Source organism: Micromonospora sp. NPDC048909 (assembly GCF_040649635.1).
Taxonomy (GTDB): domain Bacteria; phylum Actinomycetota; class Actinomycetes; order Mycobacteriales; family Micromonosporaceae; genus Micromonospora.
The window spans coordinates 341129-397805 of record NZ_JBEZFU010000002.1; the positions used below are offsets into that span (position 1 = coordinate 341129).

A 56677-nucleotide genomic window follows, 5' to 3' on the forward strand; every position below is an offset into this window, starting at 1 on the left:
GGGAACTCGCGGCGTCCGGCGTCACCTCGGTCGCGCTCGTCGAGGACGACCGGGTCGAGTACCGGATGAGCCTGCTGCCCGCGGCCGAGTGATGGGCTACGACCGCCCGGGCGGTGAGCCGTTGGTGCTCGGCGTGCCCCGGGCGGCGTTGCGGCCCAGCCCGATATTCCTGGCCCTGGTCGCGCTCTTCGTGACCACCGGCGTGCTGGCCTGGAACGAAATCGGCAACGTCCGGCTGGACGTCTTCGGGTTCGTGGTCTCCGGCTGGCTGGTCTCGCTCTGCCTGCACGAGTACGCCCACGCGGTGGTGGCGTTCCGGGCCGGCGACCGGAGCGTGGCGCACCGTGGCTACCTGACCCTCAACCCGCTGAAGTACAGCCACCCGCTGCTCTCCATCGCGTTGCCGGTGCTGGTGGTGCTCCTCGGCGGCATCGGCCTGCCCGGCGGCGCGGTCTGGGTGGACCGGCACGCGATCCCGGGGCGGCTGCGGCACACCCTGGTCAGCCTCGCCGGCCCGGCCACCAACGTGCTCTTCACGCTGCTGCTCGTGCTGGCCCTGCGGGTCGGCATCGGTGTCGGCGGGTCGGTCGAGTTCTGGGCCGGGGTGGCGCTGCTGGCGTTCCTCCAGCTCACCGCGAGCGTGCTCAACCTGTTGCCGGTGCCGGGGCTGGACGGCGGCAACATGATCCAGCCGTGGCTGAATCCGCAGTGGCGCAAGATGTACGACCTGTTCGCCCCATACGGCTTCATCCTGCTCTTCGCGCTGCTGTGGAACCCGCGGATCAGCGGCTGGTTCTTCGGCGGGGTCTTCGCCGTCGGCGACGTGCTCGGCCTGCCGTCCTGGCTCTACGCCGCCGGGTTCGACCTGATCCGCTTCTGGCGCGGCTGACCCGGCACCCGGCTCGGCGGGGTCGCCCGGCCCCGGACCGGCCGGGACGGGTCAGCGGGGATCGACCGGTCCCGGTCCGGCCGGGCGCGCGGGCGCCGGCCGGACCGGGTGGGTGTCACGGGCGCTGCGCCGGGCTCTCGGTCTTCGCCGGGTCGCGCTCGGTGATCGGGTCGACGATCTCGTCGATCGCCTTGAGCAACTCGGCGTCGAGCTTCACCCCGGCCGCCGCGACGTTGTCCCGCACCTGCTCCGGGCGGGACGCGCCGATGATCGCCGAGGAGACGTTCGGGTTCTGCAGCACCCAGGCGATGGCCAGCTGGGGCATGGTCAGCCCGGCCTGCTCGGCCAGCGGCCGGAGCCGCTGCACCCGGCTGAGCACCTCGTCGGTCATGAACCGGGCGATGAAACCGGCGCCGGACTTCTCGTCCGTGGCGCGGGAGCCGGCCGGCGGCGGCTGGCCCGGCTGGTACTTGCCGGAGAGCACGCCCTGCGCCATCGGCGACCAGACGATCTGCCCGACGCCCAGCTCCTCGCTGGTGGGCACGACCTCGCCCTCGATGACCCGCCAGAGCATCGAGTACTGCGGCTGGTTGGAGACCAGCGGGATGCGCAGTTCCCGGGCCAGCTGGTGGGCCTCGCGGATCTGCGACGCCTTCCACTCGGAGACGCCGATGTAGTGCGCCTTGCCGGAGTGCACGACGTCGGCGAACGCCTCCATCGTCTCCTCAAGCGGCGTGCTGTAGTCGTACCGGTGGGCCTGGTAGAGGTCCACGTAGTCGGTGCGCAGCCGGCGCAGCGAGCCGTTGATCGACTCCATGATGTGCTTGCGGGACAGGCCCCGGTCGTTGCGGCCGGGCCCGGTGGGCCAGTACACCTTGGTGAAGATCTCCAGCCCCTCACGCCGCTCGTCGGCGAGCGCGCGACCGAGCACGTCCTCGGCGCGGGTGCCCGCGTAGACGTCGGCGGTGTCGAAGGTGGTGATGCCGGAGTCGAGGGCGGCCCGCACACAGGCGAACGCCGCGTCCTCCTCGACCTGCGAACCGTGGGTGATCCAGTTGCCGTACGAGATCTCGCTGACCATCAGGCCGGAACGGCCCAGGTGACGGAATTCCATGAACCCGACCCTATCCCCGTGCCGTGCCGGCCTCTGCGCGGCCGGCCCGCAGTGTGTGCGGGCTCGCGGAGCGGCCCCACCGCACGGCCCGGTAAGGCGCCTAGAGCACCGGGTTGGTGTCGGTGAGCAGCCGGTTGATCTCTTCGACGACGCCGTCGCGGTTGTGGTGCACCGGGTCGATCAGCGGCTCGCCGCGCCGGTCGAGCGCACCCCACCGCCCGGTGCCGGTGCCGACCAGGAAGGCGACCGGGTGGATGGCGAGCGCCGGATGCACCGGCGGGACGATCAGCGCGCCGCCGCGGTCAACCACGCCGAGGCGGCCACTCACCTCCACCACGGCCAGGCCCTCGTCGGTGAAGCCGTCGACGTGCCGGCCGTCGGCCAGTTCGGTGCGCAGCCCGTGGTAGCGGGTCGACACCACGATCCGGCCGGTCCGGTCGACCGCGCCCCAGCCCTCCCGGCGTACCGCGGCCACGCCCTTGCGGAACGGGCGTACGTCGGCGAAGCCGGGCGGGACCACCACGTCGCCGGTGGGATCGATGGCCTGCCAACCGGCGTTGCCGTCCCGCACCACCCAGGCCAGGCCGTCGGAGAAGGACCGGGCCGCGAGGTATGTCGGCTCGATCACCGTGGTGCCGGTGAGCGCGATCAGCGACCAGCGATCGGTCTCCGGGCGGCGGACCCAGGCCAGCCCCTCCCGGAACGGCTGCGCCTCCGCGTACCGGGCCGGGATCACCAGGTCACCGTGGGGGTCCGCGAAACCCCAGAGCGCGCCGTCGCGCGCCGGCACCGGGGGTACGCCGCGCTCCAGCACCTCGTTCTCGCCGCGCGGGTACGGCCCGAAGCCGCGCTCCGCGGCCCGTTCGGCGACCGCGTCCAGGCCGAGCCGGACCCGGTCCAGCAGCTCGGCGTCCCCCGCGCCGCGCAGGTCGAGCGCTCGCTCGAAATGCTGGCAGGCCTCCATGTACCGACCCTGGTCGTAGCAGGACCGGCCGGAGTGCTCGTAGAGCGCGGCCCGGAGCCGGTCGGGTAGCTCGGCGGAGTTGGCCCGCGCGAAGAGCTGGTCCGCTTCGGCGAAGTCGCCACGCCAGCGCAGCACGTGCGCCAGTCGGGCCTGGGCGAGCGCGGTGCGGCGCAGCTCGCCGGTCGCCTCCGCGTAGGTGAGGGCCAGCCGACCGTCGGCCAGCGCGTCGTCCAGGTCACCGAGGATCCGGGAGACCACCGCGCGCAGGCTGAGCAGCCGGGCGCGGGCCTTGTTGTCGACGGCCGAGCCGAGCTTCTCGGTCAGCCGCCGCCGGATCGTCCGCAGCTCGTCCGGCTCCTCCGGCACCTCGCGCAGCGTTCCGGGATCCAGTCGCCACCGGTAGCTCGCCAGCACCTGCTCGGGGTCGCCCTGCTCGGCCGCGCTCCGCGCCGGCGGCGCCACGGGTGGCGCCGAGACCGGCGTGGCAGGCGGCCCTGACACCGGCCGGGCGGGTGGTGCCGAGACCGGCGTGGCGGGCGGCGCTGAGGTCGGCCCGGCCGGTGGTGCCGAGACTGGGGTGGCGGGCGGCGCGGAGACCGGCCCGGCCGGTGGTGCCGAGACCGGCGTGGCGGGTGGCGCGGAGACCGGCCCAACGGGCGGCGCAGAGACCGAACTGGTGGGTGGCGCGGAGACCGGCCTGGCGGGTGGCGCCGAGACCGGCGTGGTGACGGCGGGTGGTGCGGACACCGGTATGGCGCCGGATCCGGCCTCGGCCGAGGCCGGTGACGATTCAGCGGGCCGGGCCGACGCGAGCGGCGCGGCGGCGGGCGTGGCGGGCGGCCCGGAGACAGAGCCGGCGGGCGGCGCGGAAACCGGGTGGGTCGCGGCGGCGGGAAACGGCGGGGCTGAGACGGGCGTCGCGGGCTGCGGGACCACGGCGGACGCGGGTGGCTCGACGGCAGGTCCGGCCGGCGGCGCGGAGATCGGTGCCCCGGCGGTGTCCACCCTGGACGACGAGGCCGAGGGCGACACCGGTGCCACCGGCGAGGCGGACCGGTCGGACTCGGCCAGCTTCGGGGATCCGGTGCCGGGTGCCGGGCGTGATTCACCGTCCGACGCGTCGAGGCCCGCCGGCGCGGCCGGGAGCGCCGAGGAGGTTGCCGGCGGCTCGTCGGCCTCCGCCGGCAGCGAGGCGGCGGCGGGTGGGGCGGAGACCGGGTGGGCCGGGACCGCGGAGACGGGCGCGGCCGGGATCGCGGAGACGGGCGCGGCGGGGACCGCGGAGACGGGCGCGGCGGGGATCGCGGAGACGGGCGCGGCCGGCGGGGCGGAGACCGGGCGGATGGGGGCAGCGGGTGCGGCGGTGGTGGGCGACGGTCCGGTGCCGGGCGCGGGGTCCGGTGCGGGGGCGCTGTTCGGAACGGTTGGTGCCGGCGGGGTGTCGCCGAGCGCGACGTCGGGCGGCGCGGACACCGGGCGTGGCACCGAAGTGCCGTCCGGGGCGGCGAGCGCGGGCGCGGCGTCGGCGGACGGCGTCGCATCGGCCGGCGGCGCGGACACCGGCCGGGCCGACGGTGTCGCGTCGGCGTGCGGCGGGCGGCCAGAGTCGGTCGACGCCGGGCCGGCCGGCGCCGGCGAGGCCGCGAAAGCCGGCGGCGGCGGCGAGGTCGGGAAGGCCGGTGGCCCCGAGGTCGGATGGGCCGGTGGCGTCGATGCGGCGTCGGCAGGTGCCGGCGGTTCCTGCGCGGGCGGCGCCGGGTGCGCAGGCGAGATCGGGCGCGCGGACGCCGCCGGCGTCGGGTCGGCGGCCGTCCCGGCCGGGGTGTCCGCCGCGCCTGCGGGCTCGGTGACCGCCCTGGGGCCGTCGTCGGGGCTCGCCGGCCGCTCGGCGGCGGTCAGGTCGGTCTGCGCCTCGCCGCCGGTGGGGTCCTGGTCGGACTCGTCCGGCTCGGGGCGGTTGGGCTGGAACCAGGCGTCCGGTCCACCGGTGGAGGTGCCCGTGGTCGGTTCGGCCTCGGCCGGGACGGCCGGCGCGGGCGGATCCGACGGGGGCGGTGGGACGTACACCCGGGGCATGCCGGGGGCCGGCGGAGCCGGCGCCGCCGACGTGGGCCGGGCAGGCAGGTCGGCCGGCGGGCCGGAGACCGGCTGGCGGTAGCTCGGCGGCGCGGAGACCGGACCGTCGTCGGACCGGGTCGGGGTTGGGCGGTCGTGCGGGGCCGCCGAGACCGGGCGGTCCTCCCACCGGCTCGGGGCCGGGCGGTCGCCGCCGTGGTGTGCGGGCGGCGGCGGCGCGAACCGGTGGCCGCTCGGCGAGACCGGGGCGGAATCCTCGGTCGGGTAACCCGGGTCGGGCCGCGCAGAAGGACGCTGTTGAACGTTGCCCGCCCCGGGATAGCGCGGCGGGGGAGCGTCCGCTCGGGACGGCGGTTCCGGGTGGGCCGGGGCCGCCGGGTGTCCGGCCACCGGCTCGGCCGGCAGGAACTCCAGCCGGAGCCGGGCGGCCGGCGGGCCACCGGCCGGTGGCGGATCGTCGGGCGCGGCGGGCGGTCGCTGGACCGGGCCGGCCGCCCCGGAGACCGGCGCCGGGGAGACGGACCCGGTCGACGCCGGAGAGACCGGCGCGGCCGACGGCGGAGAGGCCGCGCGGCCCGATGGTGGACCGCCGGCTTCCGGTCGTCCCGGGTGGCCAGGCTGATCGGGCCGGTCGCCCGAGGTGGGCGCGACCGGGCCCATCGGGCGGGGGTGGGCCTCAGCGCGCGGGACCGGCGGCGCGGGCCTGCCGGGAGCCGGGGTGTCGGGTCGCCCGGCGACGGGCGCGGGTCGGCCGGGGGCGGGGGAGACGGGCGGTCCGGAGACAGGCGGTCCGGAGACGGGCGCGGGCCGGCCGGGGGCGGGGGAGACAGGCGGTCCGGATACGGGCGGTCCGGATACGGGCGTGGGTCGGCCCGGAGCCGGGGAGACCGGCGGTCCGGAGACCGGCGCCGGGCCGGCGGCCGGCGAGACGGGGATGTCCCGACTCGGCGGGCCGGGTGGGGTCGCCGGGCCGGCGGGGCGTCCGGGCGCGCGGTGCGGCTCGTCGTACCGGCCGGGTGGCTCGGGCCGGGCCGGTGGCGGCACGCCGGGCTCGACCGGCCGGCGCTGCTCCGGCCTGGGCTCGGCGCGCTGCGCGGAGTGCCAGCCACCGTCCTGGCGCACCGGGCCGGGCGGGGGCCAGGGCAGGCCGCGGTCGTGCTCGGGGGCCGGCTGCGGCCGTGGTTCGCGGTACGCCTCCGGCCGTGAATCTCCGCGCGGTCGGCGGTCGGCGTACGGCTCGGCGCGGCCGGCGGCCTCGGCCGGCTGCTGCCGGCGCGGCTCGGGCTCGTGGCGCTGCTCGACGTCGTGGCGTCGCTCGGCCACGTAGCGCCGCTCGGGCTCGTGCCGCCGCTCGGTCTCGTGGCGTGGGTCCACCTCGTAGCGCGGGCGTCCATGGTGGTCGGGCTGGTGGGCCCGGTCGTCCTCGTACCGGGAGTGGCCGGTGCGGTCCGGCTCCGGCCGGCGCGGCCGGTCGTCGCCCGGACGGGGTCCGGCGGGGTCGCGGTCGGGGCGGTAGGGCCGGTCGTCGTACCGCGGCTGCGCGGCGGCGCCGCGCGGGCTGGAGCGGTCCCGGCCGCCGTCGGCGTAGCGGTCGTCCGGGTGACGGCTGTCGGGCTGGCGCTCCCGCTCGGCGGCGTGCCCCCACGGGTAACGGGTGCGGCCGTTGCCCTCGGCCGGTCGGCGGTCGGGGCCGGCGGCCGGGCGTTCGGCGCCGTCGCGGCGGCGGGGCTGCTCCTCCTCCGGCTCGGGCATCCAGTCCGAGTCGTGGCGGGGCGCGGGGGAGACCGGCGGGGCGTACGGGTGGCTGCGCCCGACCGGCTCGGACCGGGACGGGCGGGTCTCGTGGCGGTCGTGCTCCGGCGGCTCGCGGTGCCAGCCGTTGTCCCGGCCGTGGCGCTCCTCACTCCGGGAGCGACGGTCGGACCACTCGGTACGACCGTCCGCCGCGGGTCGGCGGGCCGCCGGGCGCTCGTCGGGCCAGGACGGCTCGGCATGGGGGCGGCGGTACGGCTCGTCGTCGTGCCGTCGTCCTTCGCGGCTGTCGTACCGGCCGCCGCCGTCCCAGTTTCCCTCGGGTGGTGGGTCATCCGCCCAGGACCGGCCCAGGTAGGTGCCGTCGGGACGAGCCGGGGCGAGCGGGGGCACGTCGGCCCGGCCGACCACGGCGGCCCGTCCCCGAGGCGGTGGTGCGTGCTGGACGCCGATGTCGCCGGGGTAGCGCTGGCCGGGGAACTGTGGGTGCCACTCGTGGGTCGGTTCGACCACCCAGGACGGTTCGGCCGGATCCGACCACCGGTCGGCGTACCGGCTGCTCATCCGGTTGGCCCGTCGTCACGCCCGGGGCGCGTGCCGGTGTCCCCCTGACGGTCTGCGGGCGCGGCCGCGAGGCGGTGTCCACCGGGCGTCCGGTCGCCGACGACCGCGCTCCGGTGGCCGGCTCGCGTCCGCTCGCTCACGGCGTTGTCACCTCGTTGCCAATTGTCGCGCTGGGCACCCGACCCGCCGGTAGAGTCGCCCATTCCGGCAGGGCGTGGCTGCGGATGGAGGGTATCGGCGTGGGCTCGGTCACCGCCACTGTGGCACCGTCCACCACCTCAAACGTTATCCGATGGTTTCGGACATTTGGGTCTATAGCCGCATCCGGCTTCCGACGATACTCCACCTACCGCCAGGCGGCGCTGGCCGGGATCGTCACCAACTCCGTGTTCGGCTTCCTGCGCTGCTATCTGCTGCTCGCCGTGGCCGGCGCGGCCGGCGAGGTGGCCGGGTACGACCGGGCGCAGTTGGCCACCTTCGTCTGGGTCGGGCAGGGGCTGCTCGCCGTGGTCCTGCTCTGGGGTTGGACGGAGCTGGCCGACCGGATCCGCACCGGCGACGTCGTCACCGACCTGCTCCGGCCGGTTCACCCGGTCACCGCCTACCTCGCCACCGACCTGGGCCGCGCCGGGTACGCGGCGGTGGTCCGGCTGTTGCCACCGGTGCTGGTCGGGCCGCTCTTCTTCGACGTGCACCTGCCGGCCCGCTGGCCCACCGCACCGCTCTTCGTCGTCTCGGCCGGCGTCGCGGTGGTGCTCTGCTTCGCCTGCCGGTTCCTGGTCAACACCACCGCCTACTGGCTGGACGACGTCCGCGGGCCGATCATCCTCTGGACGCTCGGCTCGGGTGTGCTGGCCGGGCTCTACTTTCCGCTGCGCTTCCTGCCGGAGTGGCTCTATCTGCCACTGTGGATCGCCACCCCGCTGCCCAGCATCTTCCAGACCCCGCTCGACGTGCTGGTGGAGCGCGATCCCACGCCGGTGCAGGTGGGGCTGGTCGCCCTCCAGGTCGGCTGGGCCGCGCTGCTGCTGGCCGCCTGCCGACTCGTGCAGCGCCGCGCCGAGCACCGGCTGGTGGTGCAGGGTGGCTGACCGACGGGGCGGGGCCCTGACCGCGTACCGGGCGCTGCTCGGCGCGCAGGCCCGGTCGCAGACCGCCTACCGGGCCTCGTTCGCGATCGACCTGGTGGGCAACCTCGGGGCCACCCTCTTCGACGTGGTCACCGTGCTGGTCATCTTCGGGGTGACCCGGGAGCTGGGCGGGTTCACCCTGCGCGAGGCGTTGCTGATGGTCGGCCTCTCCGCGTTCGCGTTCGCCACCGCCGACCTGCTGGTCGGCAACATCGAACGGATCCCCCGCTACGTGCGCACCGGCCTGCTGGACGCGGTGCTGCTGCGGCCCCTCGGTGCGCTGCCGCAGCTGCTCCTGATGGACCTGCCGCTGCGCAAGGTCTCCCGGGCGCTGTTCGGGCTCACCGTCTGGATCGTCGCGGTCGCCTCGGCCGATCTCGACTGGACGCCGGGCCGGGCGCTGCTGGTGGTCCTGGCCCCGGTCGCCGGGGCGGTCTTCTTCGGCTCGGTCTTCGTGGCCACCGCGACCGTCTCCTTCTTCTGGATCGAGTCGGGCGAGCTGGCCAACTCGGTCACCTACGGCGGGCGCGACTTCACGTCGTACCCCGTCACCGTCTACGGCGGCTGGTTCCGCGCGCTCTTCGCGTACGGCCTGGGTTTCGCCTTCGTCAGCTACCAGCCGGCGCTGGCGCTGCTCGGCCGGGCCGACCCGCTCGGCCTGCCGGCCTGGGCGGGCTGGGCCGCGCCGGGCGTCGCACTGCTCGCCGCCGCGGCCGCCGCCGTGGCCTGGCGCTTCGGCATCCGCCACTACCGGAGTACGGGGTCATGACCGCAATCGAGACGCGCGGGTTGCGCAAGGAGTTCACGGTACGGGTGAAGATTGGCCGGCTGCGCCGGGAGAACCGGGTCCGGGCGGCGGTCGACGGGATCGACCTGCGGGTGGAGCGGGGCGAGATGCTCGGCTACATCGGCCCGAACGGCGCCGGCAAGTCCACCACCCTGAAGATGCTCACCGGCGTGCTGATGCCCACCGCCGGCGAGGTACGCGTCTGCGGGCTGCGCCCGGTGGCCCAGCGCGTCCAGCTCGCGAGACGCATCGGCGTGGTCTTCGGGCAGCGCTCGCAGCTCTGGTGGGACCTGCCGCTGCGGGATTCCTTCGGCCTGCTCCGGCACATCTACCGGGTGCCCGCCGCCGAGCACGCCGCCCGGCTGGTCCGCTGCCGGGCCCTGCTCGATCTGGACGGCTTCCTGGACGTTCCGGTCCGGCAGCTCTCCCTCGGCCAGCGGATGCGCGGCGAGCTGACCGCCGCGCTGCTGCACGGTCCGGAGGTGCTCTTTCTCGACGAGCCGACCATCGGACTGGACGTGGTGAGCCGGCAGGCGGTCCGGGGTTTCCTCGGTGAGCTGGGCCGGGCCGGCGACACCACGCTGGTGCTGACCACCCATGACCTCGCGGACATCGAGCGGCTCTGCCAGCGGTTGGTGGTGGTCGACCACGGCCGGGTGGTGCACGACGGCTCGATCGCCGAGCTGCACCGCCGGTACGGATCCCGCCGGCTGGTCGTCGCCGACCTGGACGCCCCGGTGCCGGAGCCGCCGGCCCTGCCCGGCGCGCGGCTGCGCCAGGTCGCCCCGGACGGCCGCCGCCTGGTGTACGCGCTGGAGTCCGCCGGGGTGGCCGAGGTGGTCTCGGGCCTCGCCGGGCTGGTCAGCCTGCGGGACATCGCGGTCGTCGAACCGGACATCGAGGAGGTGGTGGCCCGCCTCTACCGCGCACCGGCCGGCGGCCCGGCCTCGGCGGACGGCTCGGTGCCCCGGTTGCCGTCGCCGGCCGGGCCGGACCCGGCCGCCGAGGCCGCCCCGACGGGGTGAGCGCGGCTCAGGGGTGCTCCATCACCAGCACCGCGAAGGTGCCGGGGACCATCGCCTCGTACCTGTGCGGCTCGTCCCCGGGGAACGTCGCGTAGTCGCCCGGTCCCAGCTCGACCAGGTCCGTCTCGGGGCCGACCCGGAGCCGGCCGGCCGCCACCACGACGTGCTCGACGCTGCGGGGGGTGTGCGCGTCGGCGGTGCGGACCGCGCCGGGCTCCAGCTCGACCAGGTAGATGTCCCGGCGAAGGTGCGCCGAGCCGGCGCTGAGCAGCGTGCCGGCGAAATCGGCGTGCTCGGAGCGGACCCGGGGGCCGTCACCGGCCCGGATCACCCGGACGGCCGCCCGTGGTGGCTCGACCAGGCGGCTGAACGGCACGTCGAGTGCGGCGCCGAGCGCCCAGAGCGTCTCCACGCTCGGGTCGCCCGTCCCCGCCTCCAGTTGGGTGAGGGTGGACTCGGCGATCCCGGCCCGCTTGGCCAGCTCGCTGAGCGGGATGCCGATCCGTTCCCGCTCCCGGCGCAGCGCGGCGGCGATGGTGGCCAGCGGGGGAGCCGAGTCGGCGGCCATCTGCACTCCGTCGGTGTTCGGTGTGACGAACGAGTCGACCAGGTTCACCAGGGTGGACCATTCGTACGCTACAACGAACGCCAGCGGCCGGGAGGCTTCGCGACAACGCCGCGACCGCTACGGTGGCGGCCGATGACGGTCACCGCCGGCCGCGGGTCAGACCTTGTCGCCGATCTTGACCTGCGGCGCCGGGGTACGCATCCGGCGGAAGGTGATCGACCGCATGATCGCGTAGAGGTAGAGCGAGCCCATCCGCTGGTCGGTCTTGGGGAACCGCTGGCGGACCAGCTTGCCGATCTTGCGGGAGATCAGGATCGAGTCGACCACCACGCCGAGGGCCAACGCGCCCCAGAGCAGGTTGGAGACGAGCCGGACCACCGGCGGCATCGCCGCGTTCGACCCGATCAGCACGATCAGCGCGCCGCCGAAGAACCAGGTGCCGACCGTACGCCGGGAGTCGACCACGTTGCGGGCCAGCAGCCGCTCGGGGCCGCGGTCGCGCGGACCACCCTCGCGGCGGAACTCGGCCGCCGACTCGGCGCGCAGCTGCCGGCGGCGCTCCCGCGCCTCCTCCTTGGTCAGCGGCTTGCTGGGGGCGCCGCCACCGGGACGCCGCCCGACGGTCGGCCGCTTCGGGGTCTCACGCCCCTTGGCCGGGGTGTAACCCCGGGAGCGCTCAGCGGTGGACGCCTCGTCGGGCGTCACGGAGGTGACAGCCTCGTCTACGAGGTCGGCGGACTTGCGGCGAAACAGCGACGGCACGCCGAAAGGGTAGCCAACCGAAGGCGCCCGGTGCACATCGCGGTGCACCGGGCGCCAACTTGCGGTGAGCGAGGTTACGGTCGCTCGGCGTGCGCGCCCAGGTCGGCGAGCTTCGCCTCGAAGTCCTCGTAGCCGCGGTTGATCAGGTCGACGCCGTAGACCCGCGAGGTGCCCTCGGCGGCGAGCGCCGCGATCAGGTGGCTGAAACCGGCCCGCAGGTCCGGGATGACCAGGTCGGCCGCGTGCAGCTTGCTCGGACCGGCGATCACCGCGGAGTGCTTGAAGTTGCGCCGGCCGAAGCGGCACGGGGTGCCGCCCAGGCAGTCCCGGTAGACCTGGATGTTGGCGCCCATCGAGTTCAGCGCCTCGGTGTAGCCGAGCCGCTGCTCGTAGACCGTCTCGTGGACGATCGACAGGCCGCGGGCCTGGGTGAGCGCGACCACCAGCGGCTGCTGCCAGTCGGTCATGAACCCGGGGTGCACGTCGGTCTCCAGCGCCACGGCGTTCAGCTCGCCGCCCGGGTGCCAGAACCGGATGCCGCCCTCCTGGCCCGGGTCGCCGAGCTTCGGCGGGCGGGCGTCGGTGACCTCGTACTCGCCGCCGACCGAGCGGAAGATGTTCAGGAAGGTCATCATGTCGGCCTGCTGCGCGCCGAGCACCTCGACGTGCCCGCGGGTGGCCAGCGCCGCCGCGGCCCAGCTCGCCGCCTCGATCCGGTCCGGGATCGGCCGGTGCGTGTAGCCGTGCAGCTTCGGCACGCCCTGGATCTCGATCACCCGGTCGGTGTGCACCTTGATGATCGCGCCCATCTTCTGCAGGATGCAGATCAGGTCGATGATCTCGGGCTCCACCGCGGCGTTGCGCAGTTCGGTGACGCCCTCGGCCATCACCGCGGTCAGCAGCACCTGCTCGGTGGCGCCGACGCTCGGGTACGGCAGCGCGAACTTCGTGCCGTGCAGGCCGTTCGGCGCGGACAGGTGCAGACCTTCCGGCCGCTTGTCGACCGTCGCGCCGAACTCGCGCAGCGCCTGAAGGTGGAAGTCGATCGGGCGCGGCCCGATGTGGCAGCCACCCAGGTCCGGGATGAAGGCGTGCCCGAGCCGGTGCAGCAGCGGGCCGCAGAAGAGGATCGGGATCCGGCTGGACCCGGCGTGCACGTTGATCTGGTCGGTGCTGGCGCTCTCGACGTTGGCCGGGTCGAAGACGAGCTCGCCGTCCTCGTTGCCGTCGGTCACCTTGACGCCGTGCAGTCCGAGCAGGCCCCGGACGACCTCGACGTCGCGGATCTTCGGCACGTCGAACAGCCGGCTCGGGCTGTCGCCGAGCAGCGCGGCGACCATCGCCTTGGAGACCAGGTTCTTCGCGCCGCGCACTCGGATCCGCCCTTCCAGCGGAGTGCCTCCGTGCACGACCAGGACGTCGTCGGTCAACGCAACCTCCAGCGCGTCGGTGCTGCCGTGTTGATGGTGGGGTCGACGGTGTGGATCGGTACCCCGGATGCGGCCGTGATGAAACAGTCGCCTGCGTCGTTGCTCCGGCAGCATAGTCCTCAGGGATGAGAATGGAACCGGTCACACCGCCCGCAGAGTGTTATTTGGGTGATCCGGCACTAATACCTACCAAGGGCACTACGCAGAGTGATCAGCTGGCGGTGGGCGGCGGGGTGACCGCGCCCGGAAGTGCCAGCATCTGGTCCAGTGCCACCCGGGCGTGGTGCGAGGTGTCCGCATCGACCGTGATCTGGTTCACCACCCGGCCGGCGACCAGCTCCTCCAGCGCCCAGACCAGGTGTGGCAGGTCGATCCGGTTCATCGTCGAGCAGTAACAGACCGCCTTGTCGAGGAACATGATCTGCTTGTCCGGGTGGGCCACCGCCAGCCGGCGGACCAGGTTGAGCTCGGTGCCCACCGCCCACGCCGAGCCGGCCGGGGCCGCCTCGATGGTCTTGATGATGAACTCGGTCGAGCCCACCTGGTCGGCCGCGGTGACCACCTCGTGCCGGCACTCCGGGTGGACCAGCACGTTCACCCCGGGCACCCGCTCCCGGACGTCGTTGACGCTGTCGAGGGTGAACCGGCCGTGCACCGAGCAGTGCCCGCGCCAGAGGATCATCTTCGCGTCGCGCAGCTGCTCGGCGGTCAACCCGCCGTTCGGCTTGTGCGGGTCGTAGAGCACGCAGTCGTCCAGCGAATAGCCCATCTCCAGCACCGCCGTGTTGCGGCCCAGGTGCTGGTCGGGCAGGAAGAGCACCTTCGAGCCCTGCTCGAACGCCCAGTCCAGGGCCCGCTTGGCGTTCGACGAGGTGCAGACCACGCCGCCGTGCCGGCCGACGAAGCCCTTGATGTCGGCCGAGGAGTTCATGTAGGTGACCGGAACCGTCTGCTCGGCGACGCCCAGCTCGGTGAGCGCGTCCCAGGCCGCCTCGACCTGCCCGAGCACCGCCATGTCCGCCATCGAGCAGCCGGCCGCCAGGTCGGGCAGGATCACCTTCTGCGCGTCCGTGGTGAGGATGTCGGCGCTCTCGGCCATGAAGTGCACGCCGCAGAAGACGATGTACTCCGCGTCCGGCCGGGCCGCCGCCTCCCGGGCCAGCTTGAACGAGTCGCCGGTCACGTCGGCGAACTGGATCACCTCGTCGCGCTGGTAGTGGTGGCCCAGCACGAAGACCTTGCTGCCCAGTGCCGCCTTCGCCGCCGCCGCCCGGGCGACCAGACCCTGGTCGCTGGGCGCCGGCAGGTCACCGGGACACTCGACGCCGCGCTCGGTCGACGGGTCGCTGCCCCGACCGAGCAGCAGCAGTGCCGTGGCGGTGTTTGCGGGTTCCACCCAGGTCGAAGTCACGCCCCCCATGGTCCCACAGCACGGGCGCGGCGCAGCCTCGGCCGATGTGGGCTGCCACACTGCTCGGCATGCGCGTACTGCTCTGTCCGGACAAGTTCGCCGGTACCCTGCCCGCCCCGGAGGTCGCCGCCGCGGTGGCCGAGGGCTGGCGCACGGTGACCGGCGGTGACGACCTGCTGATCCGGCCGCTCGCCGACGGCGGGCCGGGCTTCGTCGACGTCCTCGCCGACGCGCTGGACGGCCGCCGGGTGCCGGTGCGCACCGTCGATCCGCTCGGCCGGCCGGCCGCCGGTGAGATCCTGCTCACCGGCGACGGCACGGCCTACCTGGAGAGCGCCCAGGCGTGCGGGCTGCACCTGCTCGACCCGGCCGAGCGGGACCCGAAGAGCACCACCTCGTACGGGCTCGGGCTGCTGGTCGCCGCCGCGGTGGAGCACGGCGCCACGACGGTGGTCATCGGGCTCGGCGGCTCGGGCACCAACGACGGCGGCGCGGGGATGCTCACCGCGCTCGGCATCACCCCGCTCGACGAGGCCGGCCGGGCGCTGCCGTACGGCGGGGCGGCGCTCGCCGCGCTCGCCGCGCTCGACGGCGCTCCCCGGCTGCGCGGCGCCCGGCTCGTCGCCGCCACCGACGTGGACAACCCGCTGCTCGGCCTGCACGGCGCGAGCAGCGTGTTCGGCCCGCAGAAGGGCGCCGACCGGGCCGACGTGCTGCTGCTCGACGCCGCGCTGGAACGCTTCGCCGAGGTGCTTCAGCGGGATCTGCCCGGCGCTCCGGCGCAGCTCGGCGCGCTCCCCGGCGGCGGGGCGGCCGGCGGCATCGGCGCGGCGATCCTCGCTCTCGGCGGGCGCTGCGAGTCCGGCATCGGCCTGGTGACCCGGGCGATCGGCTTGGACACCGCGCTGGAGAGCGTCGACCTGGTGATCACCGGGGAGGGCTCCTTCGACCACCAGTCGCTGCGCGGCAAGGTGGTCGCCGGGGTGGCCGGGGCGGCCCGGGACCGGGGGGTGCCGTGCGTGGTGCTCGCCGGGCAGGTGAGCACCGGCCGGCGGGAGGCCGCCGCGGCCGGGGTGACCGACGCGTACAGCCTGGTGGAGCACTTCGGGGGCGAGGAGCGCGGCGGCCTGGCCACGGCGCTCAGCCGGCCCGCCGACGGGCTGCGCGAGCTGGGCGCCCGGCTGGCCCGGCAGTGGAGCCGCTGACCGGGTGTGACCTGCGCCGTGCGGGGAAGCCCCGAGGTCACGTCGCCGGGTCGTCCGGCCCGGGGCGGCCTACAATCAGAAATTGGACCACAGTGGGAATCGCTGACCGGCGGGTGACGTTGGTCGGGACGACCACAACCAACGCGCGCAGGGAGAATTCCACGTGACCACGCCAGCGCAGACCGAGTCGACCGAGGCCAAGGCCGCTACGTCCGTCGTCCTCACCGACGTCGCGGCGCAGAAGGTCAAGGCCCTGATCGAGCAGGAGGGCCGTGACGACCTGCGGCTCCGCATCGCGGTGCAGCCGGGTGGCTGTTCCGGCCTGCGGTACCAGCTGTTCTTCGACGAGCGTTCGCTCGACGGTGACGTCGTCACCGACTACGACGGTGTCGAGGTCGTCGTCGACCGGATGAGCGCCCCCTACCTGGCCGGCGCCACCATCGACTTCGCCGACCGGATCGACGCTCAGGGCTTCACCATCGACAACCCCAACGCGGGCAGCTCCTGCGCCTGCGGCGACTCGTTCAGCTGAGTCGACCTCCGCGTCGCCCACGACGGGGCCGTCCCACGGGACGGCCCCGTCGTCGTCGGTGGGCTCGTGGCCCGCAGGTGACCGGCGGGTGACCATCGTCCGACCGACCGGACGCGGCCCGGTTGACCGACCGGTAGTCTGACCGCGCCCTGCTCCCGACCCCGAGGGTTGACATGAAGATCGCGGTGACCGGCTCCATCGCCACCGACCACCTGATGAGCTTCCCCGGCCGCTTCGCCGACCAGCTCATCGCCGACCAGCTGCACAAGGTGTCGCTCTCCTTCCTGGTGGACGACCTGGTGCTGCGTCGGGGCGGGGTGGCGGCGAACATCGCCTTCGGCATGGGCCAGCTCGGCCTGCACCCGGCGCTGGTCGGTGCGGTGGGCGCAGACTTCGCCGACTACCGCTCCTGGCTCGAGCGCCACGGCGTGGACTGCGACTCGGTGCACATCAGCGAGGTGGCGCACACCGCCCGCTTCGTCTGCACCACCGACACCGACATGTGCCAGATCGCCTCCTTCTACGCCGGTGCGATGAGCGAGGCGCGCAACATCGAACTCGCCCCGCTCGCCAACCGGCTCGGCGGGCTCGACCTGGTTCTGGTCGGCGCGAACGACCCCGAGGCGATGCTGCGCCACTCCGCCGAGTGCCGGGAGCGCGGCTTCGCCTTCGCCGCCGACCCCTCGCAGCAGCTGGCCCGGATGCCCGGCGAGGACGTGATCTCGCTGATCGACGGCGCCGACTACCTGATGACCAACGACTACGAGAAGTCGCTGCTGCAGAGCAAGGCGGGGCTCAGCGACGAGCAGCTGCTGGACCGGGTCAAGATCCGGGTCACCACGCTCGGCAAGCACGGTGTCGAGATCGCCGGGCGGGACATCGACCCGATCCACGTGCCGATCGCGCGGGAGACCCGGGCGGTCGACCCGACCGGCGTCGGCGACGGCTTCCGCGCCGGTTTCTTCACCGCACTCTCCTGGGGCCTCGGCCTGGAGCGCGCCGCCCAGGTCGGCTCGCTGCTGGCCACGCTGGTGCTGGAGACCGTCGGCACCCAGGAGTACCAGGTCCGCCGGGACCTGTTCGTCAAGCGGCTCGCCGAGTCGTACGGGGATGTGGCCGCCGACGAGGTCCGCCCGCACCTGCTGCCGTGACCTCCGCCCCGGTCGGCGGGGTCGTCGACCCCGCCGCCGTGCCACCCGGTGCCGGCGGTCGGCTGCTGGTCGCCTTCGCCGGGCTGCCCGGCGTCGGCAAGAGCACCCTCGCAGCCCGGGTCGGTGCGGCGCTGCGCGCCCCCGTCCTGCCCGTCGACCCGGTGGAGCGGGCCCTCGCCCGCTACGGCCTGGTCGGCGACGTGCCCGTTATGGCCGCCTACGGCGCGGTCGCCGGGCTCGCCGAGGTGCAGCTCGGGCTCGGGCTCAGCGTGGTGGTGGACGCGGTCAACCCGGTGGCCAGTGCGCGGGGCCTCTGGCACGACCTGGCCGAGCGGGCCGGGGTGCCGCTGCGGCTCATCGAGGTGCACTGCGGCGACGAGGCGGAGCACCGGCGCCGGATCGAGTCGCGGCCGCCGGACCCGCACCACCCGACCTGGGAACAGACCCTCGTAGGCCGCGTTCGGTACGAGCCGATCATCGGCCCGCGCCTGGTGGTGGACACCGCCGTCGACGCCGACCCGCTGCCCGCCGTGCTCAACTACCTGCACTGACCCCGGCGCGGGTCAGTGCTGGCGGCGGACGTCGTAGGCCGGGCCGTCGGGGCCGGTGACGGTGCCGACGAACTCCTGACCGCGCATCCGGCACCAGGCGGGAATGTCCACCGCCGCCGCCGGGTCGTCGGCGAGCACCCGGACCACCGTCCCGACCGGCAGCTCCGGCAGCCGACGGGCCACCGCGATCACCGGCAGCGGACAGCGTTGACCCCGACAGTCCAGCACCTCGTCCGGCACGGTCACAGCCCCACCACCCCCGCCTCGGCGCGCAGTTCGGCGACGATTCCCGGCAGTTCGGCGAGGAAACGCTCGACGTCCGCCGTCGACGTCTCCCGGTGCAGCGAGATCCGTACGTTGCCGTGCGAGAGCACCCCCATCGCCTCCAGCACGTGCGACGGACGCAGCGTGGAGGAGGTGCAGGACGAGCCGGAGGAGACGGCGAAGCCCCGCCGGTCCAGCGCGTGCAGCAGCGCCTCGCCGTCCACGTAGAGACAGGAGAACGTGACCAGGTGCGGCAGGCGACTCTGCGGGTCGCCGACGACCTCCACGTCCGGCACCTGCGCCGCCACCCGGGCCCGGATCAGGTCCACCAGCGGCGCCAGCCGGGCCGCCTCCGCCGCGGCCTCGGCCGCCACCGCGCGCAGGCTCGCCGCCGCGGCCACCACCGTCGGCAGGTTCAACGCCCCCGGGGTACGCCCGGCCTCCCGCTCGTCGGCCGGATAGGGCGACTCCCACCGGGTGCCCTTGCGCACCACCAACACGCCCACGCCGGCCGGGCCGCCCCACTTGTGCGCGCTGGCGGTCAGCACCGACCAACCGGCGGGCACCGGCACCCGGCCCACCACCTGGGCCGCGTCCACGTAGAGCGGCACCCCGGCGTCGGCGCACGCGGCGGCCGCCTGCGCCACCGGCTGGAGCGTGCCCACCTCGTGACTGGCGGCGATCAGCGCGGCGAGGGCCACCCCCGGCGCGCCGACCGCGGCCGCCCACGCCTGCGGGTCCAGCCCACCGAGCCGGTCGACCGGGACCGAGGTCGCCGCGCCCCCGTCCGCCACGTGCCGCTCGGCGGCGTGCAGCACCGCCGAGTGTTCGATGGCGGAGTGCACCAGGGTCCGGCCCACGCGCCGCCGCCCGGCCAGGCCACCGAGCACGGCGGCGTGCGCGGCGGCCGTTCCGCTGGCGGTGAACGAGAGCTCGTCGGGGCGTACGCCCAGGGTCTCCGCGGTCGCGGCCCGGGCCGCGTCGAGCAGCTGGCGGGCCCGGCGGGCCTGCGTGTAGAGCTTGCCCGGGTCGGCCCAGCCGTCCTCCAGGGCCGCCAGCAGCGCCTGCCGGGCGACCGGATGCAGTGGCGCGGCGGTGGCCGCGTCCAGGTAGACCAGGGATACGCTCACGGATCCCTACGCTATCGCGGCGGTACGCCCAAGATCCCCCCGATGGGGGCGGACAGTGACCCCACCACGGTCCAGTCCGTCATGGTCGAGTAATCTGCGACCGTCGGTGACGCCTTTGCCGCAGGTGCTGTCGCCCCGGCCGTCCGAGGCCGGGAGATCAGGGCAGACACCGCGGCGCGCTAGGGAGGCAGGACCAGGTGGTCGCAAGGAGTTCGGAGGTACGGCCGTCGGCCGTACGGCACAGCGCTTCCCCGGGAGTCGGTGGACGCCGGCGTGGTGCTGGTCGGCTCGCCGGGCTCGGTCTCGGCGGTGTGGCGCTGCTGGTCCTGCTCACGGGCTGTGACGTCGGCGCGGCGTTCGACGGCTTCGGCTGGCCGCAGGGCGGCATCTCCGCGGAGTCCCGCCGGATGTACGACCTGTGGATCGCGTCCTGCATCGCGGCGCTCGCGGTCGGCGTCTTCGTCTGGGGCCTGATCTTCTGGTGCATCGTGCGCTACCGGAAGCGGGGCAACGAGCTGCCGGTGCAGACCCGTTACAACCTGCCGATGGAGTTCCTCTACACCATCGCGCCGGTGCTGATCGTCTCCGTGCTCTTCTACTACACGGCGATCGTGCAGACCGACGTGAACAAGACGTCGCGCAACCCCGACGTCACCGTCGAGGTCGTCGCGTTCAAGTGGAACTGGCAGTTCAACTACCGTGACGGCCAGGGCGTGGACGCCAACACCGTCGCCTCGACGCTGGGCACCAGCGAGGTCATCCCGATCCTGGTGCTGCCCACCAACCGGTCCATCCGGTTCGAGGAGACCAGCCGCGACGTCATCCACTCGTTCTGGGTGCCGGAGCTGCTGTTCAAGCGGGACGTCATGCCGGGCAACATCCGCAACGTGTTCGAGGTCTCCAGCCTGGAGACCGAAGGCGCCTACGTCGGCCGGTGCGCCGAGCTCTGCGGCAGCTACCACGCCTTCATGAACTTCGAGCTGCGGGTGGTCTCGCCGGAGCAGTACGACCAGTTCCTCGCGGCGAAGCAGGGCGGCAAGACCACCCAGGAGGCGCTGTCGGCCATCGGCGAGGACCCGTACGCCCAGACCACCAGGCCGTTCGACACCCGGCGCACGAAGAACAACTTCAACCCCGACGACCTGCCGGCTGCGGGAAACTGAGGGAGCGGGCATGAAGACCGAGTGGCGTATCTTCCTTCTCATCGCCGGGTTCCTCGCCGGCGCGACCATCCTCTACGGCGCCTGGACGCACGGTGAGACCGGCGGCGTCGAGTGGGTCGGCACCGTCGCCCTGCTGCTGTCCTTCCTCCTCTGCTCGATGTGCGGCGGCTTCTTCTGGTTCGTCTCCCGCCGCATCGACCTGCGGCCGGAGGACCGGCCGGACGCGGAGATCGCCGACGGCGCGGGTGAGGTCGGCTTCTTCAGCCCGGGCAGCTACTGGCCGTTCGGCCTGGCGCTGGCCGCCGCCATCGCCGGCCTCGGCATGGTGTTCTGGCAGCTCTGGCTGCTCGGCCTCGGCCTGGTGGCGGTCATCTTCGCCGCCTGCGGGCTGCTCTTCGAGTACTACTCCGGCACCCGGCGCACCGCCGAGCACTGAGCCCGGCCGCACCACCCGAGCACCACGACGGCCCGCCTCCACCCGGAGGCGGGCCGTCGCGCGTCATGGCCCGTCGTCACGGCCAACCCATCCGGCCCGGCGCCCGGCGCCCGTCCGGCCCGCCTGGCGCTCGTCCGGCCCGGCCCGGTGCTCGTCCGGCCCCGGCCCGGTGCTCGTCCGTCCGGCCCGGCCCGGTGCCCGTCCGGCCCGGCCCCGCCCGGCGCCCGCCCGGCCCAGCCCGGCCCGGCGCTTGCCCGGCCCGTGGCCCGGCGCGGCGGTTCGCCGCCGTCTGGCCGCCAGTTGCCCGCTGTCTCGTCGCCGTCTCGTCGCCAGTTCGGCGACTTGGTGGTGTCCGGCGCGCCGGGTATCGGCAGTTCGCCGACATGGCGGTGTCCGGCGTACCGGGTCACCGCCATGTCGCCGACATGGAGCGGATCCTTCGCGCCCCGGCCTCTGGACTGGCCAGGCCTGCGGGCCGCCAGTAAGGGGCCGGCCGCCGGCCGGGCGCGGGGTGTCCGTGGCGGGGTGCCGGCGGTGGGGGCGTGGGAGGTCAGGCTGCGCCACGCTGCCGGGCGCGTGGGTGCCCTCGGCGATGCCGTGGTGGTGGGGCGTGGGCGGTCACCCGGCGCGGTGCCCCGGTGGTGGCCGCCGAGGGCCTCCGTGGCAACGCGCCTGTGGTGGGCGTGGGTGGTGGGGCCGCGGTGTCACGCCGAGGGCTGCGGGTGTCCGTGGCGGCGCGCTGTGGTGGGCGTGAGGGGTCAGGCGGCGCGCCGGGGCCCTCGGCGTGCGCGGCGGGTGTCCGCAGCGGTGCGCCGTTGACGTGGGCGGTCAGGCGGCGCGGCGGTGGGCCGGCGGGCGCCGACGGCGGCCGGCGAGCTGCGTCGCGCGGAAGGCGAACGTGGCGATCAGCACGGCGGCGCCGCAGCCGGTGCAGACCAACTCGGGACAGTCGGCGCCGTGCCCGTCGGCGCACGGCGGCGCCTCGAACGGCTGAACGCCCTCGCAGTTGTCACAGTGGAACTCGCGCTCCGACACGGGCGTCTCCTCTCGCTCCGGCCGCCGGCGGGTGCCGCACACGACGGAGGTGAATCACTCCGATGTAGTTTCGCACGCGGGTCCGACAGGACCGCCCAGGCGGGGCGGTGGCGGCCGGAGCCGCCGGGCTCACCTGCGAGAAGCCGCACGGCGGCAGGTCGGTCCCGGCCGGCGCGTTGATCCACTCGAGATCAGTGCAACCGGGGCCTCCCTGCCCGTCGACACCCCGACGTCATGGATTCCGAGTCGATCATCACCGCCGGACCGCGCCACCGCCGGACCAACCGCCGAAACCGTCGGACCCGCTACCGAGCCGTCGGACCGCCGCCACCGAACCGTCGGACCCGGCGATCCGTCGGACCCGGTGGGGCGTCGGGACGCCGGTGGGGTCGGTGTCGGGATCAGGCGGTGCGGGCGACCTCGACCCAGCGGTCCAGGGTCGCCGCCGCGGCGCCGGAGTCGATCGACTCGGCCGCCCGGGCCATGCCGGCGCGCAGCGCTTCGATCAGGTCACCGTCGAGCGGGCCCTGGGTGGCCAGCGCAGCCGCCGCGTTGACCAGGACGGCGTCCCGGACCGGACCGGTCTCGCCGGCCAGCAGACGGCGGGCCACGTCGGCGTTGAAGGCGACGTCCCCGCCGCGCAGGTCGCCGATCGTGGACCGGGCCACGCCGAGGTCGGTCGCGTCGAGCACCGTCTCGCGTACGGCGCCGCCCTGCGCCACCCAGACCCGGGTCGGCGCGGCGGTGGTGAACTCGTCCAGCCCGTCCTCGCCCCGCATCACCAGCACCGAGTCGCCGCGTCCGGCGAACACCCCGGCCATCACCGGGGCCATCCGGGCGTCGAAGCAGCCCACCGCGCCGGCCCGGGGCCGGGCCGGGTTGCTCAGCGGGCCGAGGAAGTTGAACACGGTGGGTACGCCCAGCTCGCGCCGGACCGGGCCGGTGTGCCGCATGCCGGGGTGGAACCGGGCCGCGAAGCAGAACCCGATACCGGCCTCGATGACACAGCGGGCAACCCCGTCCGGGCCGAGATCCAGCGGCACGCCGAGGAACTCCAGCAGGTCGGCGGTGCCGCAGGAGGAGGACGCCGCACGGTTGCCGTGCTTGACCACGCGTACGCCGGCGCCGGCGACCACCAGGGCGGCCATGGTGGAGATGTTGACGGTGTGGGCGAGGTCACCGCCGGTGCCCACCACGTCCAGCGCGGTCGAGCGCAGCTCCTCGCCGAGCGTGACCGGGACCGCCCGGCCGAGCATCGCCTCGACCAGACCGGCCAGCTCGGCCGAGGTCTCGCCCTTGGCGCGCAGCCCCACGGCGAACCCGGCGATCTGCGCGGCGGTCGCCGAGCCGGCCATGATCTCGCCCATCGCCCAGGCGGTGTCGGCGGTGGAGAGCTCCTCGCCGCGCAGCAGCGCGTTGAGCAGGTGCGGCCAGGTCCGATCGCCCATCGCGGGCCTCCCGAGCGTGCGTGATGCGGGTGGGATGAACCGGCGCCGGTCGGTCCGGCGCCGTGGCGGTGCCGGAGCGGGGGACGTCAGGCGGGTGCGTGCGTCCGCAGCAGCTCGGCCACCGTGGTGCCGGTGGTCACCGGGTCGAGCGGGTGCACCAGGGTGGCGTCGACCTCGGCGTAGGCGGCGAGCCATCGGTCGGCGGCGCGGGCGATCACCACGCAGGTCGGGGGAGCGTCTTCGCGGTCGTCCTTGACCTGGCGGGCGATGCCGATGCCGCCGCCGGGGCTCGCCTCGCCGTCGAGCAGCAGCAGGTCGATCTCGTAGTCGTCGACCAGGCGGATGACCTCCTGGTAGGTCGACGCCTCGACGAACTCGATCTCAAGGCCGGGCGCGGGCCGGGTGCCGACGGCCAGCCGCATCCGGTCACGGACCTGCGGGTCGTCGCTGTAGAGCAGGACGGTGCAAACACGATCGCTCATCGCTGGACTGGCTCCCACCTCGTAGCTGCCCGCTGATCGTACCGGTCGACGTGATGTACGTGACGTCCCGCCCGGCGGCCCCGTCGGGGCGTACCGTCCGAGCTGCTCAGGCGGTGGACTCGGCGGCGCGCTCGCGGGCCTCCTGGCGGTCCAGCTCGCGGTCGATCCGGCGGGCCTCGCGTTCGGACTGCTTCACCCACTGCACGACCAGCACCGCGAGCATGGTCACACTGACGAACTCGCCGCCGGCCCAGAGGATGCCGCCGGCGAGGACCTGGTCGTCGCGCGGGTCCGCCCAGGTCAGACCCAGCGACGGGTACCAGTCGCCGCCGAAGAGCGTGGTGCTCTGCATGATGGTGAGCCCGAGCACGGTGTGGAACGGCACGGAGAGCAGCATCAGCAGCGCCCGGGCCGGGTACGGCCACCGACCGGGCAGCGGGTCGAGGCCGAGCAGCGGCCAGAAGAAGACGCAGCCGGTCATGATGAAGTGCGCGTGCACCAGCTCGTGCGCCCAGGCGTGCTCGAGGGTGAACCGGTAGAGATCGGTGAAGTAGAGCGCGAACGGGTTGACCACGAAGATGGCGAACGCCACCAGCGGGAAGCTGTAGACCCGGGCGAGGCGGCTGTGCACGATCGCCAGCAGGCGCTTGCGCGGCCCGACCGGCAGGGTGCGCAGAGCCAGCGTCATCGGCGCGCCCAGGGCCAGGAAGATCGGCGACACCATCGACAGCACCATGTGCTGGATCATGTGCACGCTCAGCAGCGCGGTGTCGTACGCGTGCAGCCCGCTCACCGTGACCAGCGCGATGCCGCCGAGGCCGGGGCCGAGGAAGAAGACCGTCCGGGCGACAGGCCAGCGGTCGCCGCGGATCCGCAGCCGGTGCACGCCGTAGAGGTAGATCCCGGCGGCGAGCACCAGGCTGAGGGCGAGCCAGCTGTCCAGCCGGGTCTCGGTCAGCACGGCGCTGATGGTGAACGGTGGCGGGGTCGCCTCGCCCCCGGCGGCCAGGCTCGGCACGGCGGCCGAGGTGGCGGCGGCCACGCTCGACGGGATGCCCGAGGTGGCGGCGAAGATCGGATCGACGTGCAGCACGCTTTTCAGGCTAGGCCAGGCGAACCGGACCTTCACGATCGGGCCACCTGGGGCGCGGGTTTGCCACCCCGCTGATCGCCGACGCCGGTCAGGGGCAATAATGACCGCGTGACTGCGGCCCCAGCCATTGACAAGAGCCGGATCCACTCCCTGACCCGACCGAACATGGTCAGCGTCGGGACGATCGTGTGGCTCTCCAGCGAACTCATGTTCTTCGCGGCGCTGTTCGCGATGTACTTCTCCATCCGCGCGGCGGCGCCGGAGCAGTGGGCGGAGCACACCGAGGTCCTCAACATCCCGTACGCGACCACCTTCACGGTGATCCTGGTGTTGTCCTCGGTGACCTGCCAGCTCGGTGTCTTCGCGGCCGAGCGGGGCGACGTGCACTCGTTGCGGCGCTGGTTCACGCTCACCTTCGTGATGGGCCTGATCTTCGTACTCGGGCAGCTGAACGAGTACCGCGAGCTGGTGCACGAGGGCGTCAAGATCAACCACGACGGGTACGGGTCGATGTTCTACCTGACCACCGGCTTCCACGGTCTGCACGTGACCGGCGGTCTGATCGCCTTCATCATCTTCATGATCCGCACCACCATGGGCCGGTTCACCCCGGCGCAGGCGACCTCGGCGATCGTCGTGTCGTACTACTGGCACTTCGTGGACGTCGTGTGGATCGGGCTCTACGCCATGATCTACTGGCTTCAGTGATCTTGGCGCGTCACGAACCGCGCCGTTGCTCCGTCCCCTGAGACAAGGTCCAACCGGTTAAGGACACAGGTCATGACTTCTGACAACGACCGCCGACGCGGTCTGCTCGCGCGGCTGCGCGAGCGGCCCGCAGCGCGCAGCAGGGGCCGCCGCCGGCTGGGCGCCGCGGTCCGCCTGCTCGCCGCGCTGATTCTGGCCGGCGGCGCCTACACCGCTTTCGCCCCCGGCGCACAGGCGCAGGACGATCCGACGCTGACCGGTGCCGCCGCCGAGGGCAAGGCGCTGTTCGACGTGAGCTGTGTGACCTGTCACGGTCGCAACGCGCAGGGTGTCGAGGGGCGCGGGCCGAGCCTGATCGGTGTCGGCGCGGCCTCGGTCGAGTTCCAGGTCAGCACCGGCCGTATGCCGCTGGCCCGGCAGGAGGCGCAGGCGCACCGCAAGCCCCCGCTCTTCACCGACGACCAGACCCGCCAGCTGGCCGAGTACATCCAGCAGCTGGGCGGCGGCCCGGTGGTGCCGAACGGCAGCGACCTGCGTGACGACGCCGACATCGCGGCCGGCGGTGAGCTGTTCCGGATCAACTGCTCGCAGTGCCACGCGTTCGGCGGTGGCGGCGGCGCGCTCTCCTCGGGCAAGTTCGCCCCGAGCCTGCACCCCGCGAGCGACCGGCAGATCTACGCGGCCATGCTGAGCGGCCCGCAGAACATGCCGGTCTTCGGTGACAACCAGATCACCCCGGAGCAGAAGGCGGACATCATCGCCTACATCCAGGAGACCCTGAAGCACGACCAGGACCCGGGTGGCTTCAACCTCGGTCGGTACGGCCCCTCCACGGAGGGACTGGCGATCTTCCTGGTCGGCATCGTGGCGCTGGTCTTCGCCAGCCTGTGGATTGCGGGCAAGTCGTGACCGACAATGGATTCAGTGCTGTGGTGCCGTGGGTCGGCACCGCCGGTAGCGAGGTGACGGCATGAGCACGCACACCGAGCACCAGGCCCAGCAGGGCCGGGAGCCGCTCGACGTGAACACCCCCGGCCTGACCCGTTTCGACATCGTCCGCGAGGGCGCGCGCCGGGACGACATCGAGATCGTCCACTACGAGCAGCAGGTCGTCCCGGGCTCGAAGGCCGAGCGCCGGCTGACCCGCCTGGTCGCCTCGATCTTCCTGCTCACCGGCCTGGCGGCGACCGCCTTCCTGGTGGTCTACATCTGGTGGCCGTGGGAGTACGCCCCGGGCCGCGGCGGCGACAAGCTCTACACCCCGCTGCTCGGCGTCACCCTCGGCGTGGCCCTGCTCGGCATCGGCTTCGGCATCCTGATCTGGGGCAAGAAGCTGCTGCCCAAGGAGGTCTCGATCCAGGACCGGCACGAGGGCGCCGTGGACGCTGACGGCCGCACCATCACCGGCCAGACGATGCTCTACATGGCCGACGAGCTGGGCGTGAAGCGCCGTCCGCTGCTCGGCATCTCGCTGCTCGCCGGCCTGGCGCCGGTCGCCGCGGTCGCCGCGGCGCCGCTGGTCGGCGGGTTGATCTCCAACCCGCACAAGAACAACCAGATGTTCACCACCGGGTTCGCTCCGGCTGAGGGCGGTCAGAAGATCCGGCTGGTCCGCGAGGACGGCCGGCCGGTCCGCCCGGCGGACATCAGCGCCGGTGGCCAGCTGACCGTCTTCCCCGGCATCGAGCACGGCGTGAGCAACCAGCACGCCGACTCGCCGACGCTGCTGATCCACCTTCGCGACTCGGACGCGCAGCAGTCGCGCCGGGCCAACGAGAAGGAGGGCCACGGCGACTTCATGTGGGGCAACTACGCGGCGTTCTCGAAGATCTGCACGCACGCGGGCTGCCCGGCAAGTCTCTACGAGCAGCAGACCAACCGGCTGCTCTGCCCGTGCCACCAGTCGCAGTTCCTGATCACCGACAACGCCCGGCCCGTCTTCGGCCCCGCCAGCCGGCGGCTGCCGCAGTTGCCGATCGAGGTTGACGCCGAGGGCTTCTTCGTTGCGAAGTCCGACTACACCGAGACCGTCGGGCCAGACTTCTGGGAGCGGCCATGAAGCGTCGTAAGTTCGACCTGGCGGCGACGCCGGGCAAGGCCGCGGTGGGAGTGGACGACCGCTTCCAGGTGGCCACCCCGCTGCGCCGGCTGCTGAACAAGGTCTTCCCGGACCACTGGTCCTTCCTGCTCGGCGAGATCGCACTCTTCTCGTTCATCGTGCTGCTGCTCACCGGGGTCTTCCTGACCTTCTTCTTCGAGCCGGCGATGACCGAGGTGGTCTACAACGGCAGCTACGCCCCGCTGCGGGGCACGCCGATGTCCGCCGCGTACGCCTCCAGCCTGGACATCTCGTTCGAGGTCCGGGGCGGCCTGATCATGCGGCAGATGCACCACTGGGCGGCGCTGCTGTTCATGGCCGCGATCGTCGTGCACATGCTGCGGGTCTTCTTCACCGGCGCGTTCCGCAAGCCGCGCGAGACGAACTGGATCATCGGTTCGCTGCTCTTCTGGGTCGGCTTCCTGGCCGGCTTCACCGGCTACTCGCTGCCGGACGACGGCCTCTCCGGGACCGGCCTGCGGATCGCCTCGGCGATCATGCTCTCCATTCCGGTGATCGGCTCCTGGCTCACCTCGTCGATCTTCGGCGGGGAGTTCCCGGGCACGATCATCATCAGCCGCTTCTTCATCGCCCACGTGCTGCTCATCCCGGGCCTGCTGCTCGCGCTGATCACGGTTCACCTGGGCCTGGTCTTCAAGCAGAAGCACACCCAGTGGCCCGGCCCCGGCCGGACCAACGGCAACGTGGTCGGCGAGCGGATGTTCCCGCGGTACGCGATCAAGCAGGGCGGCTTCTTCATGGTCGTCTTCGGCGTGATCGCGCTGATGGGCGGTCTGTTCCAGATCAACCCGATCTGGCTCTTCGGCCCGTACGAGGCGTGGGTGGTCTCGGCCGCCAGCCAGCCGGACTGGTACGTCATGTTCCTGGACGGCTCGACTCGTCTGATGCCGGCGTGGCAGATCCCCATCCCGATCGGCGACGGCTACGTCATCCCGCCGCTGTTCTGGCCGACGGTGGTCCTGCCCGGCATCCTGGTCGGCCTCTCGACCATGTACCCGTTCCTGGAGGCGCGGCACCTCAAGGACCGCAAGAGCCACAACCTGCTCCAGCGGCCTCGGGACGCACCGGCCCGGACCGCGGTCGGCGCGATGGCGGTCAGCTTCTACGTCGTGCTGACCCTCTCCGGCGCCAACGACGTCATCGCCGACAAGTTCCAGATCAGCCTGAACGCGATGACCTGGGCCGGCCGGATCGGGTTGTTGATCCTGCCGCCGCTGGCGTACTACGTCACCTACCGGCTCTGCCTCGGTCTGCAGCAGCACGACCGGGAGGTGCTCGCGCACGGCGTCGAGACCGGCATCATCCGGCGGCTGCCGGACGGCCGGTTCGTCGAGGTGCACCAGCCGCTCAGCGCGGCTGACGGGCACGACGGGCACGGTGAGCTGCCGTACGCCGGCTGGGTGGTGCCGAAGAAGATGAACCGGCTCGGTGCCCTCGGCCCGGCGATCCGGGGCTTCTTCTACCCGATCGAGCGGCCGGCCGAGGCGCCGGTCTCGCCGGGACACCCGCCGGTCGAGCCCCGACCGGAGCGCGAGGAGATCAGCAGCGGCGAGAGCCGTCGCTGACCTGAACCACCTGGACGTGGCGTCCGCCGGATCCTCCGGTGGGCGCCACGTCCGTTTTCCACCCCAGGACCGGACGTACCCGGCGGCGCCGGGCGGCCGGTCCGCAGCCGGACGCTGCGGCCTACTGCGCCATCCCCTCGCGTCGGGCGATCGCAGGAATAACCCCGGTGAGCCGGGTATCCGTGCGGTCCAACGTCTCTAGGGGAGGAAGCATGTTGGGTATCAAACGCCTTGGCCTGATGGCCGCGCTGGTGGTGGTCGGCCTCGCGCCGGCCGCAGCCGCGCAGGCCGCGGCGCAGCCGTCGTCGCAGGACACCCAGTACCTGCAGGCGATCCATCAGGTCAACCTGTTCGAGATCACCGCTGGTGAGCTGGCCCAGCAGAAGGGTCAGAACCAGCGGGTCAAGGACCTGGGCAAGATGTTCGTGACCGACCACACCCAGCTGGACCAGACGGTGCAGCAGACCGCCTCCCAGCTCAACGTCCAGCTGCCCAACGCGCCCACCGCGGACCAGCAGGCCGTCATCGACCAGCTGAACAACCTGTCCGGCCAGGAGTTCGACCGGCAGTGGGTGACCGCGGAGCTGGCCGGTCACGTCCAGGCCATCCAGGCCACCCAGACGGAGATCTCGCAGGGCTCCGAGCAGTCGGTGGTCCAGCTGGCGCAGACCGCGCTGCCGGCCCTCCAGGCGCACTACGACGAGCTGGTCCAGTTGGCCCAGCAGCTGGGCATTCCGGTTCCGCAGGCCAGCGCCAGCGGTACCCCGAGCCCGGGTGGCACCGAATCGCCGGGCACTGAGTCGCCGGGCACCGAGTCGCCGGGCACCGAGTCCCCGGCTCCGGGTGGTACCACCGAGTCGCCGGCTCCGGGCGGCGGCACCACCGAGACGCCGGTTCCGAGCGAGAGCTGACGTCAGGCAGCATCGGCGGCCGGTCCATCCAGTCAGGTGGGCCGGCCGCCGCGCGTCCGCACGCGCCCCGGCGCGGGCCCGCCGGCCGTCAGTCGGCGCCGGCCAGGCCGATCGCGAACGCCTCCTCCAGGTCGTGCTGCGAGTACGCCCGGAAGGCGATGTGCGACTCGGTGTTCAGCACACCCGGCACCTTCGAGATGCTGCCCGCGATCACCTGGGCGATCTGCTCGAACTCGCGTACCCGGACCATGGCGATCAGGTCGACGTGCCCGGCCACCGAGTAGACCTCGCTGACACCGGGCAGGTTGGCCAGGGTCTCGGCCACCTCGGGGATCGAGTCGGTGGCGCAGTCGATCAGCACGATCGCGGTGATCACGGGACATTTCTCCGTTCGTCGGCTTCGTCGCTCATGCCGGCACTCCGCTACGCTCCGTGCCGTCACGAGGCACCAGCGCGCAGCGTCGATGATTCGCTCGCTGACGCTCGCTCATCCTAGATCCTCCCCGGTGCTCGGGCGGCCGGCACGGTGAGGTCGTCGCCGGCCCGGATCACCTCGTGCAGCCGCTCGTCGGCGCGGACCGTCGCGCCGGGCCAGAGCACGCACCGGTCGACGTCGCCGCGCACGGTGGCGCCCGCCCCCACCACCGACCCCCGGCACCGGCCGGTGACCGTCGCGCTCGGGTCGACCAGGCACTCGTCACCGGCCGCGTGCAGATTCGCGGCCAGATAGTCGGCCGGCGTGCCGGTATCGAAGAACGTGCCCCGGTAAGGCACCACGCTCAGCGCGCCCGCCGCCTCGGCCGGCCGCCAGACGGTGTGCACCAGATCGCCGAACCCCGCCGGCAGGTCCCGGACCAGCGGCCAGGGCAGCAGCGAGAACCCGGTGAAGGCGTACCCGTCGAACGTGCCGGGCGCCCCCGGGTCGGCGGCCGGCTGACCCAGCAGGCGCACCTCCCGGCCGTCCCAGTCGGCGAGCAGCGCGGCGATGTCCGCGCCGGGCGGGGCGGCCGGATCGGCCAGGTAGGCGTCCGCGTTGCCGACCAGCGCCGGCCGGCCGGCGATCCAGTCCCGCAGGTGCGCCACCCCACCGGCGGTGCCGAGCGGGTCGCCCGGCTCGACCGACAGATGTGCCCGGTCCCCGACGTGCTCGACCACCTGCCCGGCCAGGTAGCAGGCGTTCACCGCCACCCGCTGCGGCCCGGTCAGCCCGAGCCCGGCCAGCCGGGCCAGCGCCCGGTCGAGCAGCGGCACGTTGCCGACCGGGCAGAGCGCCTTGGGCAGCCGTTCGGTCAGCGGCCGGAGCCGGGTGCCCTCACCGGCGGCGAGCACCACGGCACAGACGTCGCCCGCGCCGGCCGGGAGCACGTCACTGCTCCGCGTCGGGCACCGGCGGCGGGAACTGCCCGACCAGCGGGCCGATCCCGTAGTAAGCGAGCAGCCGCGCTGTGGGCCAGCTGAGCCGGGGCAGGTCGTCCAGCGGATGCCAGGCGGCCTCGAAGACCTCCGCCCCGTCGACCGTCAGCTCGGTGCTCGACGCCGGCACCTCGGCGGTGAAGACCACGTCCACCCAGCCCTTGGCGTGCACCACGGCGTTCGGCACGGCGGGGGTCAGCCGGGCGGGGGAGAGCCGGATGCCGGACTCCTCGTGCAGCTCGCGAGCCGCGCCGACCACCGGCGCCTCGCCGCGTTGCAGCAGCCCGGCGGGGAGCGTCCAACTGTGCCCGGGTGGCTGGCGGAGCAGCAGCAACCGGCCCGCCCCCTCGGCCTCGGCGTCGCGGACCAGGGTCACCGCGCCGACGATGTACTTCGGCACGGCGAGCCGGACCAGGCGGCGGCGCACCGGCAGCGGCAGCCGGTAGAAGAGCTGGTATGCGACGGCTCGTCCGGTGGCGCGCGAGCGGGGGATCATGACTCCAGGCTAGTGGTCGCGAGCGCCGCTCGTGCCCGGCGGGGGCCGGCGGTCACTGCCGGTGATCGACGAGGTCGATCAGCTGCCGGACCACCGCGTCCGGCTCGATCACCCGGTCGAAGACCGCGACCAGCAGGGTCTCCAGGTCGGGGTAGCCCAACTCCTCGGCGAGTCGCAGCAGCGGCAGATCGCTGGCCAGCCCGCGGTTGTGCTGACGCAGGGTGAGCCCGATGGTGGCCCGGCCGAGGCGCACCTTGTCGCTGATCGTGATGCCCGGCTCGGTGTGCTCGGCGAACCAGCGGTTGATCTGCATCTGCGCGTGCGGCGACTTCACGAAGCCGAGCCACTCCTTGCGCGGGCCGCGCGGCGCCGCCTCGGCCTCGAAGCCGTTGTCGGCGTCGTTCTCGGTGAAGATCTCCACCACGTCGCCCTCCTCCAGTTCGGAGGAGAGCGGCGCCAGGCGGCCGTTGATCCGGGCGGCGAGGCAGTGGTCGCCCCGTTCGGTGCCCAGCTCGTAGGCCAGGTCGACCGGGGTGGCGCCGGCCGGCAGCACGACCTGCCGGCCGTCGGCGAACACCTGGATCTGCGCCTCGGCCAGGTCGCAGCGCAGCGACTCGAGGAACTGGGCCGGGTCGGCCGCGTCCTGCTCCCAGTCGAGCACCCGATGCAGCCAGGAGAGCTGCTCGCCGCTGGTGGCCGCGCCGCCCCCGGGGCGGGGAAAGCGGTATTCGGCGGCGATGCCGTACTCGGCCGCGCGGTGCATCTCCTCGGTGCGGATCAGCACTTCGACCGTGCGGTCCTTCGGACCCAGCACGCTGGTGTGCAGGGACCGGTAGAGGTTGTTCTTGGGTGAGGCGATGTAGTCCTTGAACCGGCCGGGCATTGGGCGCCAGGTGCCGTGGATAGCGCCGAGCGCGGCGTAGCAGTCGGTGGCCGGACCGTCCACCACCACCGCGATGCGCGGCAGGTCGTAGGGGGCGCTGTGGCCGCCGCCCACGGTGTCCTTCCAGATCGAGTAGAGGTGCCGGGGACGCGGGCTCACCTCGGCGTCGACCCGGCTGCGGCGCAGCGCCACCTTCGCCTTCGCGACCACGTCCTCGAGGTAGGCGTCCCAGCCGGGCCGGTCGTGCACGTGCCGGGCGAGCCGGGCGTGCTCCTCGGGCTCCAGGTGCAGCAGCACCACGTCGTCCAGCTCCCGTTTGAGCGTCTGGATGCCCAGCCGGTCGCAGAGGGGGACCAGTACCTCCTGGGTGGCCCGGGCGATGCGCTGCCGGGACGCCGCCGACCGGACGCCGAGGGTGCGCATGTTGTGCAGCCGGTCGGCCAGCTTGATGATCAGCACCCGGACGTCGCGGCCGGCCGCGACGATCATCTTGCGGATCGTCTCGGCCTCGGCCGCCTTGCCGTAGAACGCCTTGTCGAACTTGGTCACCCCGTCGACCAGGTGGGCCACCTCGCGGCCGAAGTCCTCCTGGAGGGCCTGCAGGGTGTAGCGGGTGTCCTCCACGGTGTCGTGCAGCAGCGCCGCGACCAGGGTGATGGTGTCCATCCCGAGGTTGGCGCAGATCTGCGCGACGGCGAGCGGGTGGGTGATGTAAGGCTCGCCGCTCTTACGGAACTGGCCGCGGTGCATGTTGTCGGCGATGGTGTAGGCCCGGCGCAGCACCGCGGGGTCGGTGCCGGAGTGGATGCTCCGGTGGGTGCGGACCAGGTGGTTGACCGGGTCGCTGTCGGCGGTCGGCCAGGTGAGCAGTGACCGTAGCCGGCGGGTCAGGGGCAGCTCGCCCGGCTGGGTCGGAAGGGCGCCCCCCAGGGCGGCGCCGTGTCCGGCGTCGACGTCCACGAGGGACACCTCCTCACCCCGGCCCCGCGGCTGCCAAAACCCGGCAACCGGGAGCAGGCCCACGAAACGGGCAGGACTGCACTTCTCTAACAGCCTAAAGGAGTCGACGTAGTCCGATCGGTCACTTGGTCATGAGCGTTCGGTCGAGAGTTGGTGGGACGCGGCGGCCTCGGCCTTGGCCAGCAGGTCGCGGAACCGGGCCGCGCCACGGACCGGGGATGACCATCCGGAGGACATCTCGACCAGCCGGGTCTCCGGTCGCTCCAACCAGGACAGGATCCGTTCGGACTCCTCGGCGGTGGCCCGGGGGACCGGGCCGTGCCCGGCCGGGACCGTCTCGGCGGTGGCCCGGATGGCGGCCAGCGTCGGTCGTGGATGAACGCCGGCCGGGGACACCCCGGCGCCGGCCAGCCGGCCGTGCCGGACCAGCGCCAGCTCCCAGCCGCCGCCCGCCGCCGGCCGGGCGGCGGCCAGCTCGGCGATCCCGGTCAGGGCGGCGAGTCGCTGCATCCGTACCGCGGCCCGCAGCACCGCGACCAGCCGGGCGCGGACCACGGCGGCCTCCTCGTAGCGCTGGTCGTGGGCGAGCACCTCGATCCGGGCCAGCAGCGCGTCCACCACCACCTGTGGATCGTCTGCGGTCGCGGTGCGGAACGGGGCCGCGGCGCGGTGGTCGTACTCCTCGGGGGTGATCTGATGCTCGCAGGGCGCCGGGCAGCGACCCAGCTCGGCCAGCGCGCAGGCCGGCGTGACGGTACGCAGGGAGAGCCGGTGGGTGCACTGACGCAGCGGCACCGCGTCGTGGAAGCCCGCCGCGGCCAGCTCGGCGGAGCGCCGGGAGGTGAACGGCCCGAGGTAGGCCTGGTCGGCGGGGGAGATGTCGCGGACCACCGACAGCCGGGGGTAGTGCTCGTCGGTGAGCTTGAGCCAGACCATCCGCTCGGGATATTTCGACCGGCGGTTGTAGGGCGGCGCGTGCGCGGCGATCAGCCGCAGCTCGCGGACCTCGGCCTCCAGCGAGTGCGCGCACTCCACCGCCTCGACCCGCTCGGCGGCGGCGAGCATCTCGGAGATCCGGGCGCGCTTCTCGGCGGCGGTGAAGTAGCTGCGCACCCGCGTGGCGATGTCACCGGAGGTGCCGACGTAGAGCGGCCGGTCGTCGGCGGCCCGGAAGATGTAGACCCCGGGCGCCTTCGGCAACCCCTCAGCCAGGTGCCGCTTGCGGCGCTGGGTGGGGGTGACCGCCCGGGCGAACTCGATGGCGTCGCCGATGGTGTCGACCCGGTGCCCGCCGAGGCGCGCGATCAGGCCGTGCAGCACGTCGACGGTGGCCTTGGCGTCGTCGAGCGCGCGGTGGGTCGGCTGGGTGGCGGTGCGGAAGTAGGCGGCCAGGGTGCCCAGCTTGCGGTTGGGCACCTCGTCGCGGGTGAGCACCCGACGGGCCAGCGCGGCGGTGTCGAGCACGCGGGGGTTGGGCCAGCGGTAGCCGTGCCGGGCGCAGGCCGCCTTGAGGAACCCGACGTCGTAGGGCGCGTTGTGGGCCACCAGCACGGCGTCGGCGATGAACTCCAGGAAGCTCGGCAGCACCTGCTCGATCGGCGGCGCCGGCACCAGCATGGCCTGGGTGATGCCGGTCAGCACGGTGATGAACGGCGGAATCGGCTCGCCCGGGTTGACCAGGGTGGCGAGCACGCCCAGTTGCTCGCCGCCGCGCACCTTGACCGCGCCGATCTCGGTGATCCCGCCGCCGTCCGGGGCGCCGCCGGTGGTCTCCAGGTCGACCACCACGAAGGTGGTCGCGTAGAGCGGCAGGGCCGGGTCGATCCCACCCCCCGCGGTGGGGTCGAGACCGGCCAGCGCCTGCTGGACGTACTCCGCCTGTGCCATCCGCGGCACGCTAGCGTCCCGGTCCGACACTCCCGTCCCAGCTGCCCCACCATTCACCACGCGGGTAGGATGAGAGATCGGCTCACTCACCAGGCGGTGGGCCCGGTCGCGGTGGGAGACTTGCCACATGCCCCTCACCGAGCCTTACGACGACCACCTCCAGCCGGAGGACCAGGTCGCCGCCGGGGGCAACGCCGCTGACCTCGACGGGGCCGTCCCGACGCCCGGCGACCCGGTCCCGGCCCCTGAGCGCGACCCGGACGACGCCGAACCGGGCGCGGGTGCCGCCGGTCCGGGCCCGGAGGGCGCCGCGCCCGAGCCGGAGCCGACCCTCCCCGAGCCGGTACGCCAGCGGATCGTGACGCTCACCGCCGCAGTGCTGCCCGGGCTCCCGCTCGACGAGGTGCCGGTGCCGCTGCGCCGGGTGGCCAAGTTCGCCCCCAACCGGCGGGCCCGCCTCGGCGCGCCGGCGATCGCCGCCCAGCTCACCGCCGACCCGCTCTTCCGGCAACGGGTCACCGCCCGGGTGCTCGCCGACGCCGGTGACCTCGGCGCGGCCGTGGTCGACGGCACCGCTCCGGCCGCCGCCGACCCGGTCGAGGTGGCCGCGCTGGCCTACCTGGCCCGGCCGCGGGGCTGGCGCGAGCTGATCGAGGCGAGTGGCGCCGCGGTCCGGGCCGAGGTCGACAGCGCGGTGGTCGCCGAGTTGGTGCGCGAGGCCGAGCAGCGGGCCACCCGGGCCGAGCACGACCGGGCGGTGGCCCGGGTCGAGGCCGAGAAGCTCCGCGACGAGCTGGCCCGGGTCCGCGAGGAGCTCGGCCAGTTGCGCGAGGAGTCCCGACAGCTGGCCCGTTCGCTGCGGGAGACCCAGGCCCGGGAGCGCCGGGCCAACGAGCTGCTCGCCACCGAGCGGGGTCGGGCGGCCCGGGCGACCGCCGACGTCGACGCCGAGCTGCGCCGGGCCCGGGCCCGACTGGCCGAGGCGGAGGCCGCCGCCGGGGTGGCCCGGGCCAGCGCCAAGGAGGCGCGCTCGGTCGACGACGCCCGGCTCTGGCTGCTGCTGGAGACCATCGGCCAGGCCGCCGTCGGGTTGCGCCGGGAACTCGCCCTGGACCCGGTCGACAAGCTGCCCGCCGACTTCGTGGCCGACGCGTTCGCCGACCAGTCCGCCGCCACCGGTGCGGGCGCCGCCGCCCGGGCCCGGGACACCGACGACCCGGCCCGGCTGGACCAGTTGCTCGCGCTGCCCCGGGCGCACCTGGTGGTGGACGGCTACAACGTCACCAAGCGCGGCTTCGGCGAGATGTCCCTGGAACAGCAGCGCAAGCGCCTGATCACCGGCCTGGGCGGGATCGCCGCGCAGACCGGCGACGAGGTCACGGTGGTCTTCGACGGCGCCGACCGGATGCACGGGCTGCCACCCGCGCCGCGCGGCGTGCGGGTGCTCTTCTCCCGCAAGGGCGAGACCGCCGACGAGCTGATCCGCCGCCTGGTCCGCGCCGAGCCGTCGGGCCGGCCGGTGGTGGTGGTCTCCTCCGACCGCGAGGTCGCCGACGGGGTACGCCGGCACGGCGCGTACCCGCTCGGCGCGGACTCGCTGCTGCGCCGGCTGGCCCGCTCCTGACGGAGACGGCGGGTGGCTTGATCGGGTTCGGTGCGGCTGCACACCGGTTGTCCGATTCTGTCGTACCCCCCGACTACGGTCGATGTAACCGACGGTGGTCGGGTGACGACGAGGTCGCCGCACCCGCCGCCGCAGCCCGTCAGGAGGCTTCATGCTCATCGACTGCGATCGGTGCGAGATCCGGGGCGCCGGCTGTTCCGGCTGCCTGGTGACCGCCCTGCTCGACGACCGGTCCCCGGCCGCCGACCTCGACGCGGCCGAGCGCCGGGCGATCGAGGTGTTCGCCCGGGCCGGGTTCGAGGTGGAGGTGCTGCCCACCCCGCGGCGCCCCGCCGCCCGGCCCCGTCCGGCCCGCCGCCGGGTGGCCTGACCCGCTGGCATGCCGCCCTGCGGTCCGGTCTCCGCCGCCCGGCCCAGGCATCGGGCACCGCCGCTGCGCTCGGCCCGGTGGGCCATAGGATGGGCGGTCACGGCGGGAGGAGCGGCGGGATGACGCGGGTACGGCGGGGTGGGCGCGGGCGCCCGCGCGGCGGGATGCCGGCATGACTCCGCGCGGTTGGGCGCTGCTGACCCTGGCCGGGCTGGCCGTCGCGCTGGTCGTCACCGTGGCGCTGCTGATCCCCTGGCACCGGCCACCGGCGCCCCGGGCCGACCAGCTCGCCGCGCTGCGTGACCTACCGGCCGAGCAGGTGGCCCGCGGGCGGGAGTTCCGGGCCGCGCTGCGCCCCGGTGGCTACGCGTCGCTCGCGGTGGGCCTGCTGGTCGCCCTCGCGCTCGGGCTGACGCCGCTGGGCAGCCGGCTGATCGAGCTGGCCGGCCGGCCGTTCGGCGGGCACTGGGCCGCCCAGGCGATCGTCGGCGGCCTGGCCGTGGTGCTCGTCGCCGACCTGCTCACCCTCCCGTTCGCCGCCTGGCGGCAGTCGGTGCTCACCCGTTACGGGCTGAGCACCAACGGCTGGGCCGGCTGGCTGGTCGACCTGCTCAAGTCGTACGCGGTGAGCGCGGTGATCGGCGCGGTCGCGCTGCTCGGCTTCTACACCGTCATCCGGCTCGCGCCGCGCTGGTGGTGGGCGTTCGGCGCGGCCGGCGCCGCTGGTCTGGTGGTGCTGCTCTCGTTCGTGCTGCCGGTGCTGGTGGAGCCGGTGTTCAACCGGTTCACCCCGATGGAGCCCGGTCCGCTGCGCAGCGAGCTGACGGCGATGGCCGCCCGTGACGGCGTACCGGTACGCGACGTGCTGGTCGCCGACGCGTCCCGGCGGACCAGAGCGGTCAACGCCTACGTCTCCGGGCTCGGGCCGACCCGTCGGGTGGTGGTCTACGACACCCTGCTGCGCGAGGCGTCGCCGGCCGAGGTGACCGCCGTGGTCGCGCACGAGCTGGGGCACGCCCGGGACCGGGACGTCACGGTGGGCACCCTGACCGGCGCGCTGGGCGCCGCCGCCGCGGTGGTGGCGCTCTACCTGATCGGCTCGTGGGCCCCGCTGCTGCGGCTGGCCGGTGTCGACTCGGTCGCCCAACCGCGCGCGTTCCCGCTGCTGGTCGCCCTGGTCACGGTGGTGGGGCTGGTCGCCTCGCCGGTGCAGGCGCTGATCTCCCGACGGGTGGAGGCGCGCGCCGACGCGCACGCGCTGGCGCTGACCGGCGATCCGGCCGCCTTCGAGTCGATGCAGGGCCGGCTGGCCTCGGTCAACCTCGCCGATCCCGATCCGCCCCGCTGGGAGTACCTCTACTCCGCCACCCACCCGTCGACGGTCGAGCGGATGGCCGCCGCCCGCGCCTACGCCAGGGAGGCCGGCAGATGAGCCGGACGCTGCTGATCACGAACGACTTCCCGCCCCGCCCCGGCGGGATCCAGTCCTTCGTGCACAACCTCGCGGTGCGCCAGCCCTCCGGCTCGGTGGTGGTCTACGCGTCGAGCTGGCGGGGGGCGGCGAAGTTCGACGCCGACCAGCCGTTCGAGGTGATCCGGGAGCGCACCCGGGTGCTGCTGCCGACCCCGTTGGTGGCCCGCCGCGCCGCCCGGTTGGCCCGGGCGTACGACTGCGACACGGTGTGGTTCGGCGCGGCGGCCCCGCTCGGGTTGCTCGCCGCCGGGCTGCGCCGCCGGGCCGGCATCCGACGCGTGGTGGCGCAGACGCACGGGCACGAGGTCGGCTGGGCCGCGGTGCCCGGGGCGCGGGCCGCGCTGCGCCGCATCGGCCGTGGCGTCGACGTCACCACCTACCTCGGCGAGTACACCCGGACCCGGCTGGACCGGGCGCTGCACGGGTTGACCGAGCTGCACCGGCTGGCACCCGGGGTCGACGTGGACACCTACCACCCGGCCGTCGACGGGGAGCCGGTGCGGATGCGGCTCGGGCTGGCCGACCGGCCGGTGGTGGTCTGCGTGTCCCGGCTGGTGCCGCGCAAGGGCCAGGACATGCTGATCCGGGCGATGCCGGAGATCCGCCGCCGGGTGCCCGACGCCGCGCTGCTGGTGGTCGGCGGCGGACCCTACCGGACCGCGTTGGAGAAGCTGGCCCGGCAGACCGGGGTGGAGCGCGACGTGGTCTTCACCGGGTCGGTGCCGGCGGCCGAGCTGCCGGCGCACTACGCGGCCGGCGACGTCTACGCGATGCCGTGCCGCACCCGCAACCGCGGCCTGGACGTGGAGGGGCTCGGCATCGTCTACCTGGAGGCGTCCGCGACCGGCCTGCCGGTGGTGGCCGGCGACTCCGGCGGCGCCCCGGACGCGGTCCGCGAGGGGGAGACCGGCTACGTGGTACGCGGCCGCGACGTCGCCCAGCTCGCCGACCGGGTCTCCCGGCTGCTCGCCGACCGGGACCTGGCCCGCCAGTTCGGCGCGGCCGGCCGGGCCTGGGTGGAGCGGGAGTGGCGCTGGGAGGCCCAGGCGCAGCGGATGGCCGCCCTGCTCGCCGGCTGACCGGCGGGGCGGGTTTCAGGCGGCGAGCGTCTCCCGCTTCGGGGCGTAGCGCGGGACGTACTCCTGGCCGGTCAGGTGTTGGATCGCCGCCATCACCTCGTCGGTGAGCGCGCGGACGTCACGCGGCCCGTGGATGCGGCCGGCGACCGGGATCGGTGGCCCGAACCGCAGCGTCACGGGGTGCCGGCGGGGCAGCCGGGCGTCGATGGGCAGCACCTGCGCGGTGCCGAGCACGCCGACCGGGATGATCGGCACCTCGGCGTCCCGGGCCAGCCGCACCACCCCGGTGCGGCCCCGGTGCAGCCGCCCGTCGGGCGAGCGGGTGCCCTCCGGATAGACCGCGACCAGGCCGCCGGCGCGCAGCACCGGGATCGCGGCGTCGAACGCGGCGAGGACTGCCCGGCCGCCGGCGCGCTCCACCCGGATGGCGCTCATGCCGCTGACGATCCGCCGGCTGAGCCAGCCGCGTGGGCCCCGGCCGGAGAAGTACTCCGACTTGGCCCAGAAGGCGACGTGCCGGGGCGTGACGGTGGCCAGGAAGAGCTCGTCGGCGACCGAGAGGTGGTTGCCGGCGAGGATCGCGCCGCCGTGCCGGGGCAGGTGCGCCAGCCCTTCGACGCGGGGGCGCCAGCCGAGCCGCAGGGCGCCGCCCACGGTCAATTTGCCGAGGTCGTAGAGCAGGGGCACATCTTCTCCTCAGGGGTGCGTCACGCGGGGCCGAGGTGCGCGTCCAGCGCCGCGCGCAGCAGCGCGTCGTCGTCGGTGGCGTCGGTCGCCAGTTGGAGGCTGCCCCACGCCCAGAGCTGGGCGATGCCGTGCAGGTTGGCCCAGAGAGCGCCGGCGAGGACCGGGGCGGCCGCGTCGGTCGGCCGGCGTGCCTGCGCGACCAGGTCGACCAGCAGGGCGAAGAGCGGCAGGCTGGTGTCGCGGAGCCCGAGCCGGCCGCTGTTCAGCAGGTCGTGCCGGAACATCAACTCGAACATGCCGCGGTGCGCGGCGGCGTAGTCGAGGTAGCCGCGGGCGAGGGCGGCGAGCCGGTCGCGCGGAGCGGGGCCGGCGTCGCGCGCCGTGGCGGTGATCCGGGCGGCGAGATCGGCATAGCCTTCCCGCGCGATCGCGGAGAGCAGGTCGAGGTGGGTGGGGAAGTACCGGCGGGGTGCGCCGTGGGACACGCCGGCGCGGCGGGCGATCTCGCGCAGGGACACCGCCGACAGGCCCTCGTGCAGCACCAGGTCCACACCGGCGGCGACCAGCCGGGACCGGACGCTCGCCTCCTGCTCGCTCATAGACACTGTCTACCAGCGAGGCGTAGACGGTGTCTACCCGGCGATGCGCTCCAGGATGCGCTCGGCGGGGGCGGGACGGCCGAAGTGCCAGCCCTGGCCGGCGTCGCAACCGATCGCGCGCAACCGCTCGGCCTGCCCGACGGTCTCCACCCCCTCGGCGGTCACCGTGAGGTCCAGCGCGTGCGCGAGCGACACCAGCGAGGCGAGGATCCGCTCGTCGGTGCGGTTCGCCGGCTCCACCGCCGGCACGCGCAGCCCGGCCACGAACTCGCCGGCCACCTTCAGCTCCGTCACCGGCAGGTCCCGCAGGTACGCCAGGTTGCTGTAGCCGGTGCCGAAGTCGTCGATGGCGATCCGTACGCCCAGGTCGGCGAGGACCCGCAGGGCGCGCACCGGCTCCCCGGTGGTGCTCATCATGGTGCTCTCGGTGATCTCCAGCTGGAGCCGTTCCGGCGGCAGCCCGGTGCGCTGCAACAATCCGCGCACCTCTTGCACCAGGCCGGGCCGGTGCACCTGCCGCACCGCCAGGTTGACGCTGACGAACGGCGCCAGCCCGCCCCGCGCCGACCAACGCTCCGCTTCCCGACAGGCCTCGGCCAGCACCCACGCGCCGAGCGGGACGATCAGCCCGGTCTCCTCGGCCAGCCCGATGAAGCTGTCCGGGTGCAGCACCCCCAGCTCCGGGTGCCGCCACCGGACCAGCGCCTCCACGCCCAGCAGGGTGCCGTCGCGCAGCGAGGTCAGCGGCTGGTAGTCCAGGTAGAACTCGCCCCGCTCCAGCGCCGCCGGGATGGCCGCGGAGAGCGCGTAGCGGGCCAGCTCGCGCCGGTTGCGGTCGGCGTCGTAAACCGCCCAGCGGGCCCCGCCGGCAGCCTTCGCCCAGTGCAGCGTGCTGTCGGCGGCCCGCATCAGGTCGCCGGGGGTGCTGCCGGCGATCTGATGCTCCACGATGCCGATGCTCGCCGTCACGCTCAGCTCGTGGCCGTCCACGACGGCCGGCTCGCTGACCGCGGCCAGCGCGGCTTCGGCCACCGCGACCACGTCGTCGGTGCCGCCCGTGCGCTCCACCAGGACGACGAACTCGTCACCGCCGAGCCGGGCGACCAGATGCCCGTCCAGGGCCCGGCGGAGCCGTTCGGCGACCCTGGTGAGCAGCCGGTCGCCGATGTGGTGACCGAGCGAGTCGTTGACCACCTTGAACCGGTCCAGGTCCAGGAAGCAGAGCCCGATCCGCTCCGCGCCCCGGCCCGGTTCGTTCAGCGCGGCGGTCAACCGCTCCGTGAACAGGGTGCGGTTGGGCAGGTCGGTGAGCGGGTCATGGGTCGCCTGGTGGCGGAAGCGCGCCTCGCTGGCCCGCAGCGCCCGCTCCGCCTGGGTGCGGGCCATCATCACGGCCCGGCGGATCGACTCCTGCTCGTCCAGGGTCCGGTCGCGCAGGGCCCGGGCGTAGCCGGTGGCCACCGCGGCGAGCAGCCGGGCCATCCGGTCCTCCACGTCGTCGGCGACCAGGCCCAGGTCGCGGACCAGCCGGAGCTGGACCACCTCGACCGTACGGCCCAGCCCCTCGGCCGAGGCGATGTGGTTGGCGACCAGCTCGGCGCCGACCCGGTAGCCGGGGCGCAGGTCGAACGGCTCGGTCAGCAGCGCGCCGGCCAACTGCTCGGTGAGCCGTTGTAGCAACGCCTCCAGCTGATCCTGGGTCATCGGCAGGAAGCTGGTGCCGGTGACCGCCTTGGCCCAGGCCCGGGCGAACGTCCCGGGCCGGGACGCCGCCCTCGTCGCCGCCGGCGAATCAGCCACCGAGTCGCCCGACCCCGCCCATGAAGACCGCCCGCTCGGCGTCCTCCGCGCTGTCCGGCGACTCCGGGCGCCACTCGGGAACCCAGACGACACCCGGCTCGATCAGCTCGAAGCCGTCGAAGAGCGCGGTCAGCTCGGCCCGGCTGCGTACCCACAGCGGGTTGTCGGTGCGCCGGTAGACCCGCTCCGCCTCGGCCCGCTCGTCCTCGCTGCGCCCGTCGTCGCTGGCCTGCGAGAGCACCAGGTGGCTCCCGGGCGCCAGCGCCTCGCGCAGGGTGGCCAGGATCTCGGCCGGCCGGTCGTCGTCGGCGACGAAGTGCAGCACCGCGACGACCATCACGGCGACCGGCTGGTCGAAGTCGATCAGGCGGCGTACCTCGGGGTGGGCCAGGATCTGCCGCGGGTTGCGCAGGTCCTCCTGCACCACGGTGGCCCGCTCGTTGCCGTCGAGGATCTCCCGGCTGTGCGCCACCGCCACCGGGTCGACGTCCACATAGACCACCCGGGACTCCGGGGCGTTGCGCTGGGCGATCTCGTGCACGTTGCCGACCGTCGGGATGCCCGAGCCGATGTCGAGGAACTGCCGGACCCCGGCGTCGGTGAGGTACTGCACCGCCCGGCGCAGGAACGCCCGGTTGGCCTGGGCCATCAGCGGCGCCTCGGGCACCGCGGCCACCATCGCCTGCGCGGCGGCCCGGTCGGCGGCGAAGTTGTGCGAGCCGCCGAGGTAGTAGTCGTACATGCGGGCCACGCTCGGGCGTTCGATGTCGATGCTCTCGGGTGCCCAGTTCGGCCGCTGCATGCCTCACCCCTCGTGTCGACGGCGCGGGCGGCGCTGCCCGCGGACCACCGCGGTATTCTGCCCCGGCGAGTGCCCGGGAGACCATAGCGCGTCGGCACCGCGGCACGGAGATCGGTCGATATGCGAAATCCGCGTCGGCCGACGGCCGACGCGGATTTCGGATCGTGGGTGAGCCACCCGCCGCTCGGGGCGGGCGGGGCGGGTCAGAACTTCGGGGCGTCCGGCGCCTCGAGCAGGCCGAGCCGCAGCGCGGTCATCAGCGCCTGGGCCCGGTTGGCCGCGCCCAGCTTCTCGTAGAGCTTCGAGATGTGGGTCTTGGCGGTGGACTCGCTGACGAAGAGCTGCTTGGCGATGCCGGCCACGCTCATGCCGTCGGCGAGCAGCCGCAGCACCTGCCCCTCGCGCGGCGAGAGCTGCGGCCCGGACGGGGCCAGCCGGCGCTTCATCGCCTCGGCCAGGTCGGCCGCGGTGAACGCGCTGGGGGAGGAGGCGGCGTGCCGGGCGGCGGCCACCACCTCGTCGGCCGGCGCGGTCTTCGGCACGAAGGCGCTGGCCCCGGCCTCGAGCGCGCCGAAGAGCTGGTCGTCGCCGGCGTACATGGTGAGCACCACGATGCCCATCGAGGCGCTGGACTTGCGCAGCGCCCGGGTGGCCTCGAGGCCGCTGCCGTCGGGCAGCCGCAGATCCATGATCACCACGTCCGGCTGGAGCGCACCGGCCTGGCGTACCCCCTCCGCCGCCGTGGCGGCCTCGCCGACGACCTCGAACTGGCGGTCACGCTCGAACGCGTGCCGCAGGCCCTTGCGGATCAGGTCGTGATCGTCGACAAGGAGGACCTTGGTGCGGGTGGCCGGTGTCGGACTGGTGGTCATCCTCGGGTTACTCCCCTTCTGCTGCTGCGCTACCGCGCACGTTATCGCGCCGGGGCGAGGTACCGAGAACCACCGCCACGGTCGTGCCGCTCGGTTGCCGCGGGCGGATCTCCAACCGGCCCCGGATACGTTCCGCCCTCTCGGCCATGATCGCAAGACCGTACCGCCCGTCGGGGCGCTGGTCAGCGATCCCGTGACCGTCATCCGACACTTCAATCTGCGCGTACGGGGGGTCCACCGCACAGGTGACCCAGAGATTGGACGCCCCGGCGTGCTTGCGCGCGTTGGTCACCGCCTCCTGGGCGATGCGCAGCAACTCGGCCTCGGTGGCGGCCGGGAGCCGAGCGGTGGACTCGTCCAGCGACAGGTGCACCCGTAGCCCGCCGGACGCGCCGACCGTGCGGGCGTACTCGGCGATCGCCGCGGCCAGACCGCCGTGCCGGTCCACCTCGCTGCGCAGCTCGAAGAGGCTCAGCCGCAGCTCGGTGATCACCCGGGTCACCTCGGCGCGCAGGGTGCGCAGCGCCTCGGCGGTCTCCTCGGCGTCGTCGAAGACGGTGGCCAGCGCGTTGTCGATGCCGTAGCCGACCATCACCAGCTCCTGGGCGACCCCGTCGTGGATCTCCCGGGCCAGCCGCTGCCGCTCCTCGTTGGTGGCCAGCGAGCGCACCTCGTCGAAGAGGAGCGCGGCCTCCAGTCGCAGCGCGGCCGGGCCGGTCAACGCGGTCACCCGAGACACCACCGCCGCCGGATAGGCGTGCGCCGCGTCGGCCTCCAGCACGACCAGGCCGACCGTACGCACGCCCGCGACCAGCGGCACGATCAGCGCGGAGACGTCACCGCCGGGGTGCGAGCGGGCCTGCGAGCGGGCCGCCGTCTGCGCCTGCTGGCTGGCCCACGCGTCGGCGATCGCCGAGTCCGCGTCGAGCGTGGTCTCCCAGTCCACCCGGTCGACGCCGACCTGGGCGAGCACCACCAGCCGGCCGCCGCCGCTGGCGGAGAGCACCGCGGCCCGGTGGCTCGGCGCGACGGTACGCAGCTCCTCCAGCAGGTGCTCGGAGATCCCGCCGGGGTCCAGGGTCGCGCCGGGCAGCTGCCGGGCGACGGTGCGCAGCTGGGTCAGCAGCCGGGTCGCCTCGGCGTACGGCTGCGGCTTGCCCTCGTTGCGGACCTGCATCACCCGGTGCAGCGTGCGGGCCGCGTACAGCCCGAGCCCGGCCAGGATCAGCCACTGCGCGCAGACCGCCAGGTAGCCCGCCTGGCCCAGCTGTCGCGCCCCGTCGACCTCGGTCAGCGCCCCGCTGAGCAGGAGCGTCGCCGCGGTCACCCCGAGCAGCGCCGCGCCCTCGCGGAACCGGCGGCGCAGCGCGGTGACGGTCACCGGCACCGCCAGGTAGGGCAGCACCGCCGACGCGCCGAGCCCGTCGATCGAGCCGCCCACCAGCGCCACCGCCGCCACCTGGCTGGCGGCCAGTCCCAGCACCACCACCTCGGCCAGCCGGCTGAGCGGGCCGAGCAGCCGGTGCTGCGGCGCCAGCAGGGCGGGCAGCCCGGCGACGGCCAGCAGCCCGATCCACCAGAGCTGGGCCGGGTCGTGGGTCGCGAACAGGGTCAGGACGGCGACCAGCGCCAGCATCACCAGTCGCGCGGCCGCGGCGAGGGGATGCGGGTGGGGTCGGGCGGGTGTCGAGGCGGGCACGTGACGGATCGTAGTCAGCCTCGGTAGATATCGGCGATCTCCGCCGCGTACGTCTTGTGCACGACCTGGCGCTTGACCTTGAGCGACGGGGTCAGCTCGCCGGTCGCCTCGGTGAAGTCGCGGGGCAGGATCCGGAACACCTTGATCGCCTCGGCCTTGGAGACGGCCTGGTTGGCGGCGTCGACCGCGGCCTGGATCTCGCCGCGCAGACCCTCGTGCCCGCGCAGCTCCTCGACCAGGGTGTCGGCGGGGAGACCGGCCGCCTCCAGCCACCGGGGCAGCGCCTCCTCGTCGAGGGTGACCAGCGCGGCGACGAACGGCTGCCGGTCGCCGACCACGACGCACTGGCTGATCAGCGGATGGGCCCGGACCTGGTCCTCGAGGACGGCCGGCGCCACGTTCTTGCCGGCCGCCGTCACGATGATCTCCTTCTTGCGGCCGGTGATGGTGAGGAAGCCGTCGTTGTCGAGCTGTCCCAGGTCGCCGGTGCGGAACCAGCCGTCGGCGGTCAGCGCCTCGGCGGTGGCCGCCTCGTTGCGCCAGTAGCCCTGGAAGACCAGCTCGCCGGAGATGAGGATCTCGCCGTCGTCGTCGATCCGGACGGTCACCCCGGGCAGCGGCCGGCCGACGGTGCCGATCCGGGTGCCGGTGGGCAGGTTCGCCGCGGCGGCCGGCGCGGTCTCGGTCAGCCCGTAGCCCTCCAGCACGGTCACCCCGATGCCCCGGAAGAAGTGGCCGAGGCGGGCGCCGAGCGGGGCCCCGCCGGAGATCGCGTCCCGGCACCGGCCGCCGAGGGCCGCGCGCAGCTTGCGGTAGACCAGCTTGTCGAAGACGGCGTGCTGGGCCCGCAGCGCGAGGCCCGGCCCGTTCGGGGTCTCCAGCGCCTCGCTGTACGCGATGGCGACCTGCTCGGCGCGCGCGAAGATCCCGCCCTTGCCGTCGGCCTCGGCCTTCTGCTTCGCCGCGTTGTAGACCTTCTCGAAGACCCGGGGCACCGAGAGCACGAAGGTCGGGCGGAACTCCTGCAGCTCGGCGACCAGGTTCCTGGTGTCCGCGCAGTGCCGCAGGGTGGCCCGGGCCTGCACCACGCCGATCTGGATCAGCCGGGCGAACGCGTGCGCCAGCGGGAGGAAGAGCAGGGTGGAGGCGCCGGGGTTGAACAGGTTCGGCAGCACCGGCACCGCGTTGGCGATGTCGGCGTACATGTTCCGGTGGGTGATCACGCAGCCCTTGGGCCGGCCGGTGGTGCCGCTGGTGTAGATGATGGTGGCGACGTCGCCGGAGTGCACCGCGGCGCGGCGTCGTTCGATCTCCGCCGGGTCGACCGAGGCGCCGGCGGCGACCAGGTCGTCCACCCCGCCGAGGTCGATCTGCCACACGTGGTTCAGCTCGGGCAGCCGGTCCCGGACGCCGGCCAGCAGGGTCGCGTGCGCGGTGCTCTCCACCAGGCAGGCGACCGCGCCGGAGTCGGTGAGGATCCAGGCGGCCTGCTCGGCGCTGGAGGTCTCGTAGATCGGCACGGTGACTCCGCCGGCCGCCCAGATGGCGTAGTCGACCAGGGTCCACTCGTAGCGGGTGCGGCTCATCAACCCGACCCGGTCGCCCGGCTGCACACCGGCCGCGACCAGGCCCCGGGCCACCGCGACGACCTCGTCGCGGAACTGCCGGCAGGTGACATCCGCCCACGCCGGGCCGTCCGCCGCGCCGGTGGGGCGGACGAACTGGACCGTTTCCGGGGCCACCTCGGCGTTTTCCCAGACCGGGTCGGTGAGGTTGGCCGCGTCGCCGACGGTGACGATCGGCGGGACGGAGAACTCGCGCACCTGCACTCCTTCGTGCTCGCACTGGCCGGGCGGGCCGCTCCCGGAGGGTCGGCTCTGTCGAAACCTACCCGTCCGGCCGGCTGGCCCGGGTAGGCAGGTTGCCCGCCGAGGCGTGGCGGGGGGCGGGACGGCCCCGCTGTGCCACCCGCCGGGTAGCCTCCCCCCATGGCGGACACCTCCACCCAGTCGATCACCATCGGCGCCCCACCGGAGCAGGTGGCGGCGGTCATCTGCGACTTCCCGCGCTACCCGGAGTGGACCGACGCGGTGCGGCGGGTGGAGGTGATCGAGGAGTACGAGGACGGCTACGCCAGCCAGGTCCGGTTCACCATCGACGCCGCGGTGATGGCCGACGAGTACGTGCTCGAGTACGCCTACGCGGAGGACCTGTCCCGCATCGAGTGGCACCTGGTGGCGCCCTCGGCGATGCAGAAGGCGCAGCGGGGGTCGTACGACCTGGTCGGTAACGCGGACGGCAGCACCACGGTGACCTACACCCTGGAGGTCGAGCTCTCCGTCGGGATGCTCGGCATGTTTCGCCGCAAGGCCGAAAAGATGATCATGGACACCGCGTTGAAGCAGCTCAAGCGCCGGGTAGAAGCACCCGGTGCGGCGCAGTGACGCGTCCGGCGGCCTGGCCGCCCCGGTAGAGGAGCCGACCATGGTGGCAACGGATCCGGGCTCGGCCCGGGAAGAGGCGGAGCGGCTGGTCGCGACGCTGCTGGCGAGCGCGCGGCTGGCCGCCGCCGGGCCGTCCGCGGGGCCCTGGGGCCCGCTCGGTGGGATCGTCTCCAGTGTCTTCGGTCACAGTGCGCCGGATGGGGCCAACCATCCGACCGGTAACGGTTTCGCCACCGGTAGCGCCGAATGCTGTGTCTGCCCGGTCTGTCGGGGTATCGCCGCGCTGCGGGATCCGAGTCCGGAATTCGCCGAGCGGCTCGCCACCGGAGCCGGCGATCTGGCCGCCGGGGTGGCCAGTCTGCTGCGCGCTTTCGCCTCCGCGACCCCGCCTCCGCCGCCCGCCGGCGACCAGCCCGCCGGCGCGACGCCGGCCCCGGCCGGCCCCGCCGACGATCACGTCTGGCGCGAAGCCACCCGCAGCGGGCATGATTCTCAGCCGGCGCCGGAGCGGGACGTCTGGTCCGCCGCGACCCGGGCGGAGGAGACCGCCGCCCCGGCCGCCGCCGGACCGCCTGTCGAGCAGGCCGGGCCGGCCGGCCCGGCGACCGTCCGGGCGACGACCGACCGACCCGTGGTGCCCGCCTCGCGGGCCCCCGGTGACGTCGGCGCGGACGCACCAGGCGACGGGGCCTGACAGGAACATCCCGCAGCACCGGCCACGGGCGGTGGGTGCCGGACAGCACAGCAGAGGGGAGTGGCGGCGGTGACGCTGACCATCGGGATCGACGTCGGTGGCACGAAGGTGGCCGGCGGTGTCGTCGACGCCACCGGCACGGTGCTCGTGCAAGGCCGACGGGACACTCCCGCCGATGACGTCGCCAAGACCCGCGACGTCATCACCGACCTGGTCACCGAGTTGGCCGCCGGACGGTCCATCGAGGCGGTCGGCATCGGCGCGGCCGGCTGGATCGACGCCACCCGCTCCATCGTGCAGTTCGCGCCCAACCTGGCCTGGCGGGACGAGCCACTGCGCGAGTACGTGAGCAAGGTGGTCGGCCTGCCGGTGATCGTGGAGAACGACGGCAACGTCGCGGCCTGGGCCGAGTTCCGCTACGGCGCGGCCCGGCAGGCCGACGACTCGATGGTCATGTTCACCATCGGCACCGGCGTGGGTGGCGGCATCGTGCTCGGCGGTGAGCTGGTCCGTGGCGCGCACGGCGTCGCCGCGGAGCTGGGTCACATGCTGACCGTGCCGGACGGCCACCAGTGCGGCTGTGGCCGGCTCGGCTGCATCGAGCAGTACGCCAGCGGCAGCGCCCTGGTGCGGTTCGCCCGGGCCGCCGCCCGCCAGGAGCCGAACCGGGCCGCCGCGCTGCTGGAGCTGGCCGGCGGGGAGGCCGAGGCGATCACCGGCCCGATGGTGACCGCGGCGGCCAAGGGCGGCGACCCCATCTCCGCCGAGGCGTTCGCCCAGGTCGGCCGCTGGCTCGGCACCAGCCTCGCGGACATGGCGCAGATCCTCGACCCGCAGGTGCTCGTCGTCGGCGGCGGCGTGATCGACGCCGGCGACCTGCTGATGGGCCCGACCCGCCGGTCGTTCACCGAGTCGCTCGCCCAGCGCAGCCGGCTCCCGGTCGCCGAGATCCTCCCGGCCGAGCTTGGCAACCGTGCCGGGGTGATCGGCGCCGCCGACCTGGCTCGCCGGATCTGAGGCGCGCGGCGTGACGCAGAGCTCCGGCGTGCCGCTGCGGGTCGTCTCGTACAACATCCACAGTCAGCGGGACGACACGGCCGCGCTGGCCGCGGTGGTCCGGGCCGCGGCCCCGGACGTGGTGATCGTGCAGGAGGGGCCGCGGCGCTTCCGTTGGCGGCAGAAGTCCGCCACGCTGGCCGAGTCGTTCGGCCTGGTGGTGGCCGCCGGTGGCCTGCCCGCGCTGGGCAACCTGCTGCTGACCAGCCTGCGGGTCCGGGTCACGGCCACCCGGTGCCAGCGCTTCCCGCTCACCCCCGGTCGGCACCTGCGCGGCGCCGCGTACGCCGAGTGCGTGGTCGCCGGCGGCGCCCGGTTCACCCTGGTCGGCTCGCACCTCTCCACCGACCCCGCCGAGCGCCCGGCGCAGGCCGCCCTGCTCAAGCGGGAGCTGGACGCCGCCGGCGCCCCGGTGGTCGCCGGCGCCGACCTCAACGAGGGGCCGGACGGCCCGGCCTGGGCCACCGTGGCGCGCGGGCTGACCGACGCGGCGGTCGCGGCGGACCGGGCCGACCGGCTCACCTACTCCTGCGCCGACCCGCGCCGGCGCATCGACGCGCTCTTCGTCGATCCGAGCATCACGGTGGTCGACTACGACGTGGTGGACACCCCGCAGACCCGGCGGGCAAGCGACCACTTCCCGGTCCTGGTCGACCTGCTGCTGCCGGTCGCCGACTGACCCACACCGCCCATCCGGGGCTGGACAACCGGCTCCGATGTGGAGAGGATTTCGCGGCGACCCGGCATCCGTGCCGCACAAAGGAGATATCCCGGTGTCCACCTCCACCGACCGGCCCGATCCGGAGGCGACCACGCTCGCCCTGAACCGCGACGGCCGCCCGGTCTCCGACCGGGGCGACACGGTCTGCGTCATCGGCGCCGGGGCCAGCGGCCTGACCGCCGTGAAGAACCTCAAGGAGCACGGCTTCGGCGTCGACTGCTACGAGCGGGAGACCGGCGTGGGCGGGGCGTGGAACTGGCGGCACGACCGAAGCCCGGTCTACGCCAGCACGCACCTGATCTCATCCCGGCCGTTCACCCAGTTCCCCGACTTCCCGATGCCGGACTCCTGGCCCGACTACCCGCACCACAGCCGGTTGCTGGCCTACTTCGAGCGGTACGCCGACCACTTCGACCTGCGCTCGCACATCTGGTTCGGCACCGAGGTGATCCGGGTCGAGCCCGTCGAGGGCGACCGCTGGGACGTCACCACCCGCAGCACCGGCGGCTACGGCCCGGAACGCACCTCCCGCTACGCCGCCGTGGTGGTGGCCAACGGGCACAACTGGTCGCCGAAGCTGCCCGACTACGAGGGGCTGGCCGAGTTCCGCGGCGAGGTCATGCACGCCTCCTCCTACAAGGATCCGGCTCAGCTGCGCGGCAAGCGGGTGCTGGTGGTGGGCGCCGGCAACACCGGCTGCGACATCGCCGTGGAGGCCGCCCAGCAGGCGTCGCACTGCTGGCACTCCACCCGGCGCGGCTACTGGTACGCCCCGAAGTACGTCCTCGGTCGCCCCGCCGACCAGGTCAACGACGCCCTGCTGGCGCTGCGCGTGCCGCTGCGGATGCGGCAGTGGCTCTACCACTGGACGCTGCGGCTCACCGTCGGCGACCTGACCCGGTTCGGCCTGCCGAAGCCGGACCACCGGGTCTACGAGACGCACCCGATCGCGAACAGCCAGCTCGTCTACCACGTCGGGCACGGCGCGATCACGCCCGTGCCGGACGTCGCCCGGTTCGGCCCGTACGGCGTGGAGCTCACCGACGGCCGGCAGCTCGAGCCGGAGTTGGTCGTCTTCGCCACCGGCTACCTGCCCCGCTTCGAGTTCCTCGACCCGAAGGTGCTCGGCGACGATTCCGGCACCGGCCGGCCGACGCTCTGGCTCAACGCGTTCGCGCCGGGCCACCCGACGCTGGCCGTGGTCGGCCTGCTGCAGCCGGACTCGGGCGTCTTCACCCTGTCGCACTGGCAGGCGGTGCTCTTCGCCCGGCTGCTCCAGGTGCGCCGCACCCGCCCCGAGCGGGCGTCCGCGTTCGCCGCGGCGACGCAGGCCCGGGCGGGGGAGCGCTACTCCGGGCAGGTCAAGGAGAGTAGCCGGCACTGGTTCGAGGTCGGCCACGCCGACTACCTGCGCGCCCTCCAGCGCGCCCTCGACACCTTGGAGAACAAGTGAGCGCGAGGAGTGAGCTTGCGAGCCCCGCAGTCGCGAACGGAGGGCGACTCACGTGAGCGACGTGCGGATCATGCGGGGGCGGGAGTGGGCGCGGCCGGTCCGCCCGGCCCGACGTGAGGTGCTCAGCGCCACCCCCGAGTTGGAGGAGGGGCGACCGCCGCTGCTCTTCGTACCGGGCTTCGGGCACGGGGCGTGGGCGTTCGCCGAGCACTGGCTGGGGCATGCCGCGTCGCGCGGCTTCCCGGCGCACGCGGTGAGCCTGCGCGGGCACGGCGGCAGCGAACCGGCGCCGGAGGCGACGCTGCGGGCGTACGTGCACGACGTGGTGCAGGTGGCCGCGGGCCTGCCCCGCCAGACGGTGCTGGTCGGGCACGGCGCCGGCGCGCTGGTGGTGGCGCACGCGCTGGCCCGCTACCCGGCCCGGGCGGCGGTGCTGGTGGCGCCGGTCTTCGGCGGCTGGGGGACGCTCGGCGCGGCGCTGCGCCGCAACCCGGCCGGCACTCTGCCGGCGGTCGTGGGCGGCCGGCTGCGGCTCAGCCGCGGCCAGCTGTTCAGCCGGGAGCTGCCCGACGCCGACGCCCGGCGGTACGCCGGTCGGCTCGGCCGGGCGGGCCGACGGGCCCAGTGGCAGCTGCTGACCCAGACCGACCCGGAGCCGGCGGTCGGCGCGCCGTCGGTGCTGGTGCTGGGCAGCCCCGACGACCGGGTGGTGCCGGCCGGCGCGCTGAACCGGGTCGCCCGCCGCTACGGCTCGGCACCGCTGCTCTTTCCCGGCATGGGGCACGACCTGATGCTCGACGCCCGCTGGCGGGAGCCGATCGACGCCCTGCTCGACTGGCTGGAGAAGGAGACGATCGCTCACTGAGCCCCGTTGGCCCCGGCCGGTCGAACCAGGCACCCCGGGGCGGCCGGGGGTGGTCGCCGGAGCGGGTTCGCGCTCAGCGGCCGGTGCGACGTTCGGCCCGGGCGGCCGAGCGGTCGGGCTGGCTGGGCAGCACCGGGGAGTCGTCGCCGGTGCTGGTGAGCCGGTCGACCAGCGCGCCGGACTGGTCCAGAGCGGTCAGGTAGGAGCGGGCCCAGGCGCGGATGTCGTGCCGGTGCAGGTGCGCGCGCATGGCCCGCATCCGCTCGGTCACGTCGGCCGGGGCGGCGTGCAGCGCCGCGAGCAGCCCCTGCTTCAGCCCCTCCAAGTCGTGCGGGTTCACCAGGTACGCCTGGGACAGCTCGGCGGCGGTGCCGGCGAACTCGCTGAGCAGCAGAGCCCCGGCGTCGTCGACCCGGGCTGCCACGTACTCCTTGGCCACCAGGTTCATCCCGTCGCGCAGCGGGGTCACCGCCATCACGTCGGCGACCCGGTAGAGGGCGGCCAGCTCGGCCCGGTCGAACGGCTGGGTCAGGTAGTGGATGGCCGGCTCACCGACCCGGCCGAACTCGCCGTTGATCCGGCCGACCTCGCGCTCCACCCGCTCGCGCAGGATCTGGTACTGGCCGACCCGTTCCCGGCTCGGCACCGCGACCTGCACCAGCACCGTGTCGCGGACCTTCACGTGCCCGCTGACCAGCAGCTCGCTGTACGCCTTGAGCCGCTGCTCGATGCCCTTGGTGTAGTCCATCCGGTCGACGCTGAGGATGACGTGCTCGGGGCTGCCGAGGTCCTGCCGCAGCCGGCGGGCCCGGGCGGCCACCTCGGGCCGGGCGGCCAGCGCGGCCATCTCGGCGGTGTCGATGGAGACCGGGAACGCGCCGATGCGGACCACCCGGTCGTCGATGCCGATCCGCCGGTCGGTGGCCGGCAGGCCCAGCACCTTGGTCACCAGCTGGGCGAAGTTGTGCGCGGCCTGAGCCCGTTGGAAGCCGACCAGGTCGGCGCCGAGCATGCCGCGCAGCAGCTCGGCCCGGCGGGGGAGCTGCATGAACAGCTCCGGCGGCGGGAACGGCACGTGCAGGAAGAAGCCGATCCGCAGGTCCGGCCGCAGCGCCCGGAGCAGGCCTGGCACCAGGTGCAGGTGGTAGTCCTGCACCCAGACCACCGAGCCCGGCTCGGCGACCTCCGCGGTGGTCTCGGCGAACCGCTGGTTGACCCGCTGGTACGCCTCCCACCAGCGCCGGTGGTGCTGAGGCTGCTCGACCGCGTCGTGGTAGAGCGGCCAGAGTGTCGCGTTGGCGAACCCCTCGTAGTGGTCGCGCAGGTCGTCCTGGTCGAGCGGCACCGCGCGCATCCGGACGCCGTCGACGTCGGGCAGGGTCGGGGCGGGGCCGGTGCCGCCGGCCCAGCCGACCCAGGTCGCCGGGGTGTGCCGCAGCAGCGGGTGCAGCGCGCTGACCAGGCCGCCGGGGCTGCGTCGCCATTCGCAGGCGCCGTCCAGGGCCAGGTTGTCGTCGATGGGGAGGCGGTTGGCCACCACCACGAGGGAACTCTGTCGCATCTCGGGCATTCCGATCAGCAGAGACCGACCGCCACGAGCAAGGAAAAACCGGTCAGTCAGCGGGGTAAGTGACGTACGGCGGTATTCCTACTGACCGTAAGTTACACCACTGTCACGCCGACGGTGGACCGTCGCCGTCCCGGTATGCGGTCGGTCACCCGCCGGTGGCGGGGCGTACCCGGCCGGTTCAGACCACCGCGCCGTCGTCCGGATCGCGCTCGTCGTCGTCGCCACCGGGGCGCAGCCGCCAGATCAGCGTGACGAAGCCGGCGAGGATGCCGGTGAACCCGAGCAGGGTGACCGCCGAGCGGTCCACCGGCAGCAGCGAGGGGAAGAGGAAGAGCACGAAGCCGACGACCACGCCGAGCACGCCCACCGCGGCGTACTTGGAGACCCGGGGCAGCGGCGGGGGCGGCGGCGGGGTGTAGCGCTCGTCCTCGTCGTCGGGCAGGTCGGCGCCGAAGGTGTCCAGCCCGTCGAGCAGCGACGGCTCGTCCGGCCCGGGGTTGCGGCCGACCGAGATGCCGGAGACGTCGGCGGCGTAGGGGAGCCGGCGGACGTCGGTCGCGGTGGGCGAGGAGTCGTCGGCCCGGGTGGCCAGCGGGCCGCCGGTCGGCTCGGCCGGGTCGTCGACGTCCTCGGCGGCCGGCCAGGGGTTGTCGCCGGTGCTGGGGGTGGCGTGGTAGCCGGCGACGATCCGCTCCCACTCGGCCTCGATGTCCGGCTCGTCGGGGCGGGACTGCTCGGGGGCGCCCTCGTCGGCGAGCTGGGTGAGGTAGTCGCGGGCGGTGGTGAGGTGGGAGCGGTCGACGTAGAGCCGGTCGACCGGCCGGGCCGGCACGGTCGTCGTGCGGGTCACCGGGTTGAGATCGGCCGAGGGTTGGAGGTAGGCGGCGATGCCGCCGGCGGCCAGCACGTCCAGCAGGTGTTCGCCGACGCGCGGATCCACGTCGCCAGCGACGGCGTACTCGCT

The 56677-nt window shown here is 74.0% G+C and carries 52 protein-coding genes (2 of these 52 cut by a window edge); 26 read left to right on the plus strand and 26 right to left on the minus strand.

What is annotated here, in order from left to right:
* Positions 1-92, plus strand: the 3' end of a protein-coding gene (locus AB0C04_RS07770; RefSeq protein ID WP_350872228.1) for a hypothetical protein. 109 nt of this gene lie to the left of the window's left edge; 92 of the gene's 201 nt are visible here — the last part of the coding sequence; its start codon lies off the left edge, out of view; the stop codon is at positions 90-92.
* Positions 92-889, plus strand: a complete 798-nt coding sequence (locus AB0C04_RS07775) for a site-2 protease family protein (RefSeq protein WP_350872230.1) — start codon at positions 92-94, stop codon at positions 887-889. The genes AB0C04_RS07770 and AB0C04_RS07775 overlap by 1 nt, the downstream gene beginning before the upstream one ends.
* A gap of 115 nt (positions 890-1004) precedes the next feature.
* Here AB0C04_RS07775 and AB0C04_RS07780 read toward each other — a convergent pair whose 3' ends face one another.
* Both AB0C04_RS07780 and AB0C04_RS07785 read right to left on the minus strand, forming a co-directional pair.
* Positions 1005-2003 (minus strand): aldo/keto reductase family protein, encoded by a 999-nt coding sequence (locus tag AB0C04_RS07780; protein WP_350872232.1) that lies wholly within the window; start codon positions 2001-2003, stop codon positions 1005-1007.
* Between the two features lie 100 nt (positions 2004-2103).
* On the minus strand, positions 2104-7359 hold the full coding sequence (locus AB0C04_RS07785) for a WG repeat-containing protein (RefSeq protein ID WP_357049963.1): 5256 nt from the start codon (positions 7357-7359) through the stop codon (positions 2104-2106).
* A 386-nt stretch (positions 7360-7745) separates the two neighbouring features.
* Here AB0C04_RS07785 and AB0C04_RS07790 point away from each other — a divergent pair, with 386 nt between their 5' ends.
* The 3 genes from AB0C04_RS07790 to AB0C04_RS07800 are packed head-to-tail and all read left to right on the plus strand — an operon-like array spanning position 7746 to position 10301.
* Positions 7746-8450 (plus strand): ABC-2 family transporter protein, encoded by a 705-nt coding sequence (locus AB0C04_RS07790; RefSeq protein ID WP_357049966.1) that lies wholly within the window; start codon positions 7746-7748, stop codon positions 8448-8450.
* Positions 8443-9258, plus strand: a complete 816-nt coding sequence (locus AB0C04_RS07795; protein ID WP_357049969.1) for an ABC-2 family transporter protein — start codon at positions 8443-8445, stop codon at positions 9256-9258. Before AB0C04_RS07790 ends, AB0C04_RS07795 begins: the two co-directional genes overlap by 8 nt.
* On the plus strand, positions 9255-10301 hold the full coding sequence (locus AB0C04_RS07800) for an ATP-binding cassette domain-containing protein (RefSeq protein ID WP_357049972.1): 1047 nt from the start codon (positions 9255-9257) through the stop codon (positions 10299-10301). The genes AB0C04_RS07795 and AB0C04_RS07800 overlap by 4 nt, the downstream gene beginning before the upstream one ends.
* A 7-nt stretch (positions 10302-10308) precedes the next feature.
* On the opposite strand, the gene AB0C04_RS07805 is transcribed toward AB0C04_RS07800, so the two are convergent.
* The 4 genes from AB0C04_RS07805 to nadA all read right to left on the minus strand — a co-directional run bounded on the left by AB0C04_RS07805 (position 10309) and on the right by nadA (position 14472).
* Positions 10309-10869 carry an XRE family transcriptional regulator gene (locus AB0C04_RS07805; protein WP_357050768.1) on the minus strand — a complete coding sequence of 187 codons (561 nt, stop codon included), beginning with the start codon at positions 10867-10869 and terminating at the stop codon, positions 10309-10311.
* A 156-nt stretch (positions 10870-11025) separates the two neighbouring features.
* On the minus strand, positions 11026-11631 hold the full coding sequence (locus tag AB0C04_RS07810; protein WP_357049975.1) for a DUF3043 domain-containing protein: 606 nt from the start codon (positions 11629-11631) through the stop codon (positions 11026-11028).
* A gap of 74 nt (positions 11632-11705) precedes the next feature.
* The gene (murA, locus tag AB0C04_RS07815; RefSeq protein WP_350872240.1) at positions 11706-13061 is read right to left on the minus strand and encodes a UDP-N-acetylglucosamine 1-carboxyvinyltransferase; all 1356 of its coding nucleotides are present in this window, start codon (positions 13059-13061) and stop codon (positions 11706-11708) included.
* A 211-nt stretch (positions 13062-13272) separates the two neighbouring features.
* The gene (gene nadA / locus AB0C04_RS07820; RefSeq protein WP_357049978.1) at positions 13273-14472 is read right to left on the minus strand and encodes a quinolinate synthase NadA; all 1200 of its coding nucleotides are present in this window, start codon (positions 14470-14472) and stop codon (positions 13273-13275) included.
* Between the two features lie 44 nt (positions 14473-14516).
* On the opposite strand from nadA, the gene AB0C04_RS07825 reads away from it, so the two are divergent.
* The 4 genes from AB0C04_RS07825 (at position 14517) to AB0C04_RS07840 (ending at position 17911) form a co-directional block, all read left to right on the plus strand.
* Positions 14517-15677 carry a glycerate kinase gene (locus AB0C04_RS07825; RefSeq protein WP_357049981.1) on the plus strand — a complete coding sequence of 387 codons (1161 nt, stop codon included), beginning with the start codon at positions 14517-14519 and terminating at the stop codon, positions 15675-15677.
* A gap of 163 nt (positions 15678-15840) precedes the next feature.
* Positions 15841-16209, plus strand: a complete 369-nt coding sequence (gene erpA, locus AB0C04_RS07830; RefSeq protein WP_350872245.1) for an iron-sulfur cluster insertion protein ErpA — start codon at positions 15841-15843, stop codon at positions 16207-16209.
* Between the two features lie 173 nt (positions 16210-16382).
* Positions 16383-17360 carry a carbohydrate kinase family protein gene (locus AB0C04_RS07835; protein ID WP_357049985.1) on the plus strand — a complete coding sequence of 326 codons (978 nt, stop codon included), beginning with the start codon at positions 16383-16385 and terminating at the stop codon, positions 17358-17360.
* A complete protein-coding gene (locus AB0C04_RS07840) occupies positions 17357-17911 on the plus strand; it encodes an ATP-binding protein (protein WP_357049988.1) in 555 nt (184 codons plus the stop codon). The genes AB0C04_RS07835 and AB0C04_RS07840 overlap by 4 nt, the downstream gene beginning before the upstream one ends.
* Before the next feature lie 12 nt (positions 17912-17923).
* Here AB0C04_RS07840 and AB0C04_RS07845 read toward each other — a convergent pair whose 3' ends face one another.
* Positions 17924-18157, minus strand: a complete 234-nt coding sequence (locus AB0C04_RS07845) for a sulfurtransferase TusA family protein (protein ID WP_350872250.1) — start codon at positions 18155-18157, stop codon at positions 17924-17926.
* Positions 18154-19305, minus strand: a complete 1152-nt coding sequence (locus AB0C04_RS07850) for an aminotransferase class V-fold PLP-dependent enzyme (protein WP_357049991.1) — start codon at positions 19303-19305, stop codon at positions 18154-18156. Before AB0C04_RS07850 ends, AB0C04_RS07845 begins: the two co-directional genes overlap by 4 nt.
* A 197-nt stretch (positions 19306-19502) precedes the next feature.
* Between AB0C04_RS07850 and coxB the strand changes: the two genes are divergently transcribed.
* Positions 19503-20468 (plus strand): cytochrome c oxidase subunit II, encoded by a 966-nt coding sequence (gene coxB / locus AB0C04_RS07855; protein WP_350872252.1) that lies wholly within the window; start codon positions 19503-19505, stop codon positions 20466-20468.
* 10 nt (positions 20469-20478) lie between these two features.
* The gene (locus tag AB0C04_RS07860) at positions 20479-20904 is read left to right on the plus strand and encodes a cytochrome c oxidase subunit 4 (protein WP_357049995.1); all 426 of its coding nucleotides are present in this window, start codon (positions 20479-20481) and stop codon (positions 20902-20904) included.
* A gap of 828 nt (positions 20905-21732) precedes the next feature.
* On the opposite strand, the gene AB0C04_RS07865 is transcribed toward AB0C04_RS07860, so the two are convergent.
* The 4 genes from AB0C04_RS07865 to AB0C04_RS07880 all read right to left on the minus strand — a co-directional run bounded on the left by AB0C04_RS07865 (position 21733) and on the right by AB0C04_RS07880 (position 24962).
* Entirely contained in the window at positions 21733-21939 is a 207-nt protein-coding gene (locus AB0C04_RS07865) for a hypothetical protein (protein ID WP_357049998.1), read from the minus strand.
* Between the two features lie 401 nt (positions 21940-22340).
* The gene (gene trpD / locus AB0C04_RS07870; protein ID WP_357050001.1) at positions 22341-23387 is read right to left on the minus strand and encodes an anthranilate phosphoribosyltransferase; all 1047 of its coding nucleotides are present in this window, start codon (positions 23385-23387) and stop codon (positions 22341-22343) included.
* Positions 23388-23473: 86 nt separating this feature from the next.
* Complete coding sequence (locus tag AB0C04_RS07875) at positions 23474-23869, minus strand: hypothetical protein (protein WP_357050005.1); 396 nt, start codon at positions 23867-23869, stop codon at positions 23474-23476.
* A gap of 106 nt (positions 23870-23975) precedes the next feature.
* Entirely contained in the window at positions 23976-24962 is a 987-nt protein-coding gene (locus AB0C04_RS07880) for a cytochrome c oxidase assembly protein (protein ID WP_357050008.1), read from the minus strand.
* A gap of 108 nt (positions 24963-25070) precedes the next feature.
* Here AB0C04_RS07880 and AB0C04_RS07885 point away from each other — a divergent pair, with 108 nt between their 5' ends.
* The 5 genes from AB0C04_RS07885 (at position 25071) to AB0C04_RS07905 (ending at position 30265) form a co-directional block, all read left to right on the plus strand.
* Entirely contained in the window at positions 25071-25670 is a 600-nt protein-coding gene (locus AB0C04_RS07885) for a heme-copper oxidase subunit III (RefSeq protein WP_350872262.1), read from the plus strand.
* 72 nt (positions 25671-25742) lie between these two features.
* Positions 25743-26579, plus strand: a complete 837-nt coding sequence (locus AB0C04_RS07890) for a cytochrome c (RefSeq protein WP_350872264.1) — start codon at positions 25743-25745, stop codon at positions 26577-26579.
* A 61-nt stretch (positions 26580-26640) separates the two neighbouring features.
* Positions 26641-27729 carry a Rieske 2Fe-2S domain-containing protein gene (locus AB0C04_RS07895; RefSeq protein ID WP_350872266.1) on the plus strand — a complete coding sequence of 363 codons (1089 nt, stop codon included), beginning with the start codon at positions 26641-26643 and terminating at the stop codon, positions 27727-27729.
* Positions 27726-29354, plus strand: coding sequence for a cytochrome b N-terminal domain-containing protein (locus AB0C04_RS07900; protein ID WP_357050012.1), 1629 nt, complete (start codon positions 27726-27728; stop codon positions 29352-29354). The genes AB0C04_RS07895 and AB0C04_RS07900 overlap by 4 nt, the downstream gene beginning before the upstream one ends.
* 212 nt (positions 29355-29566) lie before the next feature.
* Positions 29567-30265 carry a DUF4142 domain-containing protein gene (locus AB0C04_RS07905; protein WP_357050015.1) on the plus strand — a complete coding sequence of 233 codons (699 nt, stop codon included), beginning with the start codon at positions 29567-29569 and terminating at the stop codon, positions 30263-30265.
* Between the two features lie 88 nt (positions 30266-30353).
* Here AB0C04_RS07905 and AB0C04_RS07910 read toward each other — a convergent pair whose 3' ends face one another.
* The 5 genes from AB0C04_RS07910 to AB0C04_RS07930 form a co-directional block, all read right to left on the minus strand.
* Positions 30354-30641, minus strand: a complete 288-nt coding sequence (locus AB0C04_RS07910; protein WP_088961047.1) for an Lrp/AsnC ligand binding domain-containing protein — start codon at positions 30639-30641, stop codon at positions 30354-30356.
* 116 nt (positions 30642-30757) lie between these two features.
* The gene (locus AB0C04_RS07915; RefSeq protein ID WP_357050019.1) at positions 30758-31630 is read right to left on the minus strand and encodes a sugar phosphate nucleotidyltransferase; all 873 of its coding nucleotides are present in this window, start codon (positions 31628-31630) and stop codon (positions 30758-30760) included.
* A 1-nt stretch (position 31631) separates the two neighbouring features.
* Positions 31632-32174: an NUDIX domain-containing protein gene (locus AB0C04_RS07920; protein WP_357050022.1), complete on the minus strand. Its 543-nt coding sequence runs from the start codon at positions 32172-32174 to the stop codon at positions 31632-31634.
* Between the two features lie 52 nt (positions 32175-32226).
* Positions 32227-34017 (minus strand): RelA/SpoT family protein, encoded by a 1791-nt coding sequence (locus AB0C04_RS07925; protein ID WP_357050771.1) that lies wholly within the window; start codon positions 34015-34017, stop codon positions 32227-32229.
* Between the two features lie 129 nt (positions 34018-34146).
* On the minus strand, positions 34147-35904 hold the full coding sequence (locus AB0C04_RS07930; RefSeq protein WP_357050025.1) for a DEDD exonuclease domain-containing protein: 1758 nt from the start codon (positions 35902-35904) through the stop codon (positions 34147-34149).
* 127 nt (positions 35905-36031) lie between these two features.
* On the opposite strand from AB0C04_RS07930, the gene AB0C04_RS07935 reads away from it, so the two are divergent.
* From AB0C04_RS07935 to AB0C04_RS07950, 4 genes are all read left to right on the plus strand, one after another.
* Entirely contained in the window at positions 36032-37528 is a 1497-nt protein-coding gene (locus AB0C04_RS07935; RefSeq protein ID WP_357050027.1) for an NYN domain-containing protein, read from the plus strand.
* 151 nt (positions 37529-37679) lie between these two features.
* Positions 37680-37898 carry a hypothetical protein gene (locus tag AB0C04_RS07940; RefSeq protein WP_350872279.1) on the plus strand — a complete coding sequence of 73 codons (219 nt, stop codon included), beginning with the start codon at positions 37680-37682 and terminating at the stop codon, positions 37896-37898.
* Between the two features lie 172 nt (positions 37899-38070).
* Positions 38071-39330 carry a M48 family metallopeptidase gene (locus AB0C04_RS07945; RefSeq protein WP_357050031.1) on the plus strand — a complete coding sequence of 420 codons (1260 nt, stop codon included), beginning with the start codon at positions 38071-38073 and terminating at the stop codon, positions 39328-39330.
* Positions 39327-40451, plus strand: a complete 1125-nt coding sequence (locus AB0C04_RS07950) for a glycosyltransferase family 4 protein (protein WP_357050034.1) — start codon at positions 39327-39329, stop codon at positions 40449-40451. Before AB0C04_RS07945 ends, AB0C04_RS07950 begins: the two co-directional genes overlap by 4 nt.
* Before the next feature lie 15 nt (positions 40452-40466).
* Here AB0C04_RS07950 and AB0C04_RS07955 read toward each other — a convergent pair whose 3' ends face one another.
* The 7 genes from AB0C04_RS07955 to AB0C04_RS07985 all read right to left on the minus strand — a co-directional run bounded on the left by AB0C04_RS07955 (position 40467) and on the right by AB0C04_RS07985 (position 48733).
* Positions 40467-41138 carry a lysophospholipid acyltransferase family protein gene (locus AB0C04_RS07955; RefSeq protein WP_357050037.1) on the minus strand — a complete coding sequence of 224 codons (672 nt, stop codon included), beginning with the start codon at positions 41136-41138 and terminating at the stop codon, positions 40467-40469.
* A 20-nt stretch (positions 41139-41158) separates the two neighbouring features.
* Positions 41159-41737 (minus strand): TetR/AcrR family transcriptional regulator, encoded by a 579-nt coding sequence (locus AB0C04_RS07960; RefSeq protein WP_357050040.1) that lies wholly within the window; start codon positions 41735-41737, stop codon positions 41159-41161.
* A 33-nt stretch (positions 41738-41770) separates the two neighbouring features.
* On the minus strand, positions 41771-43441 hold the full coding sequence (locus AB0C04_RS07965) for a bifunctional diguanylate cyclase/phosphodiesterase (RefSeq protein WP_357050774.1): 1671 nt from the start codon (positions 43439-43441) through the stop codon (positions 41771-41773).
* 88 nt (positions 43442-43529) lie between these two features.
* A complete protein-coding gene (locus AB0C04_RS07970; protein ID WP_357050043.1) occupies positions 43530-44339 on the minus strand; it encodes an SAM-dependent methyltransferase in 810 nt (269 codons plus the stop codon).
* 203 nt (positions 44340-44542) lie between these two features.
* Complete coding sequence (locus AB0C04_RS07975) at positions 44543-45211, minus strand: response regulator transcription factor (RefSeq protein ID WP_007072219.1); 669 nt, start codon at positions 45209-45211, stop codon at positions 44543-44545.
* A gap of 7 nt (positions 45212-45218) precedes the next feature.
* The gene (locus AB0C04_RS07980; protein ID WP_357050046.1) at positions 45219-46910 is read right to left on the minus strand and encodes a GAF domain-containing sensor histidine kinase; all 1692 of its coding nucleotides are present in this window, start codon (positions 46908-46910) and stop codon (positions 45219-45221) included.
* Between the two features lie 14 nt (positions 46911-46924).
* A complete protein-coding gene (locus AB0C04_RS07985; RefSeq protein WP_357050049.1) occupies positions 46925-48733 on the minus strand; it encodes an AMP-dependent synthetase/ligase in 1809 nt (602 codons plus the stop codon).
* Between the two features lie 165 nt (positions 48734-48898).
* Here AB0C04_RS07985 and AB0C04_RS07990 point away from each other — a divergent pair, with 165 nt between their 5' ends.
* The 6 genes from AB0C04_RS07990 to AB0C04_RS08015 all read left to right on the plus strand — a co-directional run bounded on the left by AB0C04_RS07990 (position 48899) and on the right by AB0C04_RS08015 (position 54143).
* Entirely contained in the window at positions 48899-49354 is a 456-nt protein-coding gene (locus AB0C04_RS07990) for an SRPBCC family protein (protein WP_357050052.1), read from the plus strand.
* Positions 49355-49394: 40 nt separating this feature from the next.
* Positions 49395-50048 carry a hypothetical protein gene (locus AB0C04_RS07995; protein ID WP_357050055.1) on the plus strand — a complete coding sequence of 218 codons (654 nt, stop codon included), beginning with the start codon at positions 49395-49397 and terminating at the stop codon, positions 50046-50048.
* 69 nt (positions 50049-50117) lie between these two features.
* A complete protein-coding gene (locus tag AB0C04_RS08000; RefSeq protein ID WP_357050059.1) occupies positions 50118-51065 on the plus strand; it encodes an ROK family glucokinase in 948 nt (315 codons plus the stop codon).
* A 10-nt stretch (positions 51066-51075) separates the two neighbouring features.
* The gene (locus AB0C04_RS08005; RefSeq protein WP_357050062.1) at positions 51076-51783 is read left to right on the plus strand and encodes an endonuclease/exonuclease/phosphatase family protein; all 708 of its coding nucleotides are present in this window, start codon (positions 51076-51078) and stop codon (positions 51781-51783) included.
* A 94-nt stretch (positions 51784-51877) separates the two neighbouring features.
* Positions 51878-53278 carry an NAD(P)-binding domain-containing protein gene (locus AB0C04_RS08010; protein ID WP_357050065.1) on the plus strand — a complete coding sequence of 467 codons (1401 nt, stop codon included), beginning with the start codon at positions 51878-51880 and terminating at the stop codon, positions 53276-53278.
* Positions 53279-53348: 70 nt separating this feature from the next.
* Positions 53349-54143: an alpha/beta fold hydrolase gene (locus AB0C04_RS08015; RefSeq protein WP_357050777.1), complete on the plus strand. Its 795-nt coding sequence runs from the start codon at positions 53349-53351 to the stop codon at positions 54141-54143.
* A gap of 73 nt (positions 54144-54216) precedes the next feature.
* On the opposite strand, the gene AB0C04_RS08020 is transcribed toward AB0C04_RS08015, so the two are convergent.
* Positions 54217-55704 carry a trehalose-6-phosphate synthase gene (locus AB0C04_RS08020; RefSeq protein WP_357050068.1) on the minus strand — a complete coding sequence of 496 codons (1488 nt, stop codon included), beginning with the start codon at positions 55702-55704 and terminating at the stop codon, positions 54217-54219.
* A 187-nt stretch (positions 55705-55891) separates the two neighbouring features.
* On the minus strand, positions 55892-56677 hold the 3' portion of the coding sequence (locus AB0C04_RS08025; protein ID WP_357050071.1) for a DUF308 domain-containing protein. It continues 51 nt past the right edge of the window; only the last 786 of its 837 coding nucleotides appear in the window; the start codon falls outside the window, past its right edge; the stop codon is at positions 55892-55894.

What these genes read in the sequence shown, in the direction of transcription:
- AB0C04_RS07875 (WP_357050005.1), bottom strand. Translation starts at nt 23,869, where the DNA reads ATGAGCGATCGTGTTTGCACCGTCCTGCTCTACAGCGACGACCCGCAG.
- AB0C04_RS07895 (WP_350872266.1), top strand. Translation starts at nt 26,641, where the DNA reads ATGAGCACGCACACCGAGCACCAGGCCCAGCAGGGCCGGGAGCCGCTC.
- AB0C04_RS07775 (WP_350872230.1), top strand. Translation starts at nt 92, where the DNA reads ATGGGCTACGACCGCCCGGGCGGTGAGCCGTTGGTGCTCGGCGTGCCC.
- AB0C04_RS07945 (WP_357050031.1), top strand. Translation starts at nt 38,071, where the DNA reads ATGACTCCGCGCGGTTGGGCGCTGCTGACCCTGGCCGGGCTGGCCGTC.
- AB0C04_RS07905 (WP_357050015.1), top strand. Translation starts at nt 29,567, where the DNA reads ATGTTGGGTATCAAACGCCTTGGCCTGATGGCCGCGCTGGTGGTGGTC.
- AB0C04_RS07975 (WP_007072219.1), bottom strand. Translation starts at nt 45,211, where the DNA reads ATGACCACCAGTCCGACACCGGCCACCCGCACCAAGGTCCTCCTTGTC.
- AB0C04_RS07800 (WP_357049972.1), top strand. Translation starts at nt 9,255, where the DNA reads ATGACCGCAATCGAGACGCGCGGGTTGCGCAAGGAGTTCACGGTACGG.
- AB0C04_RS07785 (WP_357049963.1), bottom strand. Translation starts at nt 7,359, where the DNA reads ATGAGCAGCCGGTACGCCGACCGGTGGTCGGATCCGGCCGAACCGTCC.
- AB0C04_RS07900 (WP_357050012.1), top strand. Translation starts at nt 27,726, where the DNA reads ATGAAGCGTCGTAAGTTCGACCTGGCGGCGACGCCGGGCAAGGCCGCG.
- AB0C04_RS07990 (WP_357050052.1), top strand. Translation starts at nt 48,899, where the DNA reads ATGGCGGACACCTCCACCCAGTCGATCACCATCGGCGCCCCACCGGAG.
- AB0C04_RS07920 (WP_357050022.1), bottom strand. Translation starts at nt 32,174, where the DNA reads ATGATCCCCCGCTCGCGCGCCACCGGACGAGCCGTCGCATACCAGCTC.
- AB0C04_RS07935 (WP_357050027.1), top strand. Translation starts at nt 36,032, where the DNA reads ATGCCCCTCACCGAGCCTTACGACGACCACCTCCAGCCGGAGGACCAG.
- AB0C04_RS07890 (WP_350872264.1), top strand. Translation starts at nt 25,743, where the DNA reads ATGACTTCTGACAACGACCGCCGACGCGGTCTGCTCGCGCGGCTGCGC.
- trpD (WP_357050001.1), bottom strand. Translation starts at nt 23,387, where the DNA reads ATGGGCGATCGGACCTGGCCGCACCTGCTCAACGCGCTGCTGCGCGGC.
- AB0C04_RS08015 (WP_357050777.1), top strand. Translation starts at nt 53,349, where the DNA reads ATGCGGGGGCGGGAGTGGGCGCGGCCGGTCCGCCCGGCCCGACGTGAG.
- AB0C04_RS07805 (WP_357050768.1), bottom strand. Translation starts at nt 10,869, where the DNA reads ATGGCCGCCGACTCGGCTCCCCCGCTGGCCACCATCGCCGCCGCGCTG.
- AB0C04_RS07835 (WP_357049985.1), top strand. Translation starts at nt 16,383, where the DNA reads ATGAAGATCGCGGTGACCGGCTCCATCGCCACCGACCACCTGATGAGC.
- AB0C04_RS07950 (WP_357050034.1), top strand. Translation starts at nt 39,327, where the DNA reads ATGAGCCGGACGCTGCTGATCACGAACGACTTCCCGCCCCGCCCCGGC.
- AB0C04_RS07780 (WP_350872232.1), bottom strand. Translation starts at nt 2,003, where the DNA reads ATGGAATTCCGTCACCTGGGCCGTTCCGGCCTGATGGTCAGCGAGATC.
- AB0C04_RS07960 (WP_357050040.1), bottom strand. Translation starts at nt 41,737, where the DNA reads ATGAGCGAGCAGGAGGCGAGCGTCCGGTCCCGGCTGGTCGCCGCCGGT.
- AB0C04_RS08020 (WP_357050068.1), bottom strand. Translation starts at nt 55,704, where the DNA reads ATGCGACAGAGTTCCCTCGTGGTGGTGGCCAACCGCCTCCCCATCGAC.
- AB0C04_RS07970 (WP_357050043.1), bottom strand. Translation starts at nt 44,339, where the DNA reads ATGCAGCGGCCGAACTGGGCACCCGAGAGCATCGACATCGAACGCCCG.
- AB0C04_RS07825 (WP_357049981.1), top strand. Translation starts at nt 14,517, where the DNA reads ATGTGGGCTGCCACACTGCTCGGCATGCGCGTACTGCTCTGTCCGGAC.
- AB0C04_RS07930 (WP_357050025.1), bottom strand. Translation starts at nt 35,904, where the DNA reads ATGGCACAGGCGGAGTACGTCCAGCAGGCGCTGGCCGGTCTCGACCCC.
- AB0C04_RS07965 (WP_357050774.1), bottom strand. Translation starts at nt 43,441, where the DNA reads ATGACCCAGGATCAGCTGGAGGCGTTGCTACAACGGCTCACCGAGCAG.
- AB0C04_RS07940 (WP_350872279.1), top strand. Translation starts at nt 37,680, where the DNA reads ATGCTCATCGACTGCGATCGGTGCGAGATCCGGGGCGCCGGCTGTTCC.
- AB0C04_RS07995 (WP_357050055.1), top strand. Translation starts at nt 49,395, where the DNA reads ATGGTGGCAACGGATCCGGGCTCGGCCCGGGAAGAGGCGGAGCGGCTG.
- AB0C04_RS07860 (WP_357049995.1), top strand. Translation starts at nt 20,479, where the DNA reads ATGAAGACCGAGTGGCGTATCTTCCTTCTCATCGCCGGGTTCCTCGCC.